The sequence below is a fragment of the Limnomicrobium aquaticum genome (assembly GCF_040545545.1).
GTDB classification, from domain to species: Bacteria; Pseudomonadota; Alphaproteobacteria; order Rhizobiales; family Rhizobiaceae; genus Ensifer_A; species Ensifer_A aquaticum.
Map to the genome: position 1 here is coordinate 113956 of NZ_JBEPMB010000009.1, position 56809 is coordinate 170764.

Below are 56809 nucleotides of genomic sequence, written 5' to 3' on the forward strand. Positions count from 1 at the left end.
GGCAGGTCATGGCGGAGCATGGTGAGGTCGACATGGTGACCTTTACCGGCTCGACGGCGGTGGGCAAGGCGATCATGGCGGCCGCTTCCGGCACGCTGAAGAAGGTGGCGCTGGAACTGGGCGGCAAGAACCCTCAAGCGATTTTCCCCGATGCCGATCTCGACTCCGCCGCCGATGCGGTGACCTTCGGCGTCTATTTCAATGCCGGCGAATGCTGCAATTCCGGCAGCCGCATCATCGTCCATGAGGACATTGCCGAGGCTTTCGTCGCCCGCGTCGTTGCGCTCTCGAAAAAGGTCGCTTTCGGCGATCCGCTCAATCCGGCAACGCAGGTCGGTGCCATCATCTCGTCGGCGCATCAGGACAAGATCGACGGCTATGTGCGTGCCGCAGTGGCCGCAGGCGCCAAGGTTCAGCTCGGCGGCGCGACGCTGCCGATTGCCGAACTGCCCGGCCGCTTCTACCAGCCGACGGTGGTTACCGGCGTGACGCCCGACATGCCGATTGCCCGCGAGGAAGTCTTCGGCCCGGTTCTCTCGGTGCTGACGTTCCGCACGCTCGAAGAGGCCATCGATCTCGTCAATGACGCATCCTATGGCCTCTCGGCCGGCGTCTGGAGCGAGAATGTCCATACCTGCCTCGAATTTTCCCGCCGTGTGCAGGCCGGAACCGTCTGGACCAATACCTGGATGGACGGTTTTCCCGAGCTCACCTTCGGCGGGTTCAAGCAAAGCGGCCAGGGCCGCGAAATCGGACCCTACGGCCTCGACGAATTCCTGGAAGTCAAAACCGTCGTCATGCGGGTCGGCCGGACACGGCCGAACTGGGTGAGGAGCTGACGGACACTTTCAGGACGCATCAAGTCACGCAACGCACCAATCAAGGAGGAGTACATGCGTAGCTTCATCAAGACGGCACTGGCCACCGCGGCCGTGCTCGCAGCCACCACCACGCTTTCCCACGCAACCGATGTCGAAGTCCTGCACTGGTGGACGTCCGGCGGCGAGGCGGCAGCACTCAATGTTCTGAAGGAAGACCTGAAGGCCAAGGGCATCGGCTGGGTCGACATGCCGGTGGCCGGCGGCGGTGGCGAAGCGGCCATGACCGCTCTGCGCGCCCGCGTCACGGCCGGCAATCCGCCGACCGCCGTGCAGATGCTCGGTTTCGACATTCTCGACTGGGCGCAGCAGGGCGCTCTCGGCAATCTCGATGCGGTCGCCTCCAAGGAGGGCTGGGACAAGGTCGTGCCGGCAGCACTTCAGAAGTTTTCCAAATATGACGGCCACTGGATCGCAGCCCCGGTCAACGTGCATTCGACCAACTGGATCTGGATCAGCAAGGCCGCGCTCGACAAGACCGGCCTGAAGGCGCCTGAAAACTGGGATCAGCTGATTGCCGTTCTCGACAAGATGAAGGCCAATGGCATCACGCCGCTCGCCCATGGCGGTCAGCCCTGGCAGGAAGCCACGATCTTCGACGGCGTCGTGCTCTCCGAAGGCACCGATTTCTACAAGAAGGCCTTCATCGATCTCGACCCGGCGACGCTTGGCGGCGACAAGATGGCGGAGGCCTTCACGCGCCTGATGAAGCTGCGCACCTATGCGGACGACAACTTCTCCGGCCGCGACTGGAACCTTGCCTCTGCCATGGTCATCAACGGCAAGGCCGGCATGCAGATCATGGGCGACTGGGCCAAGGGCGAATTCCTCAAGGCCGGCCAGAAGCCGGGCACGGACTTCGTCTGCATCCGCTTCCCCGGCACGCAAGGCGCGGTCACCTTCAACTCCGACCAGTTCGCGATGTTCAACGTGAAGGGCGACGACAAGATCAAGGCGCAGACGGAAATGGCCTCGTCCATCGAAAGCCCGAAGTTCCAGTCTGCCTTCAACGTGGTCAAGGGCTCGGTTCCGGCCCGCACGGACGTGCCGGATACCGCCTTTGACGATTGCGGCAAGAAGGGCATCAAGGATCTGGCCGAAGCCAGCTCGAAGGGCACGCTGTTCGGCTCGATGGCACATGGTCATGCCGCGCCGGCTTCGGTGAAGAGCGCCGTCTATGACGTCGTGACCAAGTCCTTCAACGGCGGCTTCAAGACCGGCAAAGAAGCCGCAAAGGCCCTGGCCGACGCTGTCGCCGCCGCCAAGTAAGGCTTTGACAAGAGGAGAGGGCGGCACTCCGCCGCCCTCCATCTCCGTCCTTTTTGCTCGGAGACCTCCGGCTCTCGCCGGCAAAACGACATTTCATGGGAGACCCGACATGGCCAGCTCAGCAGAGGCCGATCTTCGCACGCGCATACAGGACTGGCTGCCCAAGATCGTGCTGGCGCCGTCCTTCGCCGTGACGCTGCTTTTCGTCTACGGCTTCATTCTCTTCACCGTCTTCCTGTCGTTCACCGGCTCCAAGATGCTGCCGAACTACACGCTCATTGGCTGGGAGAATTACCGCAAGCTCTGGGCGCTGGAAAACTGGCACATCGCCATCGTCAATATCGGCATTTTCGCCAGCCTCTATATCGTCATCTGCACCGTGCTCGGGCTGATGCTGGCGATCTTTCTCGACCAGAAGATCCGCGGCGAAGGCGTGCTTCGGCCGATCTATCTCTACCCGATGGCGCTCTCCTTCATCGTCACGGGCACGGCGTGGAAATGGTTCCTCGATCCGGGCATCGGGCTTGAACATGTCATGCACCTCTGGGGCTGGGAGAGCTTTTCCTTCACCTGGATCAAGGACAACAACATGGCGATCTACACGATCGTGATCGCGGCCGTCTGGCAGACCAGCGGCTTCGTCATGGCCATGTTTCTCGCGGGTCTCCGCGGCATCGACAACGAGATTCTGAAGGCGGCGCAGATTGACGGCGCATCGAGCTTCCAGCTCTATCGCCGCATCGTCATTCCCATGCTGCGCCCGGCTTTCCTGTCGTCCTTCGTCATCCTCAGCCATCTGGCGATCAAGTCCTATGACCTGGTGATCGCGCTGACGGGCGGTGGGCCGGGACGCGCAACCGAAATGCCGGCGACCTTCATGTATTCCTACACATTCACCCGCAACCAGATGGGCATCGGGGCGGCCTCCGCCGTGATCATGCTGATGACGATTGCCGCCATCATGGTTCCCTATCTCTATGCCGAGCTGAAGGAGAAGTCATAATGTCCGCCGTCAGCCAGGATACCGCCGTCAATACCGGCCGGATCGCCCGCACCTTCATCTATCTGCTCCTGTTGCTCTTCGCACTGTTCTACCTGCTGCCGCTCTATGTGATGGTGGTGAACTCGCTGAAACCCTTGTCCGAAGTTACCGGCGGCAACATGATGGCGCTGCCGCGGACCTGGACGCTGGAGGCCTGGAAATCCGCCTGGTCCACCGCGCAGATCGGCGTTTCGCCCACGGGTCTTGAGCCTTACTTCCTCAATTCCATCCTCATGGTCGTGCCGGCCGTGGCGATCTCGACCGTGATCGGAGCGCTGAACGGCTATGTGCTGACCAAGTGGCGCTTCCGCTTCGACACGATTGTCTTCGGCCTGATGCTGTTTTCCTGCTTCATTCCGTTCCAGATCGTGCTGATCCCGATGGCCATGGTTCTCGGCAAGCTGGGGCTTGCCGGGACCGTGCCGGGCCTTGTGCTTGTCCATGTCGTCTACGGCATCGGCTTCACGACGCTCTATTATCGCAATTACTACGCCACGTTCCCCACTGAACTGGTGCGGGCGGCGCAGATCGACGGCGCGGGCTTCTTCCGCATCTTCTGGCGCATTCTCCTGCCGATTTCCGGGCCGATCACCGTTGTTTCCGTCATCTGGCAGTTCACCAATATCTGGAACGACTTCCTGTTCGGCGTCTCCTTCGGCGGCACCAGCCAGCCGATGACGGCGGCGCTGAACAACCTCGTCCAGTCCTCCACGGGCGTGAAGGAATATAACGTCCATTTCGCGGGCGCGATCATCGCCGCCCTTCCCACTCTCTTCGTCTACATCGTCGCCGGGCGCTATTTTGTGCGCGGCCTGATGGCGGGCTCTGTCAAAGGATAAGATCATGGGCTTTCTCGACATCGCAAACGTCACCAAGTCCTACGGCAAGCTGGAAGTACTGCATCGCGTGGACATCTCCATCGAGGAAGGCGAATTCCTCGTTCTCGTCGGCCCGTCCGGCTGCGGCAAGTCCACGCTGCTGGGCATGATCGCCGGCTTGGAGGGCATTTCGTCGGGTGATATTTCGATCAAGGGCCGCGTCATCAATGGCGTGCATCCGTCCAAGCGCAACATCGCCATGGTGTTCCAGAGCTATGCGCTCTATCCCAACATGACGGTGGCGCAGAACATCACCTTCGGGCTGGAAATGCATGGGGTGCCGAAGCCGGAGCGGGACAAGTCGTTGAGCGACGTCGCCAAGCTCCTGCAGATCGACCATCTGCTCGACCGCAAGCCCGGACAGCTTTCCGGAGGCCAGCGCCAGCGCGTCGCCATGGGCCGGGCGCTGGTGCGCGACCCGGATGTCTTCCTCTTCGACGAGCCGCTGTCGAACCTTGATGCGAAGCTGCGCGTCGACATGCGCACCGAGATCAAGAAGCTGCACGAGAAGCTGAAGACGACCATCGTCTACGTCACGCACGATCAGATCGAGGCGATGACGCTCTCGACCCGCATCGCCGTCATGTACAAGGGCTACATCCAGCAGCTCGGCACGCCGAAGGAAATCTACGACACGCCCGCCAATGTCTTCGTCGCCACCTTCATGGGCAGCCCGGCAATGAACGTCATCTCCGCGAAGGTCGTCGTGAAGGACGGCATGCCTTACGCCGAGGTGAAGGACGCCAAGGGCGCGGCGCAGCATCTGCGCTTCAGCCAGCAGAACCTCACCGCCTGGGATGGAAAAAATATCCTGCTCGGCATCCGCCCGGAGGCGATCACCGATCCCGAAGGGGCGGACCGCAAGTCCAACAATATCGTGCCGCTCGTCAACGATGTCATCGTGACCGAACCGGCGGGCTCCGATACGTTCGTCACCATGTCGCTCTCCGGCAAGGACGTGATTGCGCGCATGCGCGCCGACACCGATATCCGCGCCGGCCAGCGCTTCGACTTTGCCGTCAACATGGACAAGGCGGTTGCCTTCGATCCCGCATCCGAGGAACGGATCAAGCCGTGAGCGACCACGACATCATCATCATCGGTTCCGGAATGGGGGGTGCGACACTGGCCGCAGCGCTTGCCTCTTCCTCGGCTTCCTCCCGGCGCCGCATCCTGATCCTCGAAAAGGGCGAGCGGCTGCAACCCTCTCCCGCCGATCGGGATGCGGCTTCGATTTTCGCCCGAGGCCATTTCCGCCCCAGGGAGGAATGGCTTGACGGCGAGGGCAAGCCGTTCAATCCGGGCAATTATTACAATGTCGGCGGCAATTCGAAATTCTACGGCGCAGTGCTTATCCGCTACCGCAGGGAGGACTTCAGTCCGCTGCGCCACATCGGCGGCACGACGCCCGGCTGGCCGCTGGCCTATGACGAGATCGAACCCTTCTACCAGCAGGCCGAAACGCTCTATCGCGTGCGCGGCCAGATCGGCGAGGACCCGACCGAGCCGCACCATTCCGGCACCTATCCGCATGCGCCGCTCCCCGACGAGGCGCCGATTGCCGACCTGCGTCAGCGCCTGAAGCGCGTCGGCCTGCATCCGGCCTCGCTGCCGCTGGGCGTCGATCTGGAGCGCTGGCTAAAAGCCGGCCAGACGACCTGGGACGCCTATCCCAACACCTGCGGCGGCAAGATGGATGCCGAGACGATTGCGCTGGAAGAGGCCTTGAAGCATCCGAACGTGACGCTGAAGACCGGTTGCGAAGTGACGCGGCTGATCGCCGGGGCGGACGGGCGCATTACAGGCGTCGAGGTTCTGGAAGCGGGAAGCCGGCAGGTTCTCGAAGCACCGGTGATCGTGCTGGCCGCCGGCGCGGTACGCTCGGCCTCGATCCTGCTCGCCTCGGCCAATGAGCGCCACCCGAATGGGCTTGCCAACAGCTCCGATCAGGTCGGCCGCAATTTCATGAACCACAATTGCTCTGCCGTGCTGGCGCTGCATCCGTTCCGCAGGAACAATTCGGTCTATCAGAAGACCCTGATGGTCAACGACTTCTATTTGACCGGCGGGCCGAACGGCGAACCGCTGGGCAATATCCAGCTTCTCGGCAAGATCACCGGCACGATCCTCAAGGCCAACTCGCCGCTGCCGGGGCCGCTGGCCGACTGGATCGCGGCGCGCGCGGTCGATCTCTACGCCATGTCGGAAGACCTGCCGAACCCGCAAAGCCGGGTGACGCTGCGCAATGGGCAAATCGTGCTCGACTGGAAGCGCTCCAACTGGGAGGCGCATCTGCAGCTGGTCGAGAAGCTGAAGGCGCTGTTGCGCAAGGCCGGCTACCCGGTCGTCCTGTCGCGCCCCTTCGACCGTCGCACCCCGTCGCATCAATGCGGCACGGCGCGGATGGGCAGCGACCCGGCTTCGAGCGTCGTCAATTCCTTCGGCCGCAGCCACGACCATCGCAACCTCTTCATCGCCGACGCCTCCGTGTTGCCGACCTCGGCGGCGGTGAATCCGGCGCTGACGATTGCGGCCCTGTCGCTCCGCATGGCGAAACACATCCTGGAGACGGAGGCCGCAGCATGAGCCCGCTAGCACTCATCACCGGCGGCCAGCAGGGCATCGGTTTCGGTATTGCCAAGGCGCTGGTCGCCGCTGGCTTCCGCGTCGCGCTGGTGGCGGAAGTCGCGCCGGAGGCAGAGGTCGTGGGTGAGGCATTGGCTGCACTTGGCGGCGAGGCACGCTATTTCCAGCATGACCTGCGCGACGTCGCCCACGCGGAAGCCTGCATCGCCGATGTCGTGCGCGCCATGGGGCCAATCGATACGTTCGTGTCCAATGCGGGCGTGCCGGCAAAAGTGCGCGGCGACATGCTGGACATGGCGCCGGAAAGCTTCGATTTCGTCTTCGACATCAACCTGCGCGGGGCCTTCTTCCTCGCACAGGCTGCGGCGCGGCATATGCTGGCGACCGTCAGCGAACACTATCGCTCGATGCTCTTTGTCACCTCCGTCAGCGCCGAGATGATCTCCATCGAGCGGGCGGAATATTGCATGTCGAAATCGGCGGCCTCGATGATGGCGCAGCTTTTCGCGGTGCGGATGGCTCCGGCTGGTATCGGCGTCTTCGAGCTTCGCCCCGGCATTATCGAGACCGGCATGACGGCGGGCGTGAAGGACAAATATACCGCGCGGATCGAGGGCGGGCTGGTGCCGGTCGCGCGCTGGGGGCAGCCGGGCGATATCGGCGCGGCGGTGGTGCCGCTCGCCACCGGGCAATTCAGTTTCGCGACGGGTGCGGTGATCCCCGTCGACGGCGGCCTCTCGCTGCCGAGACTTTAGATTTTTTACGCAATTCCGGACGCGAAACCGGTTCCCACTTTCGCTGGAATTGCTTGCAGGAGTTCTCGAGAATGCAGACGTCTTACGATTTCATCATCTGCGGCGGCGGGTCGGCCGGCTCGGTGCTGGCGGCGCGGCTCTCCGAAAACCCGAAGGCGCGCGTGCTGCTGCTGGAGGCCGGCGGGCGCGACTGGCATCCGTTCTACCACATGCCGGCGGGCTTCGCGAAAATGACGAAGGGCATCGGCAGCTGGGGCTGGCACAGCGTACCGCAGAAGCACATGAACAACATGGTCATCCGCTACACCCAGGCGAAGGTTCTGGGCGGCGGCTCGACCATCAATGCGCAGATCTACACGCGCGGTAATGCGCTCGACTATGACGACTGGCGGCAGATGGGCTGCGAGGGCTGGTCCTACGAGGACGTGCTGCCCTATTTCCGCAAGGCGGAAGACAACGATACCTATGACAACCGCTATCATGGCAAGGGCGGTCCGCTCGGCGTCAGCAAGCCAGCCGCCCCGCTGCCGATCTGCGAGGCCTATTTCAAGGCCGCCGGCCAGCTAGGCATCCCGACTAATCACGACATGACCGGCGAGAAGCAGGACGGCGTCGGTTACTATCAGCTGACGCAGCGCAACGTCCGCCGCTCCTCCGCTTCGGTCGCCTATCTCAACCCGGCCCGCAGCCGGCCGAACCTGACCATCAAGACCGGCGCGCAGATCCTGCGCGTGCTCGTCGAAAATGGCAAGGCCGTCGGCGTCGAGGTGGCGGGCGAGGGGACGATCCGCGCCGATGTCGAAGTCATCCTATCCTCGGGCGCCATCGGCAGTCCGCGTCTGCTGATGCTCTCCGGAATTGGTCCGGCCGATCATTTGCGCGGTCTTGGGCTTCCGGTGGTCTTCGATCAGCCGGGCGTTGGCTCGAACCTGCAGGACCATGTCGATCTTTTCGTCATTGCCGTATGCACCGGCCCGCATACCTATGACCGCTATGCCAAGCCGCATCTGTCGGTGCTGGCCGGCCTGCAATATCTGCTCCAGAAAAAAGGCCCGGTCGCCTCGAGCCTCTTCGAGACGGGCGGCTTCTGGTATGCCGACCGGGAAGCGCGCTCGCCGGATATCCAGTTCCATCTCGGGCTCGGCTCGGGCATCGAGGCGGGCGTTGCGGCGATGGAAAATGGCGGCGTAACGCTCAATTCCGCCTATCTGCGCCCGCGCTCGCGCGGCACGGTGCGGCTCGCCTCCTCCGATCCGCTGGCTGCTCCGCTGATCGACCCGAACTATTGGGCCGACCCTTATGACCGCGAAATGTCCATTCGCGGGTTGAAGCTCGCGCAGGAGATCATGCGGCAGGATGCGCTGAAGCCCTATGTGAAGGCCGAGCGCCTGCCGGGTCCCGAGGTGCGGACCGAGCAGGATTATTTCGACTATGCCTGCCGCCACGCCAAGACCGACCACCACCCTGCCGGCACCTGCCGCATGGGGGCCGATCCCGCCGCCGTCGTCGATCCGCAATTGCGCTTCAACGGGATCGAGCGCTTGCGGGTCGTTGATGCCTCGATCATGCCGACGCTGGTCTCTTCCAACACGAATGCGCCCACCATCATGATTGCGGAAAAAGCCGCCGACATGATCCGCGCCGCCCATGGCCTCTGAGAGGAACGCTTAAATGATGATCCGCCATATCGTCCTCATCCGCTTCCGCGCCGAGGTCACCGAAGCCCAGATTGCGGCGATGTTCGCAGAGCTTGAGGAGATCCGCACCAAGATTTCCGGCGTGCTGTCGATCACCGCCGGCCGTAGCGAGAGCCCGGAAAAGATCGAGCGTGGCTACATGCACGGCTTCGTCGTCGATTTCGACGGCTGGGATGCGCTGGAAGCCTACCAGACCCATCCCGATCACAAGGCGCTGGGCGCAAAGCTGGTCGCCCATGCGGACGGTGGGCTCGACGGCATTCTCGTCTTCGACCTGCCGGTAGGCGAATAAGTGAACGAATAGGAGCGTTACCATGTTGAAACTGCCCAATGCCGATCACACGCTCGAAGCCTATTCGCTCATCGGAACGCCGCTGGTGCCCCGTGCGCCGCGCGTGCCCTTCACCCGCACCGCCTTTGCCGCCGCCCATGTTGTCTCCGATCCCTTGCGTGAGCGCAGCCCGTGGGACACGCGGCCTGCCGTGGACTGGGGGGCAACGCTCGCCTTCCGGCAGGGTCTCTGGGATCAGGGGCTCGGGCTTGCCGAGGCGATGGACACGGCGCAGCGTGGCATGGGTGTTGATTGGCTCACCGCGAAGGAACTGATCGAGCGGACCATGGCCGCCGCCAAGGTTCATCCGCAAAAGCCGCGCGTGGCCTGCGGGGCCGGCACCGATCATGTTGCGCTGGCCGATCTCACGGATGCCGATGCCATTCTCGCGGCTTATGAAACACAGGCCTCGGCCATCGAGGCGGCGGGCGGTCAGCTGATCCTCATGGCGTCCCGCGCCTTCACGGCAATAGGTGCTGGCCGCGACATCTACCGCAAGGTCTATCGCCGGCTGATCGACGGGGCGGCAGAGCCCGTGATCCTGCATTGGCTGGGCGACATGTTCGATCCGGCGCTCGCCGGCTATTGGGGTACGAGTGACGTGGCGGAAGCCAGCGATTTCGTGCTGGATCTGATCGGCGAAAATCCTGGCAAGGTGGATGGCATCAAGATTTCGCTGCTCGATCAGGCGCATGAGGAAGCTTTCCGCGCGCGCCTGCCTTCGGGCGTACGGCTCTACACGGGCGACGACTTCAACTATGCGGCGCTGATTGAAGGCGACGGGCGGCATTATTCCCATGCGCTGCTCGGCATTTTCGCGGCCATCGCGCCGGCGGCAAGCCAGGCTCTCGAAGCGTTGGCGCAGGGCGACCGGGAGACCTATCACAAGCTCTTCGCCCCGACCGTGCCGCTCAGCCGCGAGATCTTCCGGGCGCCAACGCGGTTTTACAAGGCGGGCATCGCGTTTCTCTCCTGGCTCAACGGCACCCAGACGCATTTCATCATGCCGGCCGGTTTCCAGTCGAGCCGCGACATCACGCATTATGCGGAGGTTTTCCGGCTGGCGGATCAGGCGGGGCTGCTTGCCAAGCCGGACCTCGCTGTCCACAGGATGCGAACCTTGCTTGCGCTCCACGGAATCGAATAGGTTCCGGGAATGGAGCGCAGACCGACCATCGTCGACGTGGCGCGCGAGGCGGGGGTGTCGAAATCGACCGTCAGCCTCGTGTTGCAGCAAAGCCCGCTGGTGCGGGAGGAAAAGCGCGTTCTGGTCCGCGAGGCGATGGACAAGCTCGGCTATGTCTACAATCGCTCGGCGGCCAACCTGCGCTCGGCCAATGTCGGTCTCATCGGTCTCGTCATCAACGACTTGCGAAACCCGTTCTTCACCGAATTCGCCACCTCGCTGCAGATGGCGCTCTCGGCGCGGGGCTATGCCACGGTGCTTGCCAATACGGACGAGGACCCGGCGATCCAGGCGCAGGTGGTCTCGGCGATCATCGAGCATGGCGTGTCTGCGCTGATCATCTCGCCCGCCTATGGCGAGGAATCAGCGACTTTCGATGCCATTGCGCGGGCCAACATTCCAACCATGCAGGTGTTGCGCAAGGTCGATCCGCGCGTCGAGACATTTCCGTTTGCGGCCCCCGACTATCTCTCCGGCAGCCGGCTTGCCGCCGAACATCTGGTCAGGGGCGGTGCAAAGCGTGTGGCCTTTGTTGGCGGGCTTGAGGGGCGGGCGGTGGCGCAGGAGCGCATGTCCGGCTATTTCGAGGTGATGGCAGAGGCCGGCATCGAGCCCTTTGTCCTCTCGGGTCGCGCCAGCCGCGCCTTCGGTCACGAGGCGGCGGCGATCCTGACGCGCGACCATCCCGATATCGATGCGGCCATCTGTTTTTCCGACCTTGTGGCGCTCGGGCTCCTGTCCGGCTGCGCCCGCATCGGCCGCAAGGTGGGCGAGGATTTCCGCATCGTCGGCTTCGACGATATCGAGGAATGCGCGCAGGTCTACCCGCCGCTCACCTCTGTGCGCTGCGACATTGCGGGCTTCGGCAAGGATGTCGCCTCGACCGTGCTCGACTGGCTGGAAGACAGCCAGGCGCCGATCAGCGAGCATCGCACGCCGGTGGAACTGATCGTTCGCGATTCCAGCAATGGCGGCCTACACGCATGATTTCGACCGAAACCTTCCTGCGGCAGCTCTTCGACAAGGCGGTGGAGGTGGCCGACCCCATGCGCTCGCTCGCCCGCTTCCTGCCGGAACGGCCGCAGGGTCGGGTGATCGTGGTGGGTGCCGGCAAGGCGAGTGCGCGCATGGCCGAAGCGGTCGAGGCCGCCTGGGGGCCCTGCGAGGGGCTTGTCATCACGCGCTACGGCTATGGCCGGCCCTGCCGGGGAATCGAGATCGTGGAAGCTGCACATCCGGTGCCGGATGAGAGCGGGCTTGCCGCGACTGCCCGCATGATCGAGCTTGTGAAGACGGCGGGTGAGGGTGATTTCGTCCTCGCGCTGATCTCCGGCGGTGCCTCCGCGCTTCTCGTGGCTCCCGCCGAGGGTGTCAGCCTTGCCGAGAAACAGGCGATCAATTCAGCGCTTCTCGCGTCCGGCGCGCCTATCGACAGGATGAATACCGTGCGCAAGCATCTGAGCCGCGTGAAGGGTGGACAACTGGCGGCGGCCGCCTATCCGGCGCGGATGCTCTCGCTTCTGATTTCCGACGTGCCGGGCGACGATCCCGCCTTCATCGGCTCCGGCCCGACCGTTGGCGATGCCTCGACGCCTGCCGATGCGCTGGCGACCCTGCAACGGTGGAAGATCGAAGTTCCGGCAATCGTCAAGGCGGCGCTTGCCGCGCCCAGCCGTGTTCTGGCGCCCAGCGATCCGCGTCTCTCCCGCGTTGAAAACGTGATCTATGCCGCGCCGAAACAATCGCTCGCCGCCGCCGCCGAGCTGGCGGAGAAGGCGGGCTTCGATGTGCGCCTGCTCGGCGATGCACTGGAGGGCGAGGCCCGCGATGTGGCGACGGCACAGGCGCAAATGGCCCTCGACATCCGTGCGTCGCTTCGCCCCGGCGATCGCCCGGTTCTCCTGCTTTCCGGGGGCGAGCTGACCGTCACGCGGCGCGGCAACGGCGTCGGCGGGCCGAATGCGGAATTCTGCCTTGCGCTGGCGATTGCGTTGAATGGAGCGGAGGGCATTCACGCGATTGCCTGCGATACCGATGGTGTTGACGGGGCGGCGGAGGTGGCGGGCGCGGTGATCGGGCCGGGAACGCTCGCGGCCGCGCAAGCTGCGGACATCGATCCGCAGGCCGCCCTTGCGGCCAATGATGCGCACAGCTTCTTCGCCGCGATCGGAGCCCAGGTCGTCACTGGCCCGACACTGACCAATGTCAACGACTTCCGCGCCATCGCAATCGGTGTGTGACCAAAGCAATTCCGGCGAAAGTGGAAACCGCTTTCGCGTCGGCAATTGCGCCGGACGATGATCAGGGCAGGACGGGCGCTTCCCACAATTCGATGTAGACATGCGCGTCGTCGCCGGCTTCGGCGAGCGCGGTCCCGAAAAAGACCGCGCTGCCGAGGTGGCTGTGCTTGCCTTCCGGCACTTCCAGCTCCGCGCGCGTGCGGCCGAAGAAGCTGCCGTCCGGCTGGCCGATCATGCGGCCCGCATTGGTTACCATGACGGGCGTTCCGTCTTCCAGTTCGAGGCAATAGCGGGCTTCAATAGCATACGATCCATCTGGAAGGGCGAGCGCGAAATCCGCGCCGCCGGGGACGACGCGGCCGCTCCAGCCGACCCCCACGGCCTCGCCACCGATGATGGGGAAGACCGCGCGGGTCGTGCCCTGCGTGGTCTTGAACTCCATGGCCGGACCGATGTCGGCGCGGATGACGCAGGCCTTTGTCAGCGTCGGCGCGGCGAGCGTCCGGCTTGCGCCCAGCGTCGTCATGTCGGCAGTCAATGTCTCAGGCTTCATGGGTGATCCTCCCGTCGCAAACGGTCATTCGAATGCCGATCCCGGCGATCTCGTTGACCGGCGTGGCTTCGATATCGGCAGCCAGCAGCACGAGGTCGGCCAGCATGCCGGGGCGCAGCGTGCCCGTCCTGTCTTCCATGTGGCCAGTATAGGCGCCGATGGAGGTGAAGGCCTTCAGCACATCGTTAAACGGCAGGCGATGGTCGGGCAGGCCCGGCAGATGCGGCTCGCGCGTGAGCGCGGTCTGAATGCCGAGCAACGGATCGATGGGAACGATCGGCCAGTCGGACGAGAAGGCAACCTTCGCGCCGGCCTCATGGAGCTGGCGCCAGGCATAGGCGTAAGGCGCGCGCTTCTCGCCGATGCTGCGGCTCGTGGGGTTCTCGCCAACCGGGGCATGGAGCGGCTGGACGGAGGCGATGACGCCGAGTTCGCCGAAGCGCGGAATATCGGCGGGGTCGATCATCTCGACATGCTCGATGCGATGGCGGCTGTCGCGCGGGCCGTTGGCCTTTCGGGCGGCCTCGTAGCCGTCGAGCGCGATGCGCACGGCAGCATCGCCGATGGCATGGACCGTGATCTGTATCCCGCGCCGGTCGACCTCGATGGCCGCCTCACGGAAGGAGTCTGCATCGAAGATCGGATCGCCGCGCAGGCCGGGCTTGTCGGCATAGTCGTCGAGCATGGCCGCCGTGCCGCTCTCGATGACGCCGTCGATGAAGATCTTGACGCGGCCGCAGGTCAGCTTGTCGCCGGTGAAGTCGCGCGTCATGGCGGATGCCCGGTCAAGTTCGCTGAGCGGCATGTCGCGGGTCAGGTGGAAGGGCACGGAGATGCGCGAGAGAAGCCCGCCTTCTGCCTCGACATCGCGCAGCAGTTCGAGGAGATGCCGGTTGCCGTCCATGTTGTGCATGGAGGTGATGCCCTTCGAAGCGGCGAATTTCATGCCCTGCTTCAGGATTTCCAAGTCGTCGCGCCACTCTTCCGGCGTCGGGGTCACCGGAGGCTCGATGCCGGACATGCCGAGCATTTCGCGCCCGCCCGTGGTGCGCAGGTCGAGCACGGGCAGCAGGGCGAATTTCTCGCGCAGCTCGCCGGTCGCCAGACCGTCCTCGCCCATCACGACCTCATTGCCGACCGGCAGTTCCCGGCCGTTGAGAAGGCCTGCGGCCTTGAGTGCCGCCGTGTTTGCGAAGAGCGTGTGGAAATCGTAGGCCATGGCAGCGATCGGCCGGTCGGGGCAGATGCGGTCGAGCGCATGGCGGTCGAGACGGGTTCCGCGGCCGAGAATTTCGTAGTCAGCCCCTTGAGCCAGCAGCAGGCCTTCATCCGGCTTGGAGGCCGCAAACGCCAGGAAGCCGGCCTTCAGCGCCTCGAACCCCTTGACGCCCGAAAGCTGCAGCAGGGTCTGGCCATAGGCGCCGGAGAAGAGATGGACATGGCTTTCCACGAAGCCGGGCATCAGGGTCGCGCCATGGGCGTCGATGAAGCGGGTTTCGGGACCGGCATGATCGAAAACAGCCTCTTCCGAGCCAATCGCGATGATCCGGTTGCCACCCACAGCAAGCGCTTCCGCCCGGGGCATGCTGTCGTCCATCGTCAGCACGCGGGCGTTGACGAAGATCAGTGAGGCTTTCATTCAGGCATTCCTTTGCGCATGGGATGGGCGATGCAGGCCTCATCGAAAATCATGTGGACAAGCGGCAGGAGGCGCGCGCGCAGATGAGCTTCATGCTCGTCGAGCGTCTGCTCCTCTGTGGTGATGAGGGTGACAAAGCAGGGCATCCAGACGTCATTGAACAGGCGGGCGAGGTAGTCGGGGCTGACCTCAGCGCCTGACCGCGTCGTGAGCATAAGTCCGTCGAGGAACTCCGCCACCACGGAAATCACGGCCTCGTTCGTATACCGATATTGGGAGGCGAGTTCGGTTTCCGGATGACGGATCGTCGCGGATTCCGCATAACGCCACACCTGCTTGTCGGCGATCTCAAGCGTTCGGCGCGACACGCGAAGAAAAAGCTGCAGGATCAGAGTTCCAAGATCGGTTTTCTCGTTCCAGTGCAGCGGGCGATCCTGTTCGCGCGCCTCGTTGGTGCCTTCACTGATCAGTGCGATCAGCACCCCGTCCTTCGAGCCGAAATAGTTGAACACGGTCGGTGCCGAAATGCCGGCCGCAGCAGCGATGTCGGCCATCGTCGTGGCATCGAGCCCGTGGCTTTCAAACAGCCTCTGCGCGGCCGCGATGATCTCGTCGCGGCGCTTCGCCTTCTTCCGGCTGCGCAAGCCGGGTTCGGCCATTCGGGGCTGCATGAGTGGGTGTCCCATTATTTTCTTTTCACGCTCAAATTTTTGTGTCTATAAAAAATTTGGTTGACTAATGATATTTTGTCAATACGCATATTAAAAACCGATAAGGGAACTTAAATCAGATGCTCGACATTCGTGGACTGTCCAAGCGGTTCGGCTATGGCAAGGGCGAGGTTACGGCCTTGCATGAAGTGTCATTCAAGATCGCGGAGGGCGAATTCTTCACGCTGCTCGGCCCGTCCGGTTGCGGCAAGACAACGCTTCTGAGGCTGATTGCCGGCTTTACCGGGCCGAGCGGCGGTTCCCTGGTTCTCGATGGCAAGGACATTGCCGCGATGCCGCCGAACAAGCGGCCGGTCAATACCGTGTTCCAGAGCTATGCGCTCTTTCCGCACATGACGGTCGGGCAGAACGTTGCCTTTGCTCTGGAAGCACAAGGCCGGCCGAAATCGGAAATCGAGCCGGCAGTCGAGAAGATGCTGACGCTGGTGCAGCTTCTGCATCTGAAAAACCGCAAGAGCTCGGAGCTTTCCGGCGGCCAGCAGCAACGCGTGGCGCTCGCCCGTGCGCTTGTCGCCAGACCGCGCATCCTGCTCCTCGACGAGCCGCTTTCCGCCCTCGACATGAAGCTGCGCAAGGACATGCAGATCGAGCTGAAGCGCCTGCAGCGCGAAACGGGCCTCACCTTCATCTTCGTCACCCACGACCAGGAAGAAGCGCTGACGATGTCCGACCGCATCGCCGTCATGAGCGGCGGCCATGTGCAGCAGATCGCCACGCCGCGCGAGCTTTACGATCGTCCGGCCAATCGCTTCGTGGCCGGCTTCATCGGCGAGTCCAACTTCCTGTCCGCCAATGCGAGCGGCGGCGTCGTTCAGGTCGGCGAGGGCAGCATCGCGCTGGCCGATGCAAAGGACGGTGCGCAGACGCTGATGATCCGGCCCGAACACGTTGTGCTTTCGGCCAACGCGCCGGATGCGCTTCAGCTGCAGGCCACCGTCACCCAGCTCGTATTCTTCGGGACAGACACGCATGTCCATCTGTCGCTGGCCGATGGCACGAAGCTCGTGGCGCGCGTTCAGAACGCGCTGCATGCGGGCCAGACCCTGAGCGAAGGCGAGCGGATCACGGTATCGCTCCCGGCGAAGGCGCTGCGCGTCGTGAAGGATGAGGAGATCGCGGCATGAGCGGCTCCGACACCCTGCGGCGCTGGCTGCTTGCGCTACCCTCGGTCGTCATCATCATGCTCTTTTCGATCCTGCCGCTCGGCGTGGTCGTGGTCTATTCCTTCCTGACGCCCGGCGATCTGGGCAACGTCAAATGGATCTTCTCGACAGAGGGCTGGTTCTCCGTCCTGTTCGAACGCAACATCTTCGACGACACGATTTCCCTGTCGGACGCCAATCTCGGCATCCTTCTTCGCTCGATCGCGCTGTCCCTGATCACAACCATCATCACGCTGATCTTCGGATTGCCGACCGCCTGGTTCATTGCGACGCGGCAGGTGACGCAGCGGAATTTCTGGCTGTTCCTGATCACCATCCCGTTCTGGACCAACCTTCTGGTCCGCACGATCGCCGTGCAGGAGATGATCCGCTCGGAGGGTGTCTTCAACCGCATCCTTCTCGCCGCCGGGCTTATCAAGGCACCGATCCAGATGATGTATACGGATTTTGCCGTGCTGCTCGGGATGACCTATGTCTTCCTGCCGCTTATGGTGCTGCCGGTCTATGCCGCGATCGAGAAGTTCGATTTTCGCCTCGCCGAGGCGAGCTACGATCTCTACGCGTCACGCTTCTTCTGCCTGCGCAAGGTGATCCTGCCGCTCATTCGGCCCGGTGTCATTGCCGGATCGATCCTCGTCTTCGTACCCTCGCTCGGCGCCTATGTGACGCCCCGCGTCATGGGCGGCGGAAAGTCGATGATGCTCGGCAACCTGATCGACCTGCAGTTCGGCCAGGGCCGCAACTGGCCGCTGGGTGCGGCGCTGTCGATCACGCTCACCGTTCTCGTTCTCATCGCCCTCATCTGGTACACCCGCCTCACCTCCGGCCGGAAGGAGCGCAACCATGGCTAAGCCCGGCTTCGATGTCACAAGGCTCCCCGGCACGGCTGTCCTGGCTGTGGCCTGTTTCGTCATCCTCTACATCCCGATGGCGATCCTCGTGGGTTACTCCTTCAACTCCGGCAAGGTCATCGGCAACTGGGAAGGATTTTCTCTCAAGTGGTACGGCGAAGCGCTGCAGAACCGGGCCTTTCTGGACGCCGCGTTCAACTCGCTGATCCTCGCGACCATCGCTGCGGTGATCGCGACGGTATTTGCGATCATGGCGGCGCTGGCCACGACGCGGAACGAGAAGTTCCGTGGCGAGGGTACGATCCACATGATCCTCAACCAGCCGCTGATGGTGCCGGAAATCGTTCTCGCGATCGCACTTCTGATCATTGTCGGCCAGATCAAGCAGGCGACCGGCTATGCGGGCCTCGGCTACCTGATCGCCGCGCATACGACGTTTTGCATTCCCTTTGCCTATCTGCCGATCAGGGCGCGCCTTGAAGGGATGGACCTGAGCCTGGAGACTGCAGCAGCCGATCTTTACGCCAGCCGGTTCTACACCTTCCGGCGCGTCACGCTGCCGCTTCTGGCGCCGGGGATTCTGTCGGGCTTCATGCTGGCCTTCGTCGTGTCGCTCGACGATCTCGTGATGAGCGATTTCCTGAAATCGCCGGGGCAGGACACGCTGCCGACCTATCTGATGAGTGAGCTCAAACGCAACCTCACCTCCGAAATCTACGCCATTTCCTCGCTTCTTCTGCTGCTCAGCGTGCTGATCGTGGCGGGGTCATGGGTAGCAACACGCAAGAAAGACTGAAAATCCACGGTCCAGAGGAGAATAAAATGAAATACGCATCCCGCATGGCAGCCGCCACGGCCATCCTGGTCGCATCGGCCCTCCCGGCGCTTGCCGCCGGTCAGCTGAACATCTTCAATTCCGGCCTCTACACGCCACCGGATCTCATCGCGAAGTTCGAAAAGACCTATGACGTGAAGGTCACGGTCACCGAATACGATTCCAACGAAAGCGCACTGGCCAAGATTCAGGCCGGCGGTCACGGCTTCGATATCATCGTGCCCTCCGCCTATATCGTGCCCACCTATATTGAAAACGGCCTTCTGCTGAAGAGCGAGCCGAACCAGATGTCCAACTTCAAGAACGTGAAGCCGGACTGGGTCGACGTCGCTTGGGACAAGGGCCGCCACTACACCGTTCCCTACGATTGGGGCCTGACCGGCATCATGGTCAACACGAAGGTCTACAAGGGCGATCTGAACACCGCCGCCATGATCTTCGATCCGCCGCCGGAACTGAAGGGCAAGGTCAATGTGCCGCCGTCGCTTCTGGAAGTCATCGACATGGCGATCAACTATGTCGGAGGCCAGGCCTGCACGACCGACAAGGCGATCCTGAAGAAGGCCCATGACAAGCTGATGGAAGCGAAAGCCTCCTGGGCTTCCATCGACTATCCGAGCTTCGAGAAGTTCGTCAAGGAAGACATTCAGGCATCGATTTTCTGGAACGGCGCCTCGCTGCGCATCCGCGCCGAAAATCCGGGCTTCGCCTTCGGTCTGCCCAAGACGGGCTTCCAGATCTGGCAGGACAACGTTGCCATTCTCAAGGATGCCAAGAATGTCGAGAATGCGAAGCTGTTCCTGAACTTCGTGATGGAACCGGATAACGCCGCGCTGATCTCGAACTATACCCGCTACAGCAATTCGATCATCGGTTCCGAGGCGAAGATGGATCCCGAGCTGATCAATGCTCCGGAACTCAAGATCCCGGAAGAGCTGAAAGCCGCAGGGCATTACCAGGCGACCTGCTCTCCTGAAGTCCAGCAGATCTACAGCCGCATCTGGACCGACCTGACCAAGTAACACGGTCCCGCGTGACCGGTCGGCTACAGGGCCGGCCGGTGGCCGCGGATCAGGGATCGGGGAGACGCCTCAGCCGAGGCGAAGAACCTGCACCTTGCCGCTCGAAAGGCCGGCAAGGAGAGTGCCGTTCATCTGGCGCGCGGCCAGCTCGCGTCGCAGGCTGTCCACCACAACCTCGCCGGAGCCTGCCTTCACATAAAGCAGGTTCCTGACGCGCATGTCATAGGTGAGGAAGAAGGTGTGACCGTGATGGCAACCGTCGGCGGCGGTTGCACAGGCGATATCGGATTGCCGGGCCTGGACCGACACAGCTTTCGGCGCGATCGTGCGGGCGGCCGAGGCGAGACCGAATGCATTGGCCCCGGTGGCAACCGAGAGCGTGACGGCTGCGACCGTCGAAACAGCGATCAGAACAGATTTGAACATCTCTGCCTCGTTTCCGGATGCCTTCAGGGCACCTCTTGTTAGTGAACAGGGTTTCATCCTTGGGAAGACCCTAGCAGGGACATTTTGACCGCCGCTTAAACCGATCTCTAAAATTTGAACGATCATGCGGTTTCTGTTTCAAAAAAGATCAGTCTGCCCCGCAATGGCACGGTCTGCGTTCAGGCGCTTCCTGTGCTCGCTTCGTGCTTTGGGACATGCTAGCCTCGCCCCTCGAGACGAAAGAGGGGAAAGCGCCGGCCTCTGTTTCGGGTGCCTGACAGAAAGGTCGAGCCCCGGAATGTTGTCGGCGCCTGAGCAGAAAATCCATCATGCGATTGTTGATTGTCGAGGATAATCATGAGCTTGCCGACTGGCTGGCGCGCGCGCTCGTGCAGGCGCGGTATACCGTCGAGGTGGCTCATGATGGAGAGGAGGCCGAGCATCTGATTGCGCTCGGCGAATATGCCGCCATCGTGCTCGACCTGTCCCTGCCGCATGTGGATGGCATGACGGTGCTGAAACGCATCCGCCGCAAGGGCAATCGCACGCCGGTCATCATCCTGACGGCCAATGCCTCGCTGGACGGGCGGGTGGCGGGGCTCGATTCCGGCGCGGACGACTATCTCGCCAAGCCCTTCGAGCTGGCGGAGCTTGAGGCGCGCCTGCGCGCCGTCATCCGCCGCGGCCATGATCTCGCAAGCCCGGAAATCGTCATTGCCGATCTCGCGCTCGACAGCGCGAGCAAACTGTTCACGCTCAAGGGCGAGCCGCTGCAGCTGACGCCCCGCGAGCACTCTGTGCTCGAATATCTCGTCATGAAATCCGGCACGACCGTTACAAAGTCGGCCCTGCACGAGAGCGTCTTCGGCTTCGACGCCGAGCCGGACCCGAGCGCCATCGAGATCTATGTCCACCGCGTGCGCAAGAAGATCGAAGGCAGCGGCGTGCAGATCGCCACGCTGCGCGGCCTCGGCTACATGCTGCGGGCGCTTTGAGATGGCGGGCAGGCTCAGGCGCCTGGTGCGCTATATCCGCGAAAGTCTTTATGCCCAGCTTCTCGTCTGGGTTCTCCTGACGCTGCTCGGTGTGCTGGCGCTCAACCTCTATTTCAGCATGCGCCAGGCCGTGCAGATTTCCAGCATCGTCACGGACAACACGCTGATGGGCTCGGCGCGCATGATCGCCGAGGCGGTGCGCACGGACGAGCGCGGCAATGTCGCCGTCGATATTCCGCCGGCGGCACTGGAAAACTTCGCCAATGGCTATGGTGACCGGGTCTATTACAGCGTGCGAACAGCCTGGGGCACGGTGATTGCCGGCAGCAACGAACTGAAGCCGCCGCCGGTTCTCGGTCAGGGCAGCGCCATGCGCGTCCGCAACGAGGATGTCCGCGCGCTCGCCATCGAGCATCCCGTGATCGGTCTTGAAAAGGACGGCACGATCGATGTCACGGTCGCCGTCACCCTGAACGGCGAGAGTGACCTGACGCGCCGCCTCTGGATGTCGGATTTCTTCAACCAGTTCGTGCTCGTCGTCGTCGCAGGCGTGGTGACGCTGCTCGGCCTGCGCCGCGGCCTTGCACCGCTGATACGGCTGCGCGAGGCGGTGATGGCCAGCCGGCGCGAGCGGCTGGAGCCTTTCGATCCGGCGAGCGTGCAGACGGAACTGCGTCCGCTGGTTCATGCGCTCAACGACTACATGGCCCGCGTCCAGCGCCAGATGGCGTCACAACGGCGCTTCGTCGCCAATGCCGCGCATCAGTTGCGCACGCCGCTGACGCTGCTGACGACGCAAGCCAGCGTCGCCGCCCGCGAGACCGATGGCGAGCGCCGCAGCGATGCGCTCAATGCACTCACGCGCTCCACGCGGCAGGCCTCGCGGCTGGCGGAACAATTGCTGACGCTCACCCGCGCCGAACCCGGCAGCCGGACGCCGCGGGCCGAACGCATCGACATGGTTGAGGTCGCCCGCCTCGTTCTGGAGGCGCAGGCCGAAGACGCGCTCAAACGCGGCATCGATCTCGGGCTGGAGGGCGAGGGGGATGCTCCCGTCACCGGCGACGGCACGATGCTGCGCGAAATGGTCGTCAACCTCGTCGACAATGCGCTCCGCTACACGCCGTCCGGCGAGGTGACTGTGCGCGTAGTGCGTGAGGAGGACACTGTGGTCCTCACCGTTGACGACAGCGGCCCCGGCATTCCGGAAGAGGAGCGCGAACGCGTCTTTGAACGGTTCTACCGCATCATGGGGACGCAGGCAGAGGGCAGCGGGCTGGGACTGGCGATCGTGCGGGAGGTCGTCGAAGGGGCAGGGGGCAGGGTCACGCTCGGGACGTCGAAGATGGACGGGCTGTCGGTGATGGTGCGATTGCCCATGTCTCCGGCTGACCGGATCTCGTCATTCGATCCGGACGGCTGACTCGGCAATTTCCTTCCGTGACAAGGACTTATGCCAGAGACCGCGTCGTTACACGTCCCACGGATTAACCAGCGTCGCGCCGGTATCGTCGAAATCCTTCACATTGCGGGTTACGAGGATCAGGTCGTGAACGATGGCGGTTGCGGCAATCAGACCATCGACGTCGCCACGCGGCCGGATTGCAGCGATCCGGCCCCATTCGACGGCAATCTCGTCGGTGAGCGGCAAGATACGGTCGGCATGATCGTGGCGTATGGTGCGCAGCCACTCCTTAAGGCGATCCGCCGCCTTCGGATCGGTTTTCTGCTTCAAGGCAATGCCGCGCATGATTTCTCCCAGCGTCAGGACGCTCAGATGAACCGCAAGGGGATTGACCGAACGCAGCCACGACACCGCCTGCGGCGTGCCGCGCCTGGCCTCCGAGATGATGTTGGTGTCCAGAAGATACATCAAAAGGCCGCATCACGGCTCGGGATTTTTGCTCGATCGTTCACGGCATCAGCAAGCGCATCGTCCCAGGCCGGGCCGTTCATCAGCGCATCGACAAGTGTCGCGCGGCCGGCACGCAGTGCGTCATAGTCGTTTGCCGACAGGACCACGGCAGCACGTTCCCCCCGCACGGTAATCTCCTGCGGGCCTTCGCGGCGCGCTTTTTGAACCACTTTCGAGAACTGGTTCTTGGCGTCCTGGAGCTGCCATTCCATATTCCGCCCCCATCTCGCGTTTTCCCGGACACGAACCGGTTTCCAAGGTCTCGGAAATTGCTCTAGCTAGCCTGTCTAGCTATATCGGGTCCGGAGAAAGTGTCAACGAAAAAGGGGCCGGAAAACCGGCCCCTCTGCAGCCTCGCGACCGCTCGTATCAATGCGTATCCAGGCTCTGCTGCGGTCGCCACTTGGCCAGCCGGTTCTCGACCAGAGTCATCAGATATTCGGCCACCAGGGTGACGATCATCACGAGTACGATGGCGGCGAACATGCCGGCGGCGTCGAATGTGCCCTTGGCGATCGAGATCAGCTGGCCGATGCCGTAGCGGGCGCCGACGAATTCGCCGACGATGGCGCCGATGATGGCGAAGCTGAAGGAGACGTGGAGGCTGGCGAAGATCCAGCTCATGGCGGACGGGATGATCACCTCGCGCGTCACCTTCCAGTCGGACGCGCCGAGGATGCGGGCATTGGCGACCATGTCGCGGTCGGCTTCCCGGACCCCCTGGAAGGCGTTTGCGAAGACCACGAAGAACACCATGATGAAGGCGAGCGCCACCTTGGAGGCGAGGCCAAGGCCCATGATCATGATGAAGATCGGCGCGAGAACGACGCGCGGGATCGAGTTGATCGCCTTGATATAGACGGAGAGGATATCGGCGAGCAGCTTGTTCTGGCCGAGACCGACGCCGACCACGATGCCGGCAATGGAGCCGGAGAAGAAGCCGATCAGCGCCTCTTCCATCGTGACGCCGAGGTTGAACCAGAGCGAGCCTTCCGTCGTACCTTCGGTTGCCCATTCATAGAGGCGCGAACCGATGGCCGAGGGGCTCGCATAGAAGAAGGGATCGATGAAGCCCGTGCGTGCGCCGATCTCCCAGATGGCGACGATGGCCACCAGGATGGCCACCTGCCAGAAGAGAACGGTGCGCTTGCGCGCGGCGATGGCCTTGAGGGCAGCAGCCTCGATTTCCTTGTCGGACGTGCCGGGGCGGAAGAGCGTGCTGACGCTGTCCATGGTCGTGTCGGTCATGTTCTCAATTCCTTCCTTCACGCTGCTTCGCCGGCGCGGCGGTAGCTGGTTTCGACTTCCTGGCGCAGGTCTTCCCAGATCGTCTTGCAATAATCGATGAAGCCCTGCTCGTAGCGGATTTCGGAGACGACGCGCGGGCGCGGAAGGTCGATCGTGTAGACGGATTTCACCGTCGCGGGGCCGGCGGTCAGCACATAGACCTTGTCGGCCAGCGCCACGGCTTCTTCCAGATCGTGGGTCACGAAGACGACGGAGGCTTTGCGTTCTGCCCAGAGCTTCAGCAGTTCCTCATGCATCACCGTGCGGGTCTGCACGTCGAGCGCCGAGAAGGGCTCGTCCATCAGGAGGATTTCCGGCTCGTTGATGAAGGTCTGCGCCAGCGAGACACGCTTGCGCATGCCGCCCGAAAGCTGATGCGGATAGTGATGCAGGAACTTGGAAAGTCCGACGCGGGCGAGCCAGTCCTTCGCCATCTTTTCGGCCTCGGCCTTGGAACGGCCACGGAAGAGGGGGCCTGCCATGACGTTTTCGATGACATTCTTCCAGGGGAAGAGCGCATCCTTTTGGAACGCGAAACCCACGCGGGGGTCGATGCCGTTGACCGGCGCGCCCATCAGGCGAACCTCGCCGGCGGAGGGACGGGCGAGGCCGGTCACGAGGTTCAGCGTCGTCGACTTGCCGCAGCCGGTCGGGCCGACGACGGCGACGAATTCGCCGCGTTCCACGGTCATGTTGAAATCGCGGATCGCGGTCAGCGACTTGCCGGTCGGCGAAACGAAGCGGCGGGTGATGTTGATCAGCTCGATAGCCGGGGCTGTCTGTCGATCGGACATGGATCATCCTTTCCGCGCCGATCCGGCGCAGGCGAACTATGGGTTGGGGCGCCTCTGCCTTTTTGGGCAGAGGCATGGGTTAAGTGGAGTTGTTACTTCGCGGCCTTCACGAATTCGGTCGTGTAGGTCTTGGCAAGATCGATCTGCTTGCCCTGCACATTCTTGGAGAAGGCGGAGAGCACGGAGAGAACCGTCTTCGGCCCGTCTTCCGGCATCACGCCATCGGCCGTGAACATGCCCTTGCCGGCGTCGAGAGCTGCGACATAGCCATCCTTGTCGCCGACATAGAAATCCTTCGGCATTTTCTCGGCAATTTCGGCACCGGAATGCGTGTTGATGAACTTCAGCGTCTTGACGAAGGCGTTGGCGAGCTTCTGAACTTCGGGCTTGTGGGCATTGACCCAGTTGGTTTCCATGTAGAGCGAGGCAGCCGGATAGGTGCCGCCGAGTGCCGCGCGTGCGCCTTCGACGGTGCGCATGTCGACGAGGACACGGGCTTCGTTGGTCTTCAGAAGACGCGAGATCGTCGGCTCGGTGGTCATGCCGGCCTGTATCTTGTCCTGCTGCATGGCCGCGATGAACGTGCCACCCGCGCCGACCGGAACCGACACCGTGTCACCCGGCTTCAGGCCCGCCTTGGCGGCCATGAAAAGCGTGAGGAAATTGGTCGAGGAGCCGAGCCCGGTCACGCCGAGGTTCTTGCCCTTGAGATCGCCGAAGCCCTTGATGTCGGGATACTTGTTGGAAACGAGCTCGACTTCGCCCGGCGCCTGGCTGAACTGCACGACGGATTCGACGAACTTGCCCTTGGCCTGCAGGTCGACGCAATGGTCGTAGAAACCGACCACGCCCTGAACCGCGCCGGCCAGAAGCTGGTTTTCAGCATCGACGCCGGCAGCTTCGTTCAAGAGCTCGACATCGAGACCCTCGTCCTTGAAATAGCCGAGACCTTCGGCAAGCTTGGCCGGCAGATAGATCTGCTTCTCATAACCGCCCACCATGATGGTGATCTTGTCGGCAGCGCTCGCCAGCGACGTGGCGGCAAGCAGCGAAAGAACGGTGAGCGTGGAGCCCGCAATCGCGCGCACGGCCTTGACGTGAAACATCATGAAATCCTCCCTGTTGATGTCATGCCTGACGATCCTTGCGACCGTCCTCTCCTCGGCATGGACCAAGTCTTAACAGGCCAAGCTTTCAGTCAGCTTTCAATGGATGGTACGCGCTATACCGAACTGCGACTTTTGAAGTGTGGCAGAATGTTGAAGATGGAAAGGACATCCTGAATGAAGACCCGATACAGCCACCTCACCCTGGCAGACCGGCGTCAGATCGAACGCTGGCGACTGATGAAGATGAGCGCGACGGAGATTGCCGAGCGACTGGGACGTCACCGTTCGACCGTGTTCCGCCCCGATGTCGTTGCAGGGCGCAGGGAGTTCGGCCATTGGGAGGCTGACCTGGTTCACTTCCGCCAGAAGTTCGGGCCGGCCAACGTCACGACGATGGTCGAACGGTTGAGCCGGTTTCTCGTGGTCTTGAGAAATCCCGAGAAACGCACCAAGCCGATCATGTCGCAGATTGCCGAGGTGCTGCGTGCCCTGCCCCTGACGGCGCGCCGTTCGGTCACCTTCGATCGCAGCTCGGAGTTCATCGATTGGCCAAAGAGCATCGGAGAAGTCAGCATAGATGGGCTAATCGGCTTCGTGCCCCATCCCATCCGTAGGGAGCCAGGGGCTGCACCACACTGCCGATGATACAGTCGCCTGTCGGAACAGGCACAACCATCATGCAGAGGAGCGCAGCCATGAAACACTATGCCGGCCTCGATGTCTCGGTCAAAGAAACGAGCGTCTGTATCGTTGATGAAAACGGGAAACCATGCCGAGAACGGAAGGTGGTCTCTCATCCTGAAGACCTTGTAGCCATCCTGAGTGATCCAGCATTCAGTATTGAGAGGGTAGGCGTTGAGGCTGGCCCGTTGTCCCAATGGCTGTTTGACGGCCTGGCAAAAGCAGGCTTGCCCGTCTTCTGTATCGAAACGCGCCACACCAAAGCATTCCTGGAGGCCCTGCAGCAGAACAAGAGCGACAGGAATGATGCACGCGGCATCGCTCACATGATGCGGGTCGGCCTCTTCAAGGACGTGCATGTGAAGACGCTTACCAGCCAGAAGCGTCGCGCCTTGCTAACGGCCCGATCGTTGCTGCAGGAGAAGGCGATCGATTTGGAAAACGAGATGCGCGGGCTCCTGCGTAACTTCGGACTGAAGGTCGGCCATGCATCAGGCGGTACATTCGAGAGAAGAATACTCGAACTCGTCGAACACGACGTTGAGCTTGCGGAAATCATGGAGCCACTGCTCGCCGGACGACGCAAGTTGCGAGAAGGCTTGGCCAAGCTGGAGAAGCGGGTTTTATCGGAGGCCAAGCAGGATGAGGTTTGCAGGCGGCTGATGACAGTACCTGGTGTTGGACCCATCGTCTCGCTCGCCTATGTCTCGACGATCGATATTCCCAGCAGGTTTCGTCATTCTCGATCGGTCGGAGCGATATTGGGCCTCACCCCTGTCCTGAAACAGTCCGGTGAAATGAGCCGGGTCGGCCACGTCTCTCTACGCGGGGACGCCATGATGCGGCGACTGCTCTATGAGGCCGCCCAGTCGATGATGACGCGCGTGGTGAAATGGTGCTGGCTGAAGGCATGGGCTATGAACATCGCCAAGCGCCATGGCCGCAAGAAAGCCAAAGTGGCACTGGCTCGCCGTCTCGCTGTCGTCATGCATCGCATGTGGGTGGATGGCACGGAGTTTCGCTGGACGAGGGAGGACACTGTCTCAACCACAGCGGCATGACTGTCAGTCATAGAGGCAATCGAGAGATTCGAATTCAGGGTTCCGCGTAGCGGCGGAAGACGTCCTTCGCGGACGATGGTGATGTGAGTTCGTGGCGGCGTTTATTCCGATGATCCGTCATCAGCATGCAGCATAGATTGGGCCACATCATCTACTGAACCCCATCATGGGAGAGCTAAATGCCGATCCCGGAGAGAAGCGCGGGCCGCGAAAAGACGTTGAACGCTAGACGAACTGGTCGCAGACACGGGCTCTGTCGCTTGTGAGAAAGCGATTTTGGCTGGAAAGCGCCGCAAGGCGGTCATGGTCAGACGTAGAGTGTCTATCGGAGGCGAACCAAGAAATCGGTGACCTCGGATCGGCTCGATAGCCTATATTTTTGCTTGGGATGCTGTTCGTAAAACCAGTGATGCGCCTCGAAGGAGTTCAGGTGGTTCTTTCGGAGACGGTAACCACGCGTGTACTCCAACAGCTCTTCGAATTGCTCTGGTGTGCCGCCATCGGTTTGCCCCCGTCGCACCAAATTTGAAATGCATTCGTCGTCGGCAAGATCGAGCCAGATCAGTGTTGTTACGCGGGGAAAAACCTGCTTGAGAATTGAACCGTATATGCCCTCTATGATCCACGAGGCGTTGCCTGCGGCTTCGGCTACGAGCTGATCACGCTCATGGCGTGGACGCTCTCCCACGAAACCTGGCAACCAATGCAGATCATCCAAATGTGTGATCGGAAACCTAAGCCTGGCCGCCAATGCCTCAGCCAGCCACGACTTACCGCTTCCGCCATTACCTACGATGAAAATCCGGTCCATCTAGCGCTCTCCCGCCGAAGACTGTTTCGGCCGTTTGGCCCCCAAGTATGTCCGGGAATGATCCGGTTGGCGAGCGCGGTATGCTGTGCGGTTCGGGGCGAATGTGAAGAAAGTCTTGCCCCATGCAGCCCTGGAATAAATTTAAGCAGAGCTTGACGCCAACACGCCGATTAGAGAAGCGCCCGAAGGGTGAGGCGGGACCGACTGGCCCAGTCCGGGGCGTTCCGCATGAAGCCGCAACCGCGACCGAAGACAACAGCCAAAATGATCTGGGCGGACGGGGTGTTCGAGGGGTAGGGCTTCCGGGGAGCCCCTCGAAGGTGGCCGAGTGCCTCGTGAACACCCGGCCTCAAGCTCTGCCGCATCTCCCGGCATCGCCTCGCAAACTCATCTGACAAACCACCGCCAGCGTCAAGCCGCTCCCGCTATTAAGACATCCAGGCGCGTCAACGCGCACCCTTCAGTTTTGCCATTTCCGCTCCCAGAAGCCACAGCGCCTTGTTGAGCTTGATATCCTGATCGATGCCAGTGACCGGGCGAGACGTCATGCGGCGGTGGCGGCCGAATTCGTCACGAGTCACAGCGCGAATCCCGCCCTTGATCGCGTTTTCCTGCACGACGTTCCATGTCGTCCAAAGATCGTTTCCAAGATCGCCAGAACGGCGCTGCGTCAAAAGCTGCTCAGGTCTGACCGGCATTTTCATCTCGCCATCGCCGTCACCGAAGCGCATCACATGCGCACTGCGCGCGAGGATATGTTGTTCCTCTTCGTTCAGCCGCAGCGAAGACCAGTCTTGTGGCGCGGACAGCGCATGTTCAGCGCCCTTCAGGACGGTGTAGGTCCCTTCGATCACCTTGGCCTGAACATCACCCGAGTGCCGAACCCTGATTTCCTCGATCTAGCCGGTTTGGGCCACCAACGAGTTCAGGCATCGAATGCGAAACAGGCCCGCCATCAGTTCGTAAGCGCTGGTCCCGTCGTTGGCGTTCTTCAATAGGATTTCGCAGATGGTGTCCCCGACATTGTAGACTTTGCCGCCATCCATGTGGCGAAGGCCGATAAGGTGCTTGGTGAATGCGGCCTTGCCCTCAATCCGACTCGACGACTGCTTTGCGCCAACCGGTACAAAGCCTTCCTTGGTGAGGCCGCGCAGGATTTCGATAGCCGGGATGGGCTTGGAACGTTCCGACCGGCTTTCGTGGGCGACGGTCGCGAAGATCGAAGGCGCGATACGGCGCGTTTCATCCTCGGTCATGGCGCGGCCGGTGTCGAAGCGGGCGGTGTCGGTGTAAATGCTTATGATAGTTCTCCAAGGTTTCCGATATCCTTGAGAGCAAGCCCCGCCAGTGGGCGAAGCCTTCACCCACCGTTTCGGTGGATGTGCCCTCACATCCAACCGAACGAAGGGGGAGGGAGATGGCCCAAACGGAACGAGAGCCGGCTGTCACGCAAGAGGGCATTTCATTGCTCGCGGAAACGTCTCGCTCGGCTTCGCAACCCCGTCTCCAGTGAAAGGCCAGGAAATCTGATGGCGAGATGGCATCACCCATCTTGCTAGCACCACCACGCCATTCTATATTACACACCTTGGAAAATAACGGATGCGGTAGGTGATGGCAGAACCCCAGCTATCCGTACGCAGTGAACGGGCGCGTAATCTGGCCCATACTTTGGCCAGGCGGGAAAACCGCTCGATTGCCGACATTGTCGAACGAGCGCTTGAAGCCTATGCGACGCGCGAGCTTGGTCGCGAGCGGGCGGCGGATTTTTACGCTCGGATGTCGTCGCAGTTCGGAAGCGATCTCGATCTCGACGTAGTCATCCGAGAACAGCGTGGCGTTCATACGGGGCTTGATCTGTGATTTTCCTCGACACCAATGTGGTTACGGAGACGCTGCGCAAATCTCCTGGTGAAAGCGTTGTAGCCTGGCTGATCCGCCATGACGCGGAACTCGCACTTCCCACAGTGACGATTGCCGAAATCGCCTTTGGCATTCGGAAAATCCGACCGGATGAGCGAGCTATCCGACTCGATTAGGGACTAGCCGAATGGCGGCGGCGCTTTGCAGATCGCATCTTCGGTTTTTAGGAGGACGCAGCGTTGGCTTATGGAGAGTTGATGGGTGAGGCTGTACGGAGGGGGGGGAGACCCATGTCTGCGCCAGATGGCATGATCGCAGGGATCGCCAAGGTCAACGGAGGACGTTTGGCAACGCGCAATCTCAAGGATTTCGAACCGACAGGACTGGACCCTGTCTCGCCATGAGCGTTTTGAGGGTTTAGTGCGGAGTCTGCATTCCCTGATGACCCTAGTCATTCGCTATCGATATTTGGAACAAATTGATGGAAATCCGGAAGAAGCCAACGGCTCCGTCATGGTATATTTGATTCCATAAATGCCGCCCCCCGGTAAGTCAGACTGCGAGCCTCACCCGCCTTAAGATTGACCCGTGCCCGGCTGTTTCCAAAACGGATTAACCATTCGCCGCCATGTGACGTGAAAATCTTCACCTTGCACGGAGTTGCGTCCGACCATTCCAGGTCAAGCGTCGCGCCGCCGCGGATGCGAAGCCCGGTCAGCTTGCCGTCAGGCCACACCGAGGGGAGGGCCGGCAGAAGGGAAAGCTCGCGCGGGCTCGACTGCACCAGCATTTCCAGAATTCCGGCCGCGCCGCCGAAATTGCCGTCGATCTGGAACGGCGGATGCGCGTCGAACAAGTTGCGATAGCTGCGCTCGGGGCTCAGCAGGAGCTTCAGGACCTCGAAGGCGTGATCGCCGTCCCGTAGCCTGGCCCAGAGATTGATGCGCCAGCCAATTCCCCAGCCTGTCGCATCGTCGCCGCGGATTTCCAGCGACCTCCGCGCGGCCTCCGCCAGCGCAGGCGTCTCTCCCGGATCGATCTGCCAGCTGGGATAAAGGCCGTAGAGATGCGAGACGTGGCGATGATGGATTTCCGGCGCCTGCATGTCCCAGTCGTCGAGCCATTCCTGCAATTGCCCGGAGGCGCCGATGCGGTCGGGGGGGAGCCGTCTCGCGGTCTCGTCCAGCGCAGCGACCAGTTCCGCTTCGCCCGCCTCTGCCGCCAGCGGCCGCAACAGCACGAAGAAATCGCGCAGCAGCTGATTGTCCATGGCCGGTCCGGCGCAGATGGAGGTGCCGCCGGGATGCAGATTTTCCGGTGACAGGGAGGGATTGGTGACCAGATAGTCGGTGCCGGGCAGGGGCACGAGCACATCGAGGATAAATTCGGCCGCGCCCCGCGCCAGCGGCAAGAGGCGCGCCCGCATGGCATCTGCATCGTCCAGATAGTCGCAGACATCCAGCAGCTGCACCATCAGCCACACCCCGCCCATAGGCCAAAGGCCCCATTGCGGCCCGTCGATCGGCGCGGTGGCGCGCCAGAGATCGGTATTGTGGTGCAGCACCCAGCCGCGCGCATTGTAGTGCACCCTCGCCGTTTCCCGCCCGCTCAAGGCAAGATCTTCGGCCAGGGCGACAAGGGGTTCCAGGCACTCGGCCAGATTGGCAGGCGCGGCGAGCCAGTAGTTCATCTGCAGATTGATGTTGGCCGTGTATTTGCTGCCCCAGGGCGGATCGACCTCGTCGTTCCAGATACCCTGCAGATTGGCCGGCTGCGTGCCCGGCCGGGAGGAGGAAATCGCCAGATAGCGTCCGTACTGGACATAGAGAGCCGCCAGCGCCGGGTCCGGGGCCTGCCCAAAACCGGCAATACGCCGATCCGTCGGTTGCAGAGCCGCGGCGGTGCTTCCCAAGTCTAGGGCAAAGGACCGGAACAGTCGCCGGTGCTCCGTCATGTGGCGGGCACGCAGCCGCTCGAAGGATTGAGAGGATGCACGGTCCAGTCTCTCCGCGACACGCAGGACCGGGTCTCCGGAAACGTCATCGAACCGGACGAAATTGGTGGCCGCATCGAGAAGAACGACGACTTCGTCGGCGTTCTCGACCCGGATTTCATCGCCCGTCCGGCCCGTCGTGCCGCCTTTGGCCTGGACGCGGAGGGCCAGCGCGAAATGCAGCGCCGCGGCAACCCCATGCTCGGGCTTGCCCATGCCGAGGAGTTCGAGACGCGTATCGCCGCCGGAGTGGACAAGGCCGGACTGCGGAGACGTGAGGCCAAGGCGCAGGGAAATCGAACCGGGCCGGCTGGCGGAGAGCTTCAGCACCAGCACGCCATCGACGCTGTCGGCAAAGGTCTCGCGTTGAAAATGCACCTCACCCACATCGTATTCGCAGGTTGCGATTGCGGCATCGAGGTTCAGCGCGCGCCGATAGCTGGCGGCAGGTCCCTCATGCTCAAGGCTCAGCAGGAGATCGCCGACCGGCTGGTAGGACATCTGCTTCAGCGGCTTTGCCATCAAATGAGCGCTGGCCATTGCCTCGGCTTCCCTGTAGCGACCCGCGAAGATTGCCTGGCGCACCTCGTCCAGATGCGCGAAGGCGTCCGGGTTCACCGAGTTGTACGGTCCGCCCGACCAGAACGTCGATTCGTTGATCTGGACCCGATCGTTTTCGACACCGCCGAAGACCATGCCGCCCAGCCGCCCGTTGCCAAGCGGCAGGGCGTCCGTCCATATCCGGGCGGGCTCGTCATACCAAAGCAGATTGTCCGTCATGCCGGCTATTCCTTCCACGCAACGTCGCGAATGCGCGTTCCATCGGCTGCAAACAGCAGCGCCCTTGAAGGCGATGCGCGGAAGCTCAGCGTTTCGCCGCGCTGCAACGGCCGTTCGGACCGCTCTTCGATGACGACGCTTTCGCCGCTTGCGAGCTGGCCATAGATGAAGCGTGTGCCGCCGAGGTTTTCCACGACATCCACGGTCGCCGCGATCTCCAAACCACCCTCATCGACGGTAAAATGCTCGGGGCGAATACCCAGTTTGACCGGGGTCCCGGCAGCCGGCAGAGGCGCGGTCGTGTGAAAAACCGCGCCGCAGGCGAGACGCACCGACCCGTCGGGCGCCGTCGTTCCGTCCAGCAGGTTCATGCGCGGGGAGCCGATGAAGCCGGCCACGAAGAGATTTTCGGGGTCGCTATAGAGCTGTTGCGGCGTGCCCACCTGCTCGATCTTGCCGGCGCGGATCACGACGATCCTGTCGGCGAGCGTCATGGCCTCCGTCTGGTCGTGGGTGACATAGATCATGGTCGTGCGCAGTCGCTGATGAAGCTTGGCGATCTCGACGCGCATCGAAACCCGCAATTCGGCATCCAGGTTCGACAGCGGTTCATCGAAGAGAAAGACGTCCGGATTGCGCACGATGGCCCGGCCGATCGCCACCCGCTGGCGCTGGCCGCCGGAGAGCTGCGCCGGCTTGCGCTTGAGCAGGCTTTCCACCTGCAGCGTCTTTGCCACATCCATCACGCGGCGCGCGATCTCTTCCCTGCCGAGACCGGCAATCCGAAGGGCAAAGCCGATATTCTGCTCGACCGTCATATGCGGATAGAGCGCATAGTTCTGGAACACCATGGCGACGCCGCGCTCGATGGGGTCGGCGGTGTTGACCGTGCGGCCGCCGATGATCAGATCGCCGCCGGTGATCTTTTCCAGGCCCGCGATCATCCGGAGAAGCGTGGATTTGCCGCATCCGGACGGTCCGACGAAGACCGTGAACGATCCGTCCTCCACCGCCAGATTCAGCCCCTCGATGGCCTGGAAGGCCCCGTAGGACTTGTCGATGTTACGCAGTTCCAGCCGAGCCAATGTCTTCCTCCCATGGCAGGCGCGGTCCGTCGGTCAGGCAACCCTTCGCGTCGAACCTCGCAGGATAATGTCGCATTCCAGCGTCACGCTTCGCGTTACCCGGTTGGAGGGTTCCCCGAGGCGTTCCAGAAGGATGTCGGTTATGGTTTCGGCAATCGTTGCAATCGGCTGCGCGACTGCGGTAATGCCGGATTCGTAGAGCCTGAAGACCGGCACGTCGTCGTAGCTGACGAGCGAGATATCGTCCGGCACATGCAGGCCGTTTTCCTTCAGCCAGCTCATGGCGCCGATGGCCATGCCGTAGTTGGCGCAAAAGAGCGCGGTCGGCCGCTGTTCCAGCGCCATCAGCCGCGTGGTTGCCTGGTAGCCGCCATCGATGGTCCAGTTGCCCTTGACCTTGAGGGCGGGATCGATCTCGATCCCCTTCTCCTGCAGGGCTTTCTCATAGCCCGAAAGCCGCTCAAGCCCCGACGAATTGGCGAGATCGCCCATCAGGATGCCAATGCGCTCATGGCCGAGATCGGCGAGATGGCTGACGATGCGGTAGCTGGCACGGTAGTTGTCGACCATCACCCTGTCCACGGCGAGCCCGCGCAGGTCGTTGTTGTAGAAGATGATCGGAATGTTCTGCGACAGAAGCTCGTCCACGCGGTCGTAGACATCCGCCGTCCCGTCCATGACGATGGCGTCGACGCGCTGGGCCGCGAAAATATCCAGAGCTTCGGCGATGACGCGCGGGTCGCCGCCGTGGCAATAGCTGAGCACCGCACGGCCGCTGCGGCGCACGGTATTGCTCAGGTGCTCCAGCATCTGGGCATGAAACTCGTCGAAGCGTGGGACCAGAAATCCGATGATATGGGTGAGATCGGTCCGGATCGAAGCGGCGGCCGCATTGCGCTTGTAACCGAGCTCCTGAATGGCCTGCTCGATCTGTTCGCGGTTGGCGCGGCGGATCGGCTGTCCGTTCAGATAGCGCGAGACCGTGCCGACCGCAACATCGGCGGTCCGCGCGACGTCGATGATCGTGGGGCTTCGACGCTTTTCGCCACTCGGTTCCGGTTCGTTCATCGCGGGCGTCTCCTTTGCTCAAGGCAGATCACGGCAGCACGTCTGCTGCCGAAATGCGTCCTATAGCCCAGGAACGGGCGCACCGCCACGACGCGCCGGGCGTCTGCCGCTCGTCATTTCTGGCCAGACCCGCCGTTGCCATCCTCATGACGCGCTCTCGAAGACCACTGCGCTGTGAATGCGAAGATGAGGCAGGGTTACCCGGTAGACGCCGTCCGGCTCGCTGGCATACGCGATATCCTCGCCGGTCAGCGCGTCGTAGACACGCGCCGGCGCGGACGGCAGCCGGACCTTGGCGGTCACCGGGCCGATGGCCGGAATATCCTCAATCATCTCCATGACGCGGTGGCTGCCGTCTTCGGTGGGAACCTCCTTGCCGCGGATCTGCGGCGGACCGTAGAGGAGATGCAGGACGTGGCGGCCTGTATCCGGCTGCGTTGTAAAAGTCGCGCGGCCCGAAGAGGGCAAATCCGTCTGAAGAACAGGATCGGTTATGAGCCGGGTCAGGAGGCCTCGCACCACATATTTGTACAAGGGTTGGCCCATCGCGCGATAAAGCCTGAAAATGGGATAGGCAATGTAGGCAGCACCGCCGTGAACCGTGACGGCCGCGCCCAGCGGCTCTGCAGCAGGATCGTCGGGGGCATGCTGGTGCGAGCAGAAATGCGCGAAATTCCGGTTGAAATAGCTCGGGTAGATTTCGGCCAGAACCTCGGCCCCTGCTGGCCGGATGACATCCGCCGTGTCGTAGCAGACGAAGGCCGTTTCCGGCATGGAAGGATCGAGCGACTTCGACGCCTTCATGTAGCTCGGGCTGAAGGCGATCGGGCCGCCGGCGCGCTCTATCCCGAAATCGATGGCAAACCGATCCTCCGGTGAGAGCCCCGAGCGCCAGGAGGCGATCAGCTTGCCGCCCTGGGCCAGATAGGCCTCCAGCCGTGCGGCCAGCGCCGCATCGACCGCGATCGTGTCGGGCAGGATCAGAAGCCGGTAGTCTTCAAACCGGGCGGAGAGATCGATGACGTCGAACGGCCATTTCAATTCCTGCAGCATCTGCGAGGCGCCGTCGTCGCTCGGATCGTTGCGCTCGCCCTGCGGGTTCATGTGCTCGGCCGACAGAATGGCGACCTCGGAAATCTGTCTGGCCCCGACCAGATAGGGTTCCAGCTTCTTGATCCGCGCATAGGCGGGCGCGATGGAGGCATAGGTGTCGGGGTTGATCGCACCGTTCGGATGAAGCTGGTCGCCGACAAGGCACTTCGAGCCGAGGGCGACCATCTGGGCGCATTCGTATTCCAGCGCGTCGGGATGCTTGAAACCGCCGAACTCGCCCCACATCGTATGAAACTTGCCGGTGTGGGAGACGAAATCGAGGCCCAGCGTCGCGGCATAGCGCGCCGAGGACGGAAAATGGTCGTAGCCCCAGCCGCCGGTCGGCAGGCTTTCGATTTCCAGATGCGTATAGGTCGAGAAGCGCTGCCGGCCCTGCTTGTGGATATGGCCGCAATTGTAGAACACGCGCAGGTCCGGGAACTCGGCAAAGAGAGCCGCGCTGGTTTCCTGCCGGAACTGCTCGTTGACGGCTTCGTCGTTCTTCAGCCGGTCGGCCGGGTTGAGCGGATCGAGACCGTTCAGGCGCATCCGGTCGAGGCAGGCGGTGCAGACGCAGTCGGGCGTGAGCACGATGTCGAAGAACAGGCCTTGCGTCTTGTAATTGCTGGCCACCTCGCGCGCCTGATCCAGAATGTAGCGCCGCACGCCCTGATGATTGAGGCAGAGCGTGTGCCATGCTGGGCTGAGCTGCTTGGCCGCCGAGGGATCGCCGAAAATCGCGCGCTGATAGTGGTTGGTGGCGCTGAGGGCCCGCCATTCCGGATGTTCGCGCGCCGTCAGTTCGTCCCACTGCACGGAGATGTAAAGCGGGCACTCGATGTCGGCCGCCGTCAACGCATCGACCATCTCGCCCATCAGGTCCGGGCGAGCGAGCCGGGGATGGGGCTTGCCGACCTTTGTGGGATAATAGGACCAGCCGTGGTGGCACTTGGCGAAGATAGTAATGGAATCGACATTCGCGGCTTTCAGGGTCGAAACGAACGACGCCGGATCAAAGTCAGCACCGATCCCGTCGATATGTTCGGACGTGTGAAAGTCGAGATGAACCTGGCGAAAACGCATCGGGCTAACGACGTTTCTTGACATGGCTACTCCTTGGCCCCGGATCGAGTCTGCGATCCGGCAGCAAATTGGCGTTGGAAGATCATGAAGACGAGGAGCGGGACCGTGGCGGTCACGATGGCGGCGACCGAGCGCATGTCCCAGTTCATTTCGTAGCTGCTGGAAATGCGCGCCAACAGCACGGGCAGGGGGATTTCCGAGCGAAGGAACAGCATCGGCAGAAGCAGCGCGTTCCAGGTCCACAGGAATTGCAGGATGCCGACGGCAAAGACCGGGGAAAGACTGTTCGGCAGGACTACGAAGCGGAACGTATCGACCGGGCCGCAGCCGTCGATCTTCGAGGCCTCCACCAGCTCCTTCGGAAAATCCTCGAAGAAGTTCTTCACCAGATAGATCGACCAGGCGAAGGAGAGGCCGACATAGGGGATCAGCACCGACAGGATATTGTCGATCAGGCCCATGTCGCGCCATAGCCGGAAAAGCGGAATGATGACGACCTGCTGCGGCAGCACGAACGCATTGATGATGATCACCAGCATCAGCCGACGGAAGCGAAATTCGAGGAAATGGAAGGCATAGGCGGCGGCAGGCGTCAGTAGCATGGTGAAGAGCGTGGCAAGGCCGGCGGTCTTCACCGTCACCCAGAGAGCCGGCGCGAGCGGATACTTGCTCCAGACCTTGCGCCAGGCGTCCAGGGTGAAATCGAAATGGTCGAACTGCCACCAGCCGAGCGCCGTTCCCTCGGGCGGGCGGATGGAGGTCATGACGATGCCGATGATCGGCACCATCCAGATCAGGGCGATGACGCCCACAACCACAATCACCCATCGCGGCGCCCTGTCCGTCATTTCGCACCTGCCGTCCGCTGCATGATGGCGGGAGCCGAGACGATCAGAAACGCGACCAGCAGGACAATCGTCGCGGCGGCGCCATAACCGAGTTTGAACTGCGTCATCGATTCCCGGTAGATGAAATAGCCGACCGTTTCCGTCGCGCGGGCGGGGCCGCCATTCGTCATCACGTAGATGATGTCGAAGGCCCTGAGCGCGGTCAGCAGATTGATGAACACCGATACGCGCACGCCGGGCAGCGACAGCGGCACCATGATGAAGCGCATGGTGGAAAACGATTTGGCGCCATCCATGTAAGCGGCTTCCAACACCGATTTCGGGATGGACTGGATGGCGGCAAAAATCAGCATCAGCGGCAGGCCGACGGCGCTCCAGGCCGAGGCAATGATGAGAACCCAGAGCGCGGTTTTCTCGTCTCCGAGCCATGCGAAGGCGAAACCAGGAAAGCCGAGATGCTGGATCAGCGAATTCAGCAAGCCGCCGCTATCGGAGCGGAATATACCCGTCCAGAGATAGCCGGACACCGATTCCGAAATGCCGAAGGCGGCAAAGAACATCATCCGGAAGACGAGCGTCTGCCGCGGGGCGAGCGCGCAGAGCATGGCGACAACCCAGCCGATGCTCACCGACAGGATCGTCACGCCTGCCGTGAACAGGAGGGTCGTGGTCAGCGTGTTGCGGAAACCGGCATCGGAAAACAGAAGAATATAATTTCCAAATCCCGCAAAACTCGGCTTTCTGAGGCCCTGAATGTCCCAGAAGCTGATGCGGACCGTTTCGACAAGCGGATAGAGCGTCGCCACCGTGAAGAGCAGCATGGCCGGCGCGAGCAGAAGGGCGGCGGCAGAGGCATCGCCAAGCCTCCACCGGCGCGGCACTCGCGCGAGCGCCGGTGGATGGGCCTGGTCCATGCCCGCCTCCCTTTTGGGGGAAACGGGAAGGGGTTTCATCAGTAGGATGCCTTTGCCTTGGCCTCGATGGCGGCCAGAACCTTGTCGATATTGGCGTCCGAGGGATCCTGCAGGAACTTCTGCAGCTGGACACGGTACTCGTCGACCAGATCGCCAGGCAGCAGATCGCCGAGGACGAACTGCACCTTGGACTTGGCAACCGCGGCCGTGGCGATCTTCTGGGCATCGCCGTAGAGGGACGCATCGACCTCCTTGCTCGGAGAGGCCAGGCCTGCCTTGGCGATGATGTTGGCCGCATCCGCCGTGGTGCAGAAATCGAGGAATGCGTCGGCAGCCTTGGGGTTCGCCCCGTTGGCGGTCACGACAAATTCCTTGGAGTCGACGCTCGACGTATCGTCATGGCCCATGCCAAGCGCGGGAAACTGGAACAGGCTGTAGTCCTTGCCCTCCACAAGCTTGTAATCGTCCTTGGCGCGGGCGTTGAGCCACATGCCGATGAGCACGAAATTCTTCGCATTTGCCTGAAAGACCTGGTCGCAGGCCGCATCCCACTCGGTGGACAGCATGTCGGCCGGGGCACCGCAAAAACCGCCCGAGATCAACGATGCGTATTTCTTGAGCGCGGTCTTCACGATTGCGTCAGTCCAGGGGATCTGGTGGGCGGCAAGCTTGGACGAGGCCTCGACGCCGGCAGTCCTCAGCAGCAAAGTCTCGAACCACTCGGCATGCGCCCAGTATTTGCCGGGTATGGCAATCGGCGCGGCAAATCCCGCCTTCTGCAGCTTCGGCAACGCCGCCGTGAACTCGTCCCATGTCTTGGGCATTTCGGCGATGCCCGCCTTGGCCATATGGTCCTTCTTGTACCAGATGCCGGAGCGATCGCCGAACGTATAGGTCAGGCCATAGGTCACATCGGCCAGCGAGCCGAGCTTGCGCCAGGACGCATCGAGCCGCTTGTCCCAGTTAAACGTCTTCCATTGATCATCGATGGGCCGCAGGATGCCGGCATCGGCCAGTTCCTTGCGGAAAGCGGGCCATGTGTTGACAAACAGATCGACCTTCTCCCCGCCCATCAGCGCGGTGCGCATGCCGGGGCGCATGTCGCCCTGACCGGTGACATTGACCTCGCGGATCTTCACCTTGGGGTATTTGGCAACGAACGCCTTCTGCAGATTATGCAGCATCTCGAGTTCGGTGCCGCCGGCCCAGTTGAGCACGGCAAGCTCTCCGCCGACCTCGTCGGCGGCGCGGGCGCCGCCATTCGTCATCGCGGCCAGCGCCAATCCGCCGGTACCGGCCAGAAAGGTACGACGCCGTATGCCCTGAAAATTCTCCAACCCTGCACTCATGTTGCATCCTCCCAAATGTCAACGGAAGGCCGTCTCGGCCAACTAAGTTGAAACGTTATCATCTTTATTGAACTTGGCAAGATGATTCGACGAAATCATACGGATCGAGAGCCATGGTTCGGGCGGCGGCGTTCTTCTCGGGCATCGCACAATTCGAACGCGACCTGATCAGCGAGCGCGTAAGATCCGGGCTCTCAGCCGCCAAAGCACTGGGCAAAAGCCTAGCCGTCAGATCGGCCAGCACGTAGGAGTTTGCGTCGATTACCGAAGGCCGCAACTGTTGCTGAATCGGCCGCAATCTCTGCATCGGCGAATAAGCCAGGGAGCCGGTGAGAGGCGGGTGACGGATATTATTGCCGGCAGCATCGATAGAAGAGGCTCAAGACGGCAAGCACTGCTAGCTTTCCAAACCCTCACAGCAGCCGTGCGGCTCGCCCGCTCCTGCGCGTGGCGCTGTTATAATACTCCGACGCCTGCTGAACCGAGCGGTGTCGAGACTGTTCCATGGCCTCAAGCAGCGGAATGCCCCGATTGGCCGCCTCCGTCAGATAGCCAGACCGCAAGCCGTGCGCCGAATATTCCGCCGGGTCGAGACCTGCTTGTTGCGCGCGCTGCTTGACGATGTCGTTCACGGCGGCAGGGTCCAGCGCGCGCGCCGAGACATTGCCCCAGCGATCGATCCCCCGAAACACGCTGCCGCTCCCGATCTGCGCGGCCTTCAGCCAGACCTTCAGCGCCTCGACCGGCCGCCCGGTAAGATAGACCACTTCGTCGCGATCGGCCCCGCTGGTCTTTGTCCGCCCGAGATGAATGGACAGCGACGGCCGGGGAGAGCCTCCCTCGACAGCGATCGGTTCTTCGTCGATCAATTGCTCCTTGCGCAGACCCGCCACTTCACTGCGGCGACGACCGCCGGAGGCGAAGGCAAGCATGAGGATCGCCCGGTCGCGAAGATCGCGCAGACTGCCGCTTTCACACGTCTTGAGGAGCCGGCTGAGAATATCACCTGTCAAAGCCTTGGCGCTTTTGCGCTTGCGCGGACGAGGGTTCGCGCGCACCGCAAGCCGGATGGCAGATTTCAGCCTTGGGGATGCAAATGCACCTTCCAGCCCCCGCCATTTCGTCAGCGTCGACCACGTGGCGAGCCGCCGGCGCACGGTGTCAGGCGCAAGGGGCCCCGCGGCTCTGAGGAACCCCTGAAGGCGAAGCTGGTCTTCGACATCCGACGGCATGCCATGTTGCGGATCGGTGAGACGCTTTTCGGGGTCCCACAGATGATGGGCGACGAATTTCAAGAGAAGCGCTTCAGGCGCTGGCCACGGAAGAGGACCGCCGGTCGTAGCGTGCGACCAAGCCTGAAGATAGGCCAGATCGGAGGTGAGGGCGCGTAGCGTATTTTCCCCAATGCCCTGATTGACCAAATGACGGAGCGTTTCGACATCCTGATCGGTGAGCAAGCCCGCCAACGTGTCACGACGCCCCATCGGCAGGACCGAGGCGATCGTGTCGAGGGCCGCCACACGACGACCCAATGGACTGCTGGACGCGGAGTTGCTCATGCCGATGACGACGCCGGATGCAGTTTCAGGTCTGTTTGCGAGAAGTCGCGCCCCTTGAACAGCAAGGGCGCTTTGGCCACGGCGGAAACTGCGTAGGAAAAGCAATCTCCCATGTTGAGACCTGCGGGATGTCGGCCTTTCCCATAATGCTGCAATGCCTGCTCGGCCGCTCGATAGTGCGGTCGATCAAAAGTGAGGCAGGTCACGTTCGAGGCCTCGGAGAGGCTCATGATGATATGACTTGGGTTGGAAAACCTCTTAGCCTCCAATACCGTTCTAGTTTCAAACAGCGTGGGCCACCCGACGACGATGTCGTTCGCTGACAAGACGGCCTTGAACGTTTCAGCTTCAGGCTCTTCGAGGAAGATTGCGATCAGAACCGATGTATCGACAGCGATCACTTCGGCAACCCATTCTCGTCGTAGAGGTCATCATGCGCCGAGGTCGTGCCGGGCGGAACGGTTCGCCGGCCTTCAGCGGCAAGCTCCCAGACCGCATCGAGCGGGTGGGCCTTGTTTTGACTTCGTAGCTCGATGTCGTATCGTTCGAGCGCCTGTTCGACGAGCCTGTTGATCGGCTGACCGGTGCGACGAGCGAGAGCATGCGCGAGATCACGGGCCTTGCTGCTGCGGATGGAGAGTTGCGGTTCAGACATGAAAGTCCTCCGGGCAAGGCGTTTCTAGGGGTAAAGATAATGGTTTGCGCAAAAGATGGCAAGTGACGGCCAATAGATGGCTAATCTCCGATAAGACGTGCTTATCGTGCGTGAACAAGCGCGAAAATCACCGTTCACCCTGTGAATCGATAGTTCGTCTTCGCTATCTTTGACGTCTAATTTACCATATCTTCAGTGGCTTAATATCCTGCAGCCTCGCGAAACTTGGGGTACGTTGGAGGAGGGGGATGAACCGGCGCAGATCTGGTGCCGGTGGCGGATGGCGCCAAAGATGGCGGCTTCTGCCAGAAGGCGCACGATCTGCTTGTTGAAAATATCGATGCCCCTGGCAGCCAGATGCTCCAGGAACGGAACCTGTTTGGCAAAATGCAGCGGTCGCCGTGTGCGCAGCCTGGCGATGACGGCTGAATCCACGCCATGCCGTTCCTGCAGATAGTCGAGAGCGGCCTGGTTCAGGGCATAGTCGCAGTAATGGCCGCGCAGGATCCACAGGAAGTTCAGCCGCGTTTTGGACGGTGTCGTGCGAAACGCCGAAAAATGTTCACCGCCGATCTGCGTCGTGTGGAAATCGCCGGCACCATGGCGAGCGCCCGTGTCATAGACCGTGACGTATGACGACAACACGAGACCGACATGCAGGATGGCAGCATCCTCGGCCACGAACCCATCAAGTCCGCTCGTCAGCATCCGCACGACCTGGCGCTTAGAAATCTCGATGCCGACATCGTTGAGCAAGGTCGCCAGCCGCTGCGTCGTCACCTGTGCTCGAGCATGCAACATCAGGCAGAAGCGTCTGACGTTCGGACCATAGCCGCCGGAAACACCTTGCGGCAGAGAGGCAATGATCGTCTTGCCATCGGCCGACACCCAGCATTCACGCCGATCGCGCACGAGTTCCGCCTTCACGACCGGTTCGCGGACAAAGCAATCCTTATAACCCTTGAAGCGCGCGCCTACCGGAGCAGGCATCCGTAAATATGCCTCACACGTCACACGATCCGGGTCCAGCTTCGGCCCGCGCGGGGTCTTCTTGCCGACCGGCTTGTCACCGACATTTCGATCCGTTGCCTTCTTTATTCCGGATACATGAAACGGTGGGCGAGAGGGCAGGTTCTTCAGCCGCGCGATCTCGTCGCGCAGCAACTGCTTCTCGACCTTCAGGCGGATATTGTCGAGACACAGCTCCTCGTTCTCAAGGCGAAGCGTCGCATTCTCAGCCTCTTGCCGTTCAAGCCCACCGATGAGCCTTTATGGCGCTGTACTTGCACGACATACCGACCCCAAAAAGAGAGATCGATCCAATTTGCGCCAGTTGATCGCCGATGACGCCAAGCGTAAAAAGGAGCAGCCCCCTCGGTTACTGGAAACGGATATGCATACCGATGTATATTAGGAAAATTTGAAATTTTAATACAGCCTTGGGCCGAATTTTATTCCGCCGAAAATCATATGTTAAGTGTAGCCGGGTGGGGCGCAAAATTCATGCAGGGACAAATTCCTTTTTCTTATTTCAGCACGAAAGGACTTACCCCAGCCATAGCGCGGGCCATGTGGCTGGAAAACATCAACGTCATGTTCGATGTCAGCCACCTGCAGAAGGACGGTTCCTTTTGCGCGGAAGCGGGGGCGCTGCTTCTGGGGGATGCGATGGTGGCCCGCTCGAGCTGCCATGCGCAGTCTTTCGAGCGTTCGCGGTATCGCACCGCCCGTGATGGCCTGAGCCATTATCTCATCCAGTTCTACGTCGAGGGACAATGCGGCGACCGGAACTGGGCCGATAGCGAATGGACGCGTCCGGGTGATTTGTTGATCGTCGATCTCGCGCAACCGCTGATGACGGCCGCGACAGATTTTTCCAATCTCAACCTGATTGTCCCACGGCGACTTCTGGCTCCGCTCCTCGTTTCGCCCGATGCGCACCATCTCAGGGTCATTCGCGGAGAATTGCCTCTGGTGCGCATTCTCAGAAGCCATGTCGCCGAATTGATGAGCGCCGGCCCGCAATTGGTCCCGGCGGAGGGTCTCGCGGTTCTGCAGCCGACGCTTCACATGGTCGCGGCTATTCTCAACGGCGAGGACTCGCGCGATCTGGCGGCTCCGGGCATTCAGGCGTCACTGCAGATGGAGATCCGTCGATACATTCAGGCGCAGCTTTCCAATCCGAGCCTCACTGCGGAGACAGTCGCCGCCCGGTTCGGAATTTCGAGACGCAAGCTCTATTATCTTTTCGAGGGGGAGGGCGGCTTCATCTCCTATTTGCGCGCCCGCCGGCTTGAGGCGATCCGAGGCGCGCTCATCGATCCAAGCCAGATCGACCGGTCGATCTCCGACATTGCAAGCCAATTCTGTTTCGACAATCGCTCCGGCTTCGTCAACGCTTTCCGCCGAATTTATGGGCTGGTGCCGCGCGAGGCACGGGCCTTCGGTCATGCGGGTCTGAAAGATGAAGAAGCATCGCCCCTCCACGCGGCCTGGCGCGGGTGGATTCAACAGGCACGCTGATCACGACAGCAGAGCCGGTGGAGCGGTCTGTTTGCACTGCCATCGACAAATTCGCCGGCCACTTTGCACGCCATTGCACATCGACCCACAGGCTCTGTGCCCCTCTCGTTAGGGCCTGTAAGACCTTCAAATTCAACGAATACCGGAGAGCGTGACGTATGGAGACAACGTCCGATCAGGCAGAAACATGCATGGAGATACTTTATTGTTTAAGCCGGTTCGCTATTCCAAAAGTCTGGAAATGCTCTCGGGGGATTGCCGGCCCCGGACGAGAGCGGCGACAGTACGCATGGACGCTGCGTGGCGGCGCTCCGGCCTGGTGACAGCCCTGCTCGCCACCGCTGCCTTCGCGCCTGCCATGGCGCAACAGGCGAACCCGCCGACAGATAACCCACTCGATCTGGGCACCCTGAACGGCGGCACGTCGAAGGCTAATGCCGTGAGCGCTGACGGAACAACCGTTGTGGGCCTCAGCGACAATCAGGCGTTCCGCTTCGTCTGGGGCAGCGGAGGCATGGTGGCTCTGCCGTCCCTTTATGGCGGCGCTGCGGAGGCGACCGGCGTCAATGCGAACGGCACCGTCGTGGTCGGCGGCGTCATCGACAATGGCAATAGCGAGCGTGCCTTTCGTTGGACCTCGGCAACGGGGACCATGCAAGACCTCGATCCCAACCGCAACTTCTTCCGCTCAAGGGCCACTGCCGTCAATCCGGATGGAACGGTCGTGGTCGGTCAGGCGATGACGGACACCTACAAGGCCTTCCGCTGGGACGCGACGTTCGGGATGGTCGATCTGGGACGTCTTCCCGGCACCCGCGCGTCCTATGCCACTGCCGTGAACAACGACGGGAACATCGTGGTGGGCTCTTCCGACGACGGGCCGGCGCACACGAACTCCCGCGCCTTTCTCTGGTCGATGCAGACGGGCAACATGATCGATCTGGGCACCTTGAACGGCGGTGCGAACGCCGCTGCAACGGGTGTCAGCGGCGACGGAACGATCGTCGTCGGTTATGCAAACGACGGCAGTGCCGGCGGTGCCGAGCGTGCTTTCCGCTGGACGGCAGCCTCCAACACGATGACAAGCCTCGGGATACTCAGCGGCGGCAGCGTTTCGAGAGCCTATGCGATCAGCCGCGACGGCACGGTCGTGGTTGGGATCGGAGACGTGGACGGGGTCAATCAGGTCACCCGCGCCTTTCGCTGGTCGCAGACCGATAACCGGATGATCACGGTCGAAGACTGGCTGCGGGAGAACGGGGCCGCTGTCGGCAGCAATATCACCAAGGCGGCCTATGGCGTTTCCGCGGACGGGAATGTCGTGGTCGGCGAACTGCAAAACAGCCACGCCTTCATCGCCCGCGGGCCGGTGCAGGTGCAGACGGGCGCCGCCGGGGCCACTGCAACGGCGGCCACGACGACGACGGCGGGCCTCATGGATGTTCAGAATTTCCAGACCAGCCTCGCCACCGCGCCCAGGCTTGCCCCGGAGCTTCAGAACACAAGTCTGGCCGTCGACAGCACACGTTGCTCGCCGTTGTTCATGTCGCTCGATGCCGGGCAATCCTCTGCCTCGTTCACCGGTGGGGCAGGCGCGGGGAGCGCGAAGTCGACCAATGGCGGCTTCGGGATGGGCCAACTCGGCTATGCGCATGCACTGGAAGACGGCTGGATCGTGTGCCTCTCGGGCGGCGGGCAGTATGCGCGGATGGACACGCTGAACGGCGGCAATGCCGTTTACGGCTCCGGCTACATCGCGCCGGAGGTTTCGCACAGTTTCGATAACCGGCTGGTTGCGGCGCTGTCGGGCTATTTCAGCTGGGGCAAGGCCGATATCCGGCGCGGCTATCTCAACGGGACGGCCAACGATTCCTCCTTCGGCTCCTCAGCGACCCAGACGACCGGCTTCAGTGCCCGCCTTGCCTGGCAGGACGCGCTGTCGGCCGGCACGACCTCCGTATCTCCATTCGCAAGTTACACCTTTTTGAGCGCGCGGATGGACGGTTACAGCGAAACCGGCGGCAGTTTCCCGGTCCGCTTCGACGGTTCCCGCGAAAACTCCAATGCCGTGCGGATCGGCGCGGATGCCAGAACACCGATCAACGACCTCTTCGCCTTCGTCACCCATCTGGAATACGGCCATCGTTTCGAGAAGGCCGGCCCGGGCATCCGTGGACAGATTCTCGGCCTCTCGGCCTTCTCCATCGACGGTGCGGCGGTGCAGCAGGATTGGCTGAGCGGCGGCATCGGGGTCGCCTACAAGCTCGGCGACGGTGATGGGCTGCTGATGGTCAACACCTCCAACCAGACCGGGCGCAACACGACGTGGCTCTCGGCCAGCTACCGCGTGAAGTTCTGAACACCGCGGACGCTCATACTGAATTTTATTTGAGGGGACATTTTCAATGACTATGACTGGCGGTACCGAATCTCGGAAGCGAGCGGCCGGAATGAAGACGGCATGGCAGCTTTCCGGACTTGCGGTGACCCTTGTGGCCGGCACAGCCATCGCGCCAGCCATGGCGCAACAGGTGGGCCCGGTGCCCGGCAGTATTGCCGATCTCGGAACGCTTGGTGGTGGGACATCCCAGGCGGTCGGGGTCAGCGGCGATGGGACGACCGTGATCGGGAATAGCAACAACGACGTTTTCCGTTTCGTGCAGGGCGGCGCGATGGGGCGCCTGCAGGGCTTTATCCAGGCCGTGGGCGGATCGGCTGGCCAGGTGACGGGGATCAACAGCGATGGCACCGTCGTGGTCGGCTGGGCATCGGATCGCTTCAACGATCAGCATGCGGTCATGTGGACGCCGGCGACAGGGACGGTCGATCTGGATCCGGTTAACACGGTTTATGGTATCCCCCGCGCCGTCAGCGGCGACGGTAAAGTGGTAGTCGGCGAACTTCTGAGCACTTGGGCCGCTGCATTTCGATGGACTAAGGCAGGCGGCCTTGAGCGCCTCACTTTTCCGGGAGCCAACGGAACATATGCGACCGGCGTGAACTACGACGGATCGGTTATCGTCGGCAATGGGGACGACGGATCGAGGCCATCGAGAAACGCACGCGCCTATCGCTGGACCGCAACGGCCGTGCAAGATCTGGGAAGGCTGAATGGCGGTGACGACATTCGCGCAACGGGCGTGAGCGGTGACGGTGCGGTCGTGGTCGGCTATGCCAATGATGGAAATATGAATAACGCTCAACGCGCCTATTACTGGAAGGATAGTCCTGCCGGTGGGACCATCACCAATATGGGCATCCTGAGCGGCGGCAGCATCTCTGCGGCCAATGCGACAAACAGGGACGGCTCCGTCATCGTCGGCAACGCGGACATCGACGGTCAGGGTCAGGTCTTGCGCGGTTTCCGTTGGACGCAGGCAACGGGCATGATCACCGTCGACAAGTGGCTCAGCGACGGGGGCGTCACGCTTGGAAGCAACGTCACCGCCAGCGCGACCGGTGTCTCCGCCGACGGCAATGTCGTTGTCGGGACCTTGCAGAACAATCACGCGTATATCGCGCGCGGAGCAATTCCAGCCCCGCCATCGACCGGCGGAATGACGACGACCACCACCGCCGGCCTGATGGATGTGACCAACTTCCAACAGAGCCTTGCAAGCACGCCGCGTGTTTCCGGGCAGATGCAGAATGCCGACACGGTCATCAACGGCGCGCATTCCTCGCCGCTGTTCATGCTGCTCGATGCAGGGCAGTCGTCCGCCTCGTTCACGGGCGATGGCGGTTATACGATCATGAGGTCCGCTCAGGGCGGGCTTGGCGCGGGCGAATTCGGTTTCGGACGCGGGATCGAAGGGGGCTGGACGGTGCGCGTTGCCGGCGGCGGGCAATATGCCCGGATGGACACGCCGAATGCCGGGAATTCGGTGTTCTCTTCGGGCTATATCGCGCCGGACGTCTCCTATGCCGTCGGCGGCGGCGTGGTTGCCACCCTTTCCGGCTATTTCAACTGGGGCAAGGCCGATATCCGGCGCGGCTATCTGAATGGCGCGGCCAACGATTCGTCGTTCGGGTCGGCTGCGACGCAGATCTATGGGGTTCGTGCCCGTGTCGACTGGCAGGATGCCTTGAAGCTGGCATCCACCGGCATCTCGCCCTTCGTCAGCTATACCTATCTGAACGCGCAGATGAACGGCTACACGGAAACCGGCGGCAGCTTCCCGGTCCAGTTCAACGGGTCTCGCGAGGTTTCCAACGCGGTGCGTATCGGGGCCGATGCCACGACGCCGCTCAACGACCAGTTCGCGCTGGTGACCCGCTTTGAATACGGTCATCGTTTCGAGAAGGCCGGTGCCGGCGTCAGCGGCCAGATTCTCGGCCTCTCCGCCTTCTCCATGGATGGAGCGTCCGTGCAGCAGGATTGGCTGCGCGGCGGTCTGGGCGTGAGCTACAAGCTGGGCAACGGCGACGGGCTCGTCATGGTGAACACGTCGAACCAGACGGGCAAGAACACGACCTGGCTCTCTGCGAGCTATCGGATGAAGTTCTGACGGGAGCGCGCCGGCGGATCCGAAATAGCATTTCATCTGGATGATCGGGGCCACAACCTTGGACTGAATTGTCGAGCAGGAAAGCGTCCGTGCAACCATTGGATGCCTTCCGGCCCGAATTGTCATGTCGATACCGGACAGATTCGACGCCAAGCCGCTGCAGGTGGCTTGGCGGTCCTCCATCCGGTGCGCGTCGGCTCCTCCCGGGGCACCGCTTCGTCGACGAATTTGCACGAAAATCAACAGATTGACCGCAGCATTTGCACGCTCTCGCACTTCCGCGTCGCCCCCTGTGCGGCCGTTTTCGTGACGGGTAATAACCAAGAATCTGCAAGGAAAAGGGATGGTGATGCGTGGGAGACTTTCTCATGAGCGGCACGAATAAGACAATTGAAACTCCCAAAGACGCCTGCCACGAAGACAGGCCATTTCGGCGTGCGAATACCTCCGACCTTACGCTGCGTCCTTATCGAAGCCTGCTTCTCGCTTTGCTTGCGGGCGTGCCGGTCTTCATGCCTATGGGAGCTCATGGTTCCGATCTATTGGGACTGGGCACGATCAATGGCGGCGCCAACTCATACGGCTACGCGGTCTCGGCTGACGGAACCGTTGTGGTGGGCGAAGCGAACGATGGCAGCGCGAACAACGTTTCCCGCGCCTTCCGCTGGAGCCAAAGCTCCGGCTTGATCAGTCTCGGCCTTCTCAACGGAGGTCGTTCGTCGGAAGCCTATGGCGTCTCGGCCGATGGAGCGGTCGTCGTGGGTTACGCAGGCGACGGCGCCGCGAACAATGCTTCGCGCGCATTCCGATGGACACAAGGCTCCGGTATGGTCAGCCTCGGCGTCCTAAATGGCGGTAACGGCTCCTCCGCCAACGGCGTCAGCGCCGACGGCAGCGTGGTGGTCGGCTATGCGGCTGACGGCACCGCAAACAATAAAAATCGCGCCTTTCGCTGGACCCAGCAGACTGGCCTGGTCAGCCTCGGGACGCTCAACCGCGGAGCAGCCTCGATCGCCAATGCGGCGTCTGCCGACGGATCGGTCGTTGTGGGCTATTCCAATGACGGCGCCGCGAATAACCGCGACCGCGCCTTCCGCTGGACGCAAGCGTCCGGTCTGGTCAGCCTCGGCGTGCTCAATGGCGGCTTCTACTCATATGCCAACAGCGTAAGCGGCGACGGATCGGTCGTCGTCGGTAATGCAACGGATGGTGCGGCGGCCAATTCCACCCGCGCTTACCGATGGACCCAAAGCGCGGGTATGGTCAGTCTAGGCGCACTCAACCGTGGCTCAATGTCCGCGGCGACCGGGGCGTCCGCCGATGGGGCGGTGGTTGTGGGCTATGCCACGGACGGCGCCAATAACGATACACGGCGCGCGTTCCGCTGGACACAGGGCACCGGCTTGATCACCGTGGATCAATGGCTTCGTAATAACGGCGTCACACTTCCCAACGACGTCACGCTGGAGGCGGACGGCGTTTCAGCCGACGGTAGCGTCGTGGCAGGAACACTCGCGAGCAACCGCGCCTTCATCGCCCGAGGTCCGGTTCCCCTCACGGTTTCGCCCTCCAACGCAACAGCCGCCCCGACCGCGACGACCACCACCGCCGGCCTGATGGATGTGACCAACTTCCAGCAGAGCCTTGTCAGCGCGCCGCGAGTGTCCGGGCAGCTGCAGAATGCGGACGTCGCGATCAACGGCGCGCATTCCTCGCCGCTCTTCATGCTGCTCGATGCGGGGCAATCCTCCGCATGGTTCACCGGCGATGGAGGCTATTCGAGCATGAAATCCTCGCAAGGCGGCATCGGCGCGGGCGAATTCGGTTTCGGACGCGGGATCGAAGGGGGCTGGACGGTGCGCGTTGCCGTCGGTGGGCAATATGCGCGGATGGATACGCCGAATGCCGGTAACTCCGTGTTCTCCTCTGGTTATGTTGCTCCCGATGTCTCCTATGCTGCTGGCGGCGGCGTGGTCGCAACGCTCTCCGGCTATTTCAACTGGGGCAAGGCGGATATCCGGCGCGGTTATCTGAATGGCGCGGCCAATGATTCATCCTTCGGCTCGGCTGCGACGCAGACCTACGGCGTCCGCGCCCGTGTCGACTGGCAGGATGCGTTCAAGCTGGCCTCGACTGGCGTCTCCCCCTTCGTCAGCTATACCTATCTGAACTCGCAGATGAACGGCTACACAGAAACGGGCGGGAGCTTCCCGGTCCAGTTCAACGGGTCTCGCGAGGTTTCCAACGCGGTGCGTATCGGGGCGGATGCCACGACGCCGCTCAACGACCAGTTCGCCCTCGTCACCCGTTTCGAATATGGCCATCGTTTCGAGAAGGCTGGCGCCGGCGTCAGCGGGCAGATCCTCGGGCTTTCGGCCTTTTCCATCGACGGCGCTTCCGTGCAGCAGGACTGGCTGCGCGGCGGCCTCGGCATGAGCTACAAGCTGGGTAACGGTGACGGCCTCGTCATGGTCAATACATCGAACCAGACGGGCAAGAATACGACCTGGGTTTCGGCGAGCTACCGCGTGAAGTTCTGAGCGTTTCCGCGGGTTCCCGATACGCAATCGACCGGAGTCCGGCATGCGCGAAAGATACAGGTCCGGGTTCAAGCTGTTCGGCTGAGGTAACGGGTCTTTGCGACGCCGACGGGTTTTGCCTTTCATCGCCTGACCTGAGAGACAGGCAACGTTCCGCACCAGAGACATGGGTCGCGCTTATTTGCACGGAAATCGACAAAATCCCCACGGTTCTTGCACGCGATAGCACTTCGCTCGCGGGGTTCTGTCCACCTCTGCCGATCTGCGGATAGGTACCTCTGACGTTGACAGGAAGAGGGAAAAGGTGACCCATGGGAGCATGTCTCATGAGCCGCAGGACCGTGTGGGGCAAGAGCCGGACCGAGCGACACGCAGATGCCGCATATGCGGAGGAAGGGCCGAAATCCGGCCTCCCCGCGACGCCCGCCCGGACGGTTTCGCTGCCGGACAGCCGTGCTTCCCGCGTTTGGCCTCGATATGCACCGATTGCGGCGACGCGGGGGATGTACGTCAGAGCGTCTCAATGTTTAATGGAAACGCTGAAGCGCTCTATCTCCTTGTTTTTGCATAATTCCAGACGCGAAACCGGTTTCCAGTTTCGGCTCGGAATTGCTAAAATCGATTATCTGGGCGTTTTGGGATTTGGCTTCGCCGCAAGCATGGCAACCGGCGCACTTGCCGGTAGCACGACGACACCGGCAAGTTACACCGATCTCGGCACTTTCGGGGGGACAATCTCCTATGCCAGCGACGTCAGCGCCGACGGCTCCGTCGTCGTGGGACAGGCCTGGGCGACCAACGACAATGCTGGCCGCGCCTTCCGCTGGACGGCGAGCAGCAACACCATGGTCGATCTCGGAACCTTCGGCGGGATAGACTCCGCAGCCAACGCTGTCAGCGACGACGGTTCGGTTGTCGTGGGCCGGGCCTTCATCACCAACAATGTCGCGCAGCGCGCCTTCCGCTGGACGTCGGCCACCAACGCCATGACCGATCTGGGAACCCTCGGGGGGAGCGACTCCTTTGCCCAGGATGTGAATGCCGACGGCTCCGTGATCGTGGGCTATGCCTACACGACCAACAACGCCGCGCAGCGCGCCTTCCGCTGGACGTCGGCCACCAACACCATGACCGATCTCGGCTCGCTGGGCGGGGTGTTCTCCTTTGCGTGGCGCGTCAATGCCGACGGCTCCGTCGTCGTGGGCGAGTCCCTCCTGGCCAACGGCTTCGCATCCCACGCCTTCCGCTGGACGTCGGCCACCAACACCATGGTCGACCTCGGCACCCTCGGGGGAACAGACTCCACTGCGCAGGGCGTCAATGCCGATGGCTCCGTGGTCGTGGGCACTGCCAGCACGGCCAACGACGCGGCATCCCACGCCTTCCGCTGGACCGCGGCCACCAACACCATGGTCGACCTCGGTACCCTCGGGGGAACAGACTCCGCTGCCAACCGCGTCAACGCGGACGGCACTGTCGTCGTGGGCGCCGCCAACACGACCAACGACGCCGCGCAACTCGCCTTCCGCTGGACGCAGGCCTTGGGCATGGTCTCGGTGGACGATTGGCTGCGCAGCCAGGGCGTGTCCCTTCCGAGCGACGTGACGCAGTCGGCCCACGGCGTTTCCGCGAACGGCAATGTCATTGTCGGTCAATTGCAGAACGGTCACGCCTTTATCGCGCGCGGCACATCGACGGTCACGACCCCTGACAGCCCACAGACGACCCCGGCGGGCCTCATGGACGTGACAAACTTCCAGCAGAGCCTTGCCAATACACCGCGTGTTTCGGGACAGTTGCAGAACGCGGACATGGCGGTGAATGGCGCGCATTCCTCGCCGCTCTTCATGCTGCTCGATGCCGGGCAGTCGTCCGCGTGGTTCACGGGCGATGGCGGCTATGCCAATGGCGCGTCCTATCGTGGCGGCCTGGGTGCAGGCGAATTCGGCTTCGGCCGTGGGCTGGACGGTGGCTGGACGGTGAGGATCGCGGGCGGCGGGCAATATGCGCGGATGGATACGCCCAATGCGGGGAACTCCGTGTTCTCGTCGGGCTATGTTGCGCCCGATGTCTCCTATGCCGTTGGCGGCGGTGTCGTGGCAACCCTCTCCGGCTATTTCAACTGGGGCAAGGCGGATATCCGTCGCGGCTATCTCAACGGCGTGGCAAACGATTCGTCCTTCGGCTCGACGGCGACGCAGACCTATGGCGTCCGTGCCCGCGTGGACTGGCAGGACGCGTTCAAGCTCGCCTCAACGGGCATCTCGCCCTTTGCCAGCTATACCTACCTGAACTCGCAGATGAACGGTTACACGGAAACCGGCGGCAGCTTCCCGGTTCGGTTCGACGGGTCGCGCGAGACTTCCAACACGGTGCGCATCGGTGCCGATGCCAAAACCCCGCTGACCGACAATCTCGCCCTCGTCACCCGTCTCGAATACGGCCATCGTTTCGAAAAGTCCGGCGCCGGTGTCAGCGGACAGATCCTCGGGCTTTCGGCCTTCTCACTCGACGGCGCAAGTGTGCAGCAGGACTTCCTGCGCGGCGGTCTGGGCATGAGCTACAAGATCGGCAATGGCGACGGGCTGGTGATGGTCAATACGTCGAACCAGACCGGGAAGAATACGACCTGGCTCTCGGCGAGCTATCGGGTGAAGTTCTAATGACCGCCTTTGGGGAAGATGGCATGAGTTCGTTACTGACTGTATATCGACATAAGGCGCGTGAAGCTCGAAACGAGCCAGAGCGTCTCGGGCTCGTCCCGGAAGTCGGGGGCAACTAAATTCGGGTCTCGATTATCTCCGCGTAATAGGCAAGGAGCAGGGCTATATGAGCCCGGTAGATCGAAATAAGGCGAGGAGTGAGGACGATCTTGTAGGTTGCCGCGTTCTCCAGGACGATGAGGTCATGGTCCACGGCGTCGGCCAGAAGCTGGCGCAGATGGCTGCGCGACAGATTGTGTTTGCGCGCCAGATCAGCCAACGAAACCGTGACATGCGTCCCGCCCGGAATGTCACGCTCAAAGGCGCCGGCCTGATCGAGAATGACCGAAAGAATGTGAAAGCCACCATCGCGCGCGGTGAAGGGGCGCATTTCCTCATAATGGTTCCACGGCGCGAAGCCGGCCAGCATGTCCTCCCCTGACGCCTGAATGAATCGACGTCGCGTCGTGGGATCGGAATAGCGCCTGACGCAAATCGGCTCGGGAAGCAGGATATCCGCCCCCTCAAGAATCGCCTCGACAATGGTATCAAGGTGCTGCACGAACTGCGACGAAGGCACCAGACGACGGATACGCCGATCCGTTCCCGGCTGGGTCTGAAGATATTTGCCCAGCTCCATCATTTTCAGAAATGTATAGACCCGCCCGCGGCTCGCGATTCCAAGCTTCTCACAGGCATCCTGAACGCGCCCGACCGTGAGGGTGACGGATGGGTCGTCCTGCGAGATGGCATCAAAGATGATGCACAGATTGGCAATGATGGTGCGTGCCGTCTCATTGACGAGAAAGCGGGCAACGCCCGGTCCCTGGTAGAGCCGGATCGCCATGAGGCTGAAACTGGCCATGGCCCTATAGAACTGCGGGTGACGCTCGAACTCAGCCGCCCGCACCAGAAGCTCGGGCGTCATGTGGGTGCGCGGCGGAGGGGAAAATTTCGAAATGACGTTCATGACGGTCGGGCAAGGAGCACAAGGCAAATCGGGAAAGAATGGCCGGTTAGCAGATTTGATGTCGTATAGCCTGCCCGATATAGCATTCGATCCAAAATTCGCCACCCGTTCTCGTCAGCTGGCCTCAGATGCGCTCTTAATTATTTCGGTATCACTATTTGTCTCGTCTGCCCAACATGCCCTGACGTAAAAATCGCTCCGTTGACAGGTCCGATGCGTTGAAGACATGGCAATGGGCGTCGATAAGCAGTCGACCACCGACAGGGGTGTTTGGGGACTTCGGTTTCCAGCAGCTCACATGGGCGAGTCCAGACAGGGATCCCCGCTTCAAAATATCACGACGAAACATGAAAAAGCCACAAATCCGCCGAGATGCAATCACAAGACGATTGCTGACGCAAGGTGCGCGTTGACAGATTACTGCTCCGCCCTGGGTGGCTGGTCTCCGCACTTGCCAGCCCCTGACGGGCTGGTGACATATGCGCGAGTAACGGATTACGCTCGATAGAAGGCAGAGTTCTGTTTCGGAGCTCCATATCTGC

At 62.0% G+C, this 56809-nt stretch carries 49 protein-coding genes and 3 pseudogenes (1 of these 52 cut by a window edge); 29 read left to right on the plus strand and 23 right to left on the minus strand.

What is annotated here, in order from left to right; genetic code table 11:
• The 12 genes from ABID16_RS20680 to ABID16_RS20735 form a co-directional block, all read left to right on the plus strand.
• Positions 1-839, plus strand: the 3' portion of a protein-coding gene (locus ABID16_RS20680) for an aldehyde dehydrogenase family protein (protein ID WP_354558267.1). Its footprint begins 685 nt before the window's first position; 839 of the gene's 1524 nt are visible here — the last part of the coding sequence; its start codon lies beyond the left edge, outside the window; the stop codon is at positions 837-839.
• 54 nt (positions 840-893) lie between these two features.
• Positions 894-2147 (plus strand): ABC transporter substrate-binding protein, encoded by a 1254-nt coding sequence (locus ABID16_RS20685; RefSeq protein WP_354558268.1) that lies wholly within the window; start codon positions 894-896, stop codon positions 2145-2147.
• 109 nt (positions 2148-2256) lie between these two features.
• The gene (locus tag ABID16_RS20690; protein WP_354558269.1) at positions 2257-3150 is read left to right on the plus strand and encodes a carbohydrate ABC transporter permease; all 894 of its coding nucleotides are present in this window, start codon (positions 2257-2259) and stop codon (positions 3148-3150) included.
• Complete coding sequence (locus tag ABID16_RS20695) at positions 3150-4028, plus strand: carbohydrate ABC transporter permease (RefSeq protein ID WP_354558270.1); 879 nt, start codon at positions 3150-3152, stop codon at positions 4026-4028. The genes ABID16_RS20690 and ABID16_RS20695 overlap by 1 nt, the downstream gene beginning before the upstream one ends.
• Before the next feature lie 4 nt (positions 4029-4032).
• Positions 4033-5145, plus strand: coding sequence for an ABC transporter ATP-binding protein (locus tag ABID16_RS20700; protein ID WP_354558271.1), 1113 nt, complete (start codon positions 4033-4035; stop codon positions 5143-5145).
• The gene (locus ABID16_RS20705; RefSeq protein ID WP_354558272.1) at positions 5142-6653 is read left to right on the plus strand and encodes an FAD-dependent oxidoreductase; all 1512 of its coding nucleotides are present in this window, start codon (positions 5142-5144) and stop codon (positions 6651-6653) included. Before ABID16_RS20700 ends, ABID16_RS20705 begins: the two co-directional genes overlap by 4 nt.
• A complete protein-coding gene (locus tag ABID16_RS20710) occupies positions 6650-7408 on the plus strand; it encodes a 3-ketoacyl-ACP reductase (RefSeq protein ID WP_354558273.1) in 759 nt (252 codons plus the stop codon). Before ABID16_RS20705 ends, ABID16_RS20710 begins: the two co-directional genes overlap by 4 nt.
• 71 nt (positions 7409-7479) lie before the next feature.
• Positions 7480-9066 (plus strand): GMC family oxidoreductase, encoded by a 1587-nt coding sequence (locus ABID16_RS20715; RefSeq protein ID WP_354558274.1) that lies wholly within the window; start codon positions 7480-7482, stop codon positions 9064-9066.
• Between the two features lie 13 nt (positions 9067-9079).
• Positions 9080-9397, plus strand: coding sequence for a Dabb family protein (locus ABID16_RS20720; RefSeq protein WP_354558275.1), 318 nt, complete (start codon positions 9080-9082; stop codon positions 9395-9397).
• 22 nt (positions 9398-9419) lie between these two features.
• Positions 9420-10583: a dihydrodipicolinate synthase family protein gene (locus ABID16_RS20725; RefSeq protein ID WP_354558276.1), complete on the plus strand. Its 1164-nt coding sequence runs from the start codon at positions 9420-9422 to the stop codon at positions 10581-10583.
• Positions 10584-10592: 9 nt separating this feature from the next.
• Positions 10593-11609: a LacI family DNA-binding transcriptional regulator gene (locus ABID16_RS20730; protein WP_354558277.1), complete on the plus strand. Its 1017-nt coding sequence runs from the start codon at positions 10593-10595 to the stop codon at positions 11607-11609.
• A complete protein-coding gene (locus tag ABID16_RS20735) occupies positions 11606-12862 on the plus strand; it encodes a glycerate kinase type-2 family protein (protein ID WP_354558278.1) in 1257 nt (418 codons plus the stop codon). Before ABID16_RS20730 ends, ABID16_RS20735 begins: the two co-directional genes overlap by 4 nt.
• A 61-nt stretch (positions 12863-12923) precedes the next feature.
• Here ABID16_RS20735 and ABID16_RS20740 read toward each other — a convergent pair whose 3' ends face one another.
• Genes ABID16_RS20740 through ABID16_RS20750 form a run of 3 tightly spaced genes read right to left on the minus strand, consistent with a single transcriptional unit; the run spans position 12924 to position 15725 of the window.
• Positions 12924-13415, minus strand: a complete 492-nt coding sequence (locus tag ABID16_RS20740; RefSeq protein WP_354558279.1) for a DUF3237 domain-containing protein — start codon at positions 13413-13415, stop codon at positions 12924-12926.
• Entirely contained in the window at positions 13405-15054 is a 1650-nt protein-coding gene (locus ABID16_RS20745) for an amidohydrolase (RefSeq protein WP_354558280.1), read from the minus strand. Before ABID16_RS20745 ends, ABID16_RS20740 begins: the two co-directional genes overlap by 11 nt.
• Positions 15051-15725 (minus strand): TetR/AcrR family transcriptional regulator, encoded by a 675-nt coding sequence (locus ABID16_RS20750; RefSeq protein ID WP_354558281.1) that lies wholly within the window; start codon positions 15723-15725, stop codon positions 15051-15053. The genes ABID16_RS20745 and ABID16_RS20750 overlap by 4 nt, the downstream gene beginning before the upstream one ends.
• Positions 15726-15844: 119 nt before the next feature.
• Between ABID16_RS20750 and ABID16_RS20755 the strand changes: the two genes are divergently transcribed.
• From ABID16_RS20755 to ABID16_RS20770, 4 genes are read left to right on the plus strand one after another with little or no spacing between them, the layout of a single operon-like run.
• Entirely contained in the window at positions 15845-16909 is a 1065-nt protein-coding gene (locus tag ABID16_RS20755) for an ABC transporter ATP-binding protein (RefSeq protein ID WP_354558282.1), read from the plus strand.
• Positions 16906-17799, plus strand: coding sequence for an ABC transporter permease (locus ABID16_RS20760; protein ID WP_354558283.1), 894 nt, complete (start codon positions 16906-16908; stop codon positions 17797-17799). Before ABID16_RS20755 ends, ABID16_RS20760 begins: the two co-directional genes overlap by 4 nt.
• Entirely contained in the window at positions 17792-18595 is an 804-nt protein-coding gene (locus ABID16_RS20765) for an ABC transporter permease (protein ID WP_354558284.1), read from the plus strand. Before ABID16_RS20760 ends, ABID16_RS20765 begins: the two co-directional genes overlap by 8 nt.
• Before the next feature lie 26 nt (positions 18596-18621).
• A complete protein-coding gene (locus tag ABID16_RS20770) occupies positions 18622-19656 on the plus strand; it encodes an extracellular solute-binding protein (RefSeq protein WP_354558285.1) in 1035 nt (344 codons plus the stop codon).
• A gap of 69 nt (positions 19657-19725) precedes the next feature.
• On the opposite strand, the gene ABID16_RS20775 is transcribed toward ABID16_RS20770, so the two are convergent.
• Positions 19726-20082 carry a hypothetical protein gene (locus tag ABID16_RS20775; RefSeq protein ID WP_354558286.1) on the minus strand — a complete coding sequence of 119 codons (357 nt, stop codon included), beginning with the start codon at positions 20080-20082 and terminating at the stop codon, positions 19726-19728.
• Positions 20083-20411: 329 nt separating this feature from the next.
• Here ABID16_RS20775 and ABID16_RS20780 point away from each other — a divergent pair, with 329 nt between their 5' ends.
• Together ABID16_RS20780 and ABID16_RS20785 are read left to right on the plus strand one after the other, a co-directional pair.
• Entirely contained in the window at positions 20412-21077 is a 666-nt protein-coding gene (locus ABID16_RS20780) for a response regulator (RefSeq protein WP_354558287.1), read from the plus strand.
• A 1-nt stretch (position 21078) separates the two neighbouring features.
• A complete protein-coding gene (locus tag ABID16_RS20785) occupies positions 21079-22500 on the plus strand; it encodes a sensor histidine kinase (protein WP_354558288.1) in 1422 nt (473 codons plus the stop codon).
• A gap of 48 nt (positions 22501-22548) precedes the next feature.
• Here the strand turns inward: ABID16_RS20785 and ABID16_RS20790 are convergent, their stop codons facing one another.
• From ABID16_RS20790 to ABID16_RS20810, 5 genes are all read right to left on the minus strand, one after another.
• Complete coding sequence (locus tag ABID16_RS20790) at positions 22549-22950, minus strand: type II toxin-antitoxin system VapC family toxin (RefSeq protein ID WP_354558289.1); 402 nt, start codon at positions 22948-22950, stop codon at positions 22549-22551.
• Positions 22950-23204: a type II toxin-antitoxin system Phd/YefM family antitoxin gene (locus tag ABID16_RS20795; protein ID WP_354558290.1), complete on the minus strand. Its 255-nt coding sequence runs from the start codon at positions 23202-23204 to the stop codon at positions 22950-22952. The genes ABID16_RS20790 and ABID16_RS20795 overlap by 1 nt, the downstream gene beginning before the upstream one ends.
• 157 nt (positions 23205-23361) lie before the next feature.
• Positions 23362-24240 carry an ABC transporter permease gene (locus tag ABID16_RS20800; RefSeq protein ID WP_354558291.1) on the minus strand — a complete coding sequence of 293 codons (879 nt, stop codon included), beginning with the start codon at positions 24238-24240 and terminating at the stop codon, positions 23362-23364.
• A gap of 17 nt (positions 24241-24257) precedes the next feature.
• Positions 24258-25073, minus strand: coding sequence for an ABC transporter ATP-binding protein (locus tag ABID16_RS20805; RefSeq protein WP_354558292.1), 816 nt, complete (start codon positions 25071-25073; stop codon positions 24258-24260).
• A gap of 92 nt (positions 25074-25165) precedes the next feature.
• Positions 25166-26179 carry an ABC transporter substrate-binding protein gene (locus tag ABID16_RS20810; RefSeq protein ID WP_435532457.1) on the minus strand — a complete coding sequence of 338 codons (1014 nt, stop codon included), beginning with the start codon at positions 26177-26179 and terminating at the stop codon, positions 25166-25168.
• 177 nt (positions 26180-26356) lie between these two features.
• On the opposite strand from ABID16_RS20810, the gene ABID16_RS20815 reads away from it, so the two are divergent.
• Together ABID16_RS20815 and ABID16_RS20820 are read left to right on the plus strand one after the other, a co-directional pair.
• Complete coding sequence (locus tag ABID16_RS20815) at positions 26357-26827, plus strand: IS30 family transposase (RefSeq protein WP_354558294.1); 471 nt, start codon at positions 26357-26359, stop codon at positions 26825-26827.
• Between the two features lie 50 nt (positions 26828-26877).
• Positions 26878-27924, plus strand: coding sequence for an IS110 family RNA-guided transposase (locus ABID16_RS20820; protein ID WP_354558295.1), 1047 nt, complete (start codon positions 26878-26880; stop codon positions 27922-27924).
• A 322-nt stretch (positions 27925-28246) separates the two neighbouring features.
• On the opposite strand, the gene ABID16_RS20825 is transcribed toward ABID16_RS20820, so the two are convergent.
• Entirely contained in the window at positions 28247-28735 is a 489-nt protein-coding gene (locus ABID16_RS20825; protein ID WP_354558296.1) for a P-loop NTPase family protein, read from the minus strand.
• Between the two features lie 446 nt (positions 28736-29181).
• Positions 29182-29991 (minus strand): annotated as a pseudogene (locus ABID16_RS20830) (DUF932 domain-containing protein).
• Between the two features lie 358 nt (positions 29992-30349).
• On the opposite strand from ABID16_RS20830, the gene ABID16_RS20835 reads away from it, so the two are divergent.
• Together ABID16_RS20835 and ABID16_RS20840 are read left to right on the plus strand one after the other, a co-directional pair.
• Positions 30350-30598, plus strand: coding sequence for a type II toxin-antitoxin system VapB family antitoxin (locus tag ABID16_RS20835; protein WP_354558297.1), 249 nt, complete (start codon positions 30350-30352; stop codon positions 30596-30598).
• Positions 30595-31002 (plus strand): annotated as a pseudogene (locus tag ABID16_RS20840) (PIN domain-containing protein). Before ABID16_RS20835 ends, ABID16_RS20840 begins: the two are co-directional and overlap by 4 nt.
• Positions 31003-31109: 107 nt before the next feature.
• On the opposite strand, the gene ABID16_RS20845 reads toward ABID16_RS20840, so the two are convergent.
• The 7 genes from ABID16_RS20845 to ABID16_RS20875 form a co-directional block, all read right to left on the minus strand.
• Positions 31110-33371 (minus strand): glycosyl hydrolase family 95 catalytic domain-containing protein, encoded by a 2262-nt coding sequence (locus ABID16_RS20845; protein ID WP_354558298.1) that lies wholly within the window; start codon positions 33369-33371, stop codon positions 31110-31112.
• Between the two features lie 5 nt (positions 33372-33376).
• On the minus strand, positions 33377-34456 hold the full coding sequence (locus tag ABID16_RS20850; protein ID WP_354558299.1) for an ABC transporter ATP-binding protein: 1080 nt from the start codon (positions 34454-34456) through the stop codon (positions 33377-33379).
• Positions 34457-34489: 33 nt separating this feature from the next.
• Positions 34490-35524: a LacI family DNA-binding transcriptional regulator gene (locus tag ABID16_RS20855; protein WP_354558300.1), complete on the minus strand. Its 1035-nt coding sequence runs from the start codon at positions 35522-35524 to the stop codon at positions 34490-34492.
• Positions 35525-35668: 144 nt separating this feature from the next.
• Positions 35669-37723: a beta-galactosidase trimerization domain-containing protein gene (locus ABID16_RS20860; RefSeq protein WP_354558301.1), complete on the minus strand. Its 2055-nt coding sequence runs from the start codon at positions 37721-37723 to the stop codon at positions 35669-35671.
• A 2-nt stretch (positions 37724-37725) separates the two neighbouring features.
• Positions 37726-38547 carry a carbohydrate ABC transporter permease gene (locus ABID16_RS20865; RefSeq protein WP_354558302.1) on the minus strand — a complete coding sequence of 274 codons (822 nt, stop codon included), beginning with the start codon at positions 38545-38547 and terminating at the stop codon, positions 37726-37728.
• Entirely contained in the window at positions 38544-39461 is a 918-nt protein-coding gene (locus ABID16_RS20870) for a carbohydrate ABC transporter permease (protein ID WP_354558303.1), read from the minus strand. The genes ABID16_RS20865 and ABID16_RS20870 overlap by 4 nt, the downstream gene beginning before the upstream one ends.
• Before the next feature lie 38 nt (positions 39462-39499).
• The gene (locus ABID16_RS20875; protein ID WP_354558304.1) at positions 39500-40810 is read right to left on the minus strand and encodes an ABC transporter substrate-binding protein; all 1311 of its coding nucleotides are present in this window, start codon (positions 40808-40810) and stop codon (positions 39500-39502) included.
• Positions 40811-40923: 113 nt separating this feature from the next.
• Between ABID16_RS20875 and ABID16_RS20880 the strand changes: the two genes are divergently transcribed.
• Positions 40924-41058 carry a recombinase family protein gene (locus ABID16_RS20880; protein WP_354558305.1) on the plus strand — a complete coding sequence of 45 codons (135 nt, stop codon included), beginning with the start codon at positions 40924-40926 and terminating at the stop codon, positions 41056-41058.
• A gap of 165 nt (positions 41059-41223) precedes the next feature.
• Here ABID16_RS20880 and ABID16_RS20885 read toward each other — a convergent pair whose 3' ends face one another.
• The 4 genes and pseudogenes from ABID16_RS20885 to ABID16_RS20900 form a co-directional block, all read right to left on the minus strand.
• Complete coding sequence (locus ABID16_RS20885) at positions 41224-42369, minus strand: tyrosine-type recombinase/integrase (RefSeq protein ID WP_354558306.1); 1146 nt, start codon at positions 42367-42369, stop codon at positions 41224-41226.
• A complete protein-coding gene (locus ABID16_RS20890; RefSeq protein WP_354558307.1) occupies positions 42366-42770 on the minus strand; it encodes a type II toxin-antitoxin system VapC family toxin in 405 nt (134 codons plus the stop codon). The genes ABID16_RS20885 and ABID16_RS20890 overlap by 4 nt, the downstream gene beginning before the upstream one ends.
• A complete protein-coding gene (locus ABID16_RS20895) occupies positions 42767-43024 on the minus strand; it encodes a type II toxin-antitoxin system VapB family antitoxin (RefSeq protein ID WP_354558308.1) in 258 nt (85 codons plus the stop codon). Before ABID16_RS20895 ends, ABID16_RS20890 begins: the two co-directional genes overlap by 4 nt.
• A gap of 273 nt (positions 43025-43297) precedes the next feature.
• A pseudogene (locus ABID16_RS20900) lies at positions 43298-44278 on the minus strand (IS66 family transposase); the annotation flags it as partial.
• A 315-nt stretch (positions 44279-44593) separates the two neighbouring features.
• Between ABID16_RS20900 and ABID16_RS20905 the strand changes: the two are divergent.
• From ABID16_RS20905 to ABID16_RS20925, 5 genes are all read left to right on the plus strand, one after another.
• Positions 44594-45547 (plus strand): helix-turn-helix domain-containing protein, encoded by a 954-nt coding sequence (locus ABID16_RS20905; protein ID WP_354558310.1) that lies wholly within the window; start codon positions 44594-44596, stop codon positions 45545-45547.
• Between the two features lie 289 nt (positions 45548-45836).
• Positions 45837-47906 (plus strand): autotransporter domain-containing protein, encoded by a 2070-nt coding sequence (locus ABID16_RS20910; protein ID WP_354558311.1) that lies wholly within the window; start codon positions 45837-45839, stop codon positions 47904-47906.
• Positions 47907-47997: 91 nt separating this feature from the next.
• Positions 47998-50055, plus strand: coding sequence for an autotransporter domain-containing protein (locus tag ABID16_RS20915; protein WP_354558312.1), 2058 nt, complete (start codon positions 47998-48000; stop codon positions 50053-50055).
• A gap of 368 nt (positions 50056-50423) precedes the next feature.
• The gene (locus ABID16_RS20920) at positions 50424-52595 is read left to right on the plus strand and encodes an autotransporter domain-containing protein (protein ID WP_354558313.1); all 2172 of its coding nucleotides are present in this window, start codon (positions 50424-50426) and stop codon (positions 52593-52595) included.
• Between the two features lie 659 nt (positions 52596-53254).
• Positions 53255-55258 carry an autotransporter domain-containing protein gene (locus ABID16_RS20925; RefSeq protein WP_354558314.1) on the plus strand — a complete coding sequence of 668 codons (2004 nt, stop codon included), beginning with the start codon at positions 53255-53257 and terminating at the stop codon, positions 55256-55258.
• Between the two features lie 115 nt (positions 55259-55373).
• Here the strand turns inward: ABID16_RS20925 and ABID16_RS20930 are convergent, their stop codons facing one another.
• Entirely contained in the window at positions 55374-56225 is an 852-nt protein-coding gene (locus tag ABID16_RS20930; protein WP_354558315.1) for a hypothetical protein, read from the minus strand.
• A gap of 31 nt (positions 56226-56256) precedes the next feature.
• Here ABID16_RS20930 and ABID16_RS20935 point away from each other — a divergent pair, with 31 nt between their 5' ends.
• Entirely contained in the window at positions 56257-56457 is a 201-nt protein-coding gene (locus ABID16_RS20935; protein ID WP_354558316.1) for a hypothetical protein, read from the plus strand.
• Positions 56458-56809: the final 352 nt, after the last annotated feature.

What these genes read in the sequence shown, in the direction of transcription:
- ABID16_RS20700 (WP_354558271.1), top strand. Translation starts at nt 4,033, where the DNA reads ATGGGCTTTCTCGACATCGCAAACGTCACCAAGTCCTACGGCAAGCTG.
- ABID16_RS20740 (WP_354558279.1), bottom strand. Translation starts at nt 13,415, where the DNA reads ATGAAGCCTGAGACATTGACTGCCGACATGACGACGCTGGGCGCAAGC.
- ABID16_RS20765 (WP_354558284.1), top strand. Translation starts at nt 17,792, where the DNA reads ATGGCTAAGCCCGGCTTCGATGTCACAAGGCTCCCCGGCACGGCTGTC.
- ABID16_RS20805 (WP_354558292.1), bottom strand. Translation starts at nt 25,073, where the DNA reads ATGTCCGATCGACAGACAGCCCCGGCTATCGAGCTGATCAACATCACC.
- ABID16_RS20810 (WP_435532457.1), bottom strand. Translation starts at nt 26,179, where the DNA reads ATGTTTCACGTCAAGGCCGTGCGCGCGATTGCGGGCTCCACGCTCACC.
- ABID16_RS20770 (WP_354558285.1), top strand. Translation starts at nt 18,622, where the DNA reads ATGAAATACGCATCCCGCATGGCAGCCGCCACGGCCATCCTGGTCGCA.
- ABID16_RS20835 (WP_354558297.1), top strand. Translation starts at nt 30,350, where the DNA reads ATGGCAGAACCCCAGCTATCCGTACGCAGTGAACGGGCGCGTAATCTG.
- ABID16_RS20715 (WP_354558274.1), top strand. Translation starts at nt 7,480, where the DNA reads ATGCAGACGTCTTACGATTTCATCATCTGCGGCGGCGGGTCGGCCGGC.
- ABID16_RS20735 (WP_354558278.1), top strand. Translation starts at nt 11,606, where the DNA reads ATGATTTCGACCGAAACCTTCCTGCGGCAGCTCTTCGACAAGGCGGTG.
- ABID16_RS20795 (WP_354558290.1), bottom strand. Translation starts at nt 23,204, where the DNA reads ATGGAATGGCAGCTCCAGGACGCCAAGAACCAGTTCTCGAAAGTGGTT.
- ABID16_RS20930 (WP_354558315.1), bottom strand. Translation starts at nt 56,225, where the DNA reads ATGACGCCCGAGCTTCTGGTGCGGGCGGCTGAGTTCGAGCGTCACCCG.
- ABID16_RS20895 (WP_354558308.1), bottom strand. Translation starts at nt 43,024, where the DNA reads ATGTCTGAACCGCAACTCTCCATCCGCAGCAGCAAGGCCCGTGATCTC.
- ABID16_RS20915 (WP_354558312.1), top strand. Translation starts at nt 47,998, where the DNA reads ATGAAGACGGCATGGCAGCTTTCCGGACTTGCGGTGACCCTTGTGGCC.
- ABID16_RS20870 (WP_354558303.1), bottom strand. Translation starts at nt 39,461, where the DNA reads ATGGACCAGGCCCATCCACCGGCGCTCGCGCGAGTGCCGCGCCGGTGG.
- ABID16_RS20825 (WP_354558296.1), bottom strand. Translation starts at nt 28,735, where the DNA reads ATGGACCGGATTTTCATCGTAGGTAATGGCGGAAGCGGTAAGTCGTGG.
- ABID16_RS20820 (WP_354558295.1), top strand. Translation starts at nt 26,878, where the DNA reads ATGAAACACTATGCCGGCCTCGATGTCTCGGTCAAAGAAACGAGCGTC.
- ABID16_RS20780 (WP_354558287.1), top strand. Translation starts at nt 20,412, where the DNA reads ATGCGATTGTTGATTGTCGAGGATAATCATGAGCTTGCCGACTGGCTG.
- ABID16_RS20745 (WP_354558280.1), bottom strand. Translation starts at nt 15,054, where the DNA reads ATGAAAGCCTCACTGATCTTCGTCAACGCCCGCGTGCTGACGATGGAC.
- ABID16_RS20910 (WP_354558311.1), top strand. Translation starts at nt 45,837, where the DNA reads ATGGACGCTGCGTGGCGGCGCTCCGGCCTGGTGACAGCCCTGCTCGCC.
- ABID16_RS20750 (WP_354558281.1), bottom strand. Translation starts at nt 15,725, where the DNA reads ATGCAGCCCCGAATGGCCGAACCCGGCTTGCGCAGCCGGAAGAAGGCG.
- ABID16_RS20710 (WP_354558273.1), top strand. Translation starts at nt 6,650, where the DNA reads ATGAGCCCGCTAGCACTCATCACCGGCGGCCAGCAGGGCATCGGTTTC.
- ABID16_RS20720 (WP_354558275.1), top strand. Translation starts at nt 9,080, where the DNA reads ATGATGATCCGCCATATCGTCCTCATCCGCTTCCGCGCCGAGGTCACC.
- ABID16_RS20685 (WP_354558268.1), top strand. Translation starts at nt 894, where the DNA reads ATGCGTAGCTTCATCAAGACGGCACTGGCCACCGCGGCCGTGCTCGCA.
- ABID16_RS20875 (WP_354558304.1), bottom strand. Translation starts at nt 40,810, where the DNA reads ATGAGTGCAGGGTTGGAGAATTTTCAGGGCATACGGCGTCGTACCTTT.
- ABID16_RS20925 (WP_354558314.1), top strand. Translation starts at nt 53,255, where the DNA reads ATGGCAACCGGCGCACTTGCCGGTAGCACGACGACACCGGCAAGTTAC.
- ABID16_RS20755 (WP_354558282.1), top strand. Translation starts at nt 15,845, where the DNA reads ATGCTCGACATTCGTGGACTGTCCAAGCGGTTCGGCTATGGCAAGGGC.
- ABID16_RS20865 (WP_354558302.1), bottom strand. Translation starts at nt 38,547, where the DNA reads ATGACGGACAGGGCGCCGCGATGGGTGATTGTGGTTGTGGGCGTCATC.
- ABID16_RS20935 (WP_354558316.1), top strand. Translation starts at nt 56,257, where the DNA reads ATGACGTTCATGACGGTCGGGCAAGGAGCACAAGGCAAATCGGGAAAG.
- ABID16_RS20775 (WP_354558286.1), bottom strand. Translation starts at nt 20,082, where the DNA reads ATGTTCAAATCTGTTCTGATCGCTGTTTCGACGGTCGCAGCCGTCACG.
- ABID16_RS20845 (WP_354558298.1), bottom strand. Translation starts at nt 33,371, where the DNA reads ATGACGGACAATCTGCTTTGGTATGACGAGCCCGCCCGGATATGGACG.
- ABID16_RS20725 (WP_354558276.1), top strand. Translation starts at nt 9,420, where the DNA reads ATGTTGAAACTGCCCAATGCCGATCACACGCTCGAAGCCTATTCGCTC.
- ABID16_RS20760 (WP_354558283.1), top strand. Translation starts at nt 16,906, where the DNA reads ATGAGCGGCTCCGACACCCTGCGGCGCTGGCTGCTTGCGCTACCCTCG.
- ABID16_RS20880 (WP_354558305.1), top strand. Translation starts at nt 40,924, where the DNA reads ATGGTTCGGGCGGCGGCGTTCTTCTCGGGCATCGCACAATTCGAACGC.
- ABID16_RS20920 (WP_354558313.1), top strand. Translation starts at nt 50,424, where the DNA reads ATGAGCGGCACGAATAAGACAATTGAAACTCCCAAAGACGCCTGCCAC.
- ABID16_RS20785 (WP_354558288.1), top strand. Translation starts at nt 21,079, where the DNA reads ATGGCGGGCAGGCTCAGGCGCCTGGTGCGCTATATCCGCGAAAGTCTT.
- ABID16_RS20800 (WP_354558291.1), bottom strand. Translation starts at nt 24,240, where the DNA reads ATGACCGACACGACCATGGACAGCGTCAGCACGCTCTTCCGCCCCGGC.
- ABID16_RS20905 (WP_354558310.1), top strand. Translation starts at nt 44,594, where the DNA reads ATGTGGCTGGAAAACATCAACGTCATGTTCGATGTCAGCCACCTGCAG.
- ABID16_RS20695 (WP_354558270.1), top strand. Translation starts at nt 3,150, where the DNA reads ATGTCCGCCGTCAGCCAGGATACCGCCGTCAATACCGGCCGGATCGCC.
- ABID16_RS20790 (WP_354558289.1), bottom strand. Translation starts at nt 22,950, where the DNA reads ATGTATCTTCTGGACACCAACATCATCTCGGAGGCCAGGCGCGGCACG.
- ABID16_RS20730 (WP_354558277.1), top strand. Translation starts at nt 10,593, where the DNA reads ATGGAGCGCAGACCGACCATCGTCGACGTGGCGCGCGAGGCGGGGGTG.
- ABID16_RS20815 (WP_354558294.1), top strand. Translation starts at nt 26,357, where the DNA reads ATGAAGACCCGATACAGCCACCTCACCCTGGCAGACCGGCGTCAGATC.
- ABID16_RS20690 (WP_354558269.1), top strand. Translation starts at nt 2,257, where the DNA reads ATGGCCAGCTCAGCAGAGGCCGATCTTCGCACGCGCATACAGGACTGG.
- ABID16_RS20860 (WP_354558301.1), bottom strand. Translation starts at nt 37,723, where the DNA reads ATGTCAAGAAACGTCGTTAGCCCGATGCGTTTTCGCCAGGTTCATCTC.
- ABID16_RS20855 (WP_354558300.1), bottom strand. Translation starts at nt 35,524, where the DNA reads ATGAACGAACCGGAACCGAGTGGCGAAAAGCGTCGAAGCCCCACGATC.
- ABID16_RS20885 (WP_354558306.1), bottom strand. Translation starts at nt 42,369, where the DNA reads ATGAGCAACTCCGCGTCCAGCAGTCCATTGGGTCGTCGTGTGGCGGCC.